At 73.2% G+C, this 56,910-nt stretch carries 48 protein-coding genes and 2 tRNA genes (2 of these 50 only partly in view); 19 read left to right on the forward strand and 31 right to left on the reverse strand.

The genetic code is table 11. The features are described 5' to 3' along the window. Positions 1–1,134: the 5' portion of an amidase gene (locus SYYSPA8_RS04660; RefSeq protein ID WP_323445652.1), read on the reverse strand. The gene continues 276 nt to the left of window position 1, outside the view; the window shows 1,134 of its 1,410 coding nt (coding positions 1–1,134); the start codon lies at positions 1,132–1,134; its stop codon lies off the left edge, out of view. 181 nt (positions 1,135–1,315) lie between these two features. Here SYYSPA8_RS04660 and SYYSPA8_RS04665 point away from each other — a divergent pair, with 181 nt between their 5' ends. Next, the gene (locus SYYSPA8_RS04665; RefSeq protein WP_323445653.1) at positions 1,316–2,038 is read left to right on the forward strand and encodes an aspartate racemase/maleate isomerase family protein; all 723 of its coding nucleotides are present in this window, start codon (positions 1,316–1,318) and stop codon (positions 2,036–2,038) included. Between the two features lie 388 nt (positions 2,039–2,426). Next, entirely contained in the window at positions 2,427–4,133 is a 1,707-nt protein-coding gene (locus SYYSPA8_RS04670) for a glycosyl hydrolase family 18 protein (RefSeq protein WP_323445654.1), read from the forward strand. Positions 4,134–4,342: 209 nt separating this feature from the next. On the opposite strand, the gene SYYSPA8_RS04675 is transcribed toward SYYSPA8_RS04670, so the two are convergent. Further along, positions 4,343–6,130, reverse strand: a complete 1,788-nt coding sequence (locus SYYSPA8_RS04675; RefSeq protein ID WP_323445655.1) for a putative bifunctional diguanylate cyclase/phosphodiesterase — start codon at positions 6,128–6,130, stop codon at positions 4,343–4,345. Between the two features lie 350 nt (positions 6,131–6,480). On the opposite strand from SYYSPA8_RS04675, the gene SYYSPA8_RS04680 reads away from it, so the two are divergent. Then, a complete protein-coding gene (locus SYYSPA8_RS04680; protein ID WP_323445656.1) occupies positions 6,481–7,962 on the forward strand; it encodes a M6 family metalloprotease domain-containing protein in 1,482 nt (493 codons plus the stop codon). A gap of 71 nt (positions 7,963–8,033) precedes the next feature. On the opposite strand, the gene SYYSPA8_RS04685 is transcribed toward SYYSPA8_RS04680, so the two are convergent. The 4 genes from SYYSPA8_RS04685 to SYYSPA8_RS04700 form a co-directional block, all read right to left on the reverse strand. Beyond that, a tRNA-Lys gene (locus SYYSPA8_RS04685) sits at positions 8,034–8,107 on the reverse strand. Then, entirely contained in the window at positions 8,098–8,826 is a 729-nt protein-coding gene (locus SYYSPA8_RS04690; protein WP_323445657.1) for a bifunctional DNA primase/polymerase, read from the reverse strand. Before SYYSPA8_RS04690 ends, SYYSPA8_RS04685 begins: the two co-directional genes overlap by 10 nt. 226 nt (positions 8,827–9,052) lie before the next feature. After that, positions 9,053–9,397: a hypothetical protein gene (locus SYYSPA8_RS04695; protein WP_323445658.1), complete on the reverse strand. Its 345-nt coding sequence runs from the start codon at positions 9,395–9,397 to the stop codon at positions 9,053–9,055. A 210-nt stretch (positions 9,398–9,607) separates the two neighbouring features. Then, the gene (locus tag SYYSPA8_RS04700; RefSeq protein WP_323445659.1) at positions 9,608–10,207 is read right to left on the reverse strand and encodes a histidine phosphatase family protein; all 600 of its coding nucleotides are present in this window, start codon (positions 10,205–10,207) and stop codon (positions 9,608–9,610) included. 209 nt (positions 10,208–10,416) lie between these two features. On the opposite strand from SYYSPA8_RS04700, the gene SYYSPA8_RS04705 reads away from it, so the two are divergent. The 4 genes from SYYSPA8_RS04705 to SYYSPA8_RS04720 are packed head-to-tail and all read left to right on the forward strand — an operon-like array spanning position 10,417 to position 15,419. Further along, positions 10,417–11,352, forward strand: coding sequence for a phosphatase PAP2 family protein (locus tag SYYSPA8_RS04705; protein WP_323445660.1), 936 nt, complete (start codon positions 10,417–10,419; stop codon positions 11,350–11,352). Then, entirely contained in the window at positions 11,282–12,508 is a 1,227-nt protein-coding gene (locus SYYSPA8_RS04710; protein ID WP_323445661.1) for a hypothetical protein, read from the forward strand. The genes SYYSPA8_RS04705 and SYYSPA8_RS04710 overlap by 71 nt, the downstream gene beginning before the upstream one ends. Continuing rightward, positions 12,499–14,085 (forward strand): hypothetical protein, encoded by a 1,587-nt coding sequence (locus SYYSPA8_RS04715; protein WP_323445662.1) that lies wholly within the window; start codon positions 12,499–12,501, stop codon positions 14,083–14,085. Before SYYSPA8_RS04710 ends, SYYSPA8_RS04715 begins: the two co-directional genes overlap by 10 nt. After that, positions 14,082–15,419 (forward strand): AAA domain-containing protein, encoded by a 1,338-nt coding sequence (locus tag SYYSPA8_RS04720; protein WP_323445663.1) that lies wholly within the window; start codon positions 14,082–14,084, stop codon positions 15,417–15,419. The genes SYYSPA8_RS04715 and SYYSPA8_RS04720 overlap by 4 nt, the downstream gene beginning before the upstream one ends. A gap of 1,202 nt (positions 15,420–16,621) precedes the next feature. Here SYYSPA8_RS04720 and SYYSPA8_RS04725 read toward each other — a convergent pair. Further along, a protein-coding gene (locus SYYSPA8_RS04725; RefSeq protein WP_323445664.1) for an IS5 family transposase occupies positions 16,622–17,502 on the reverse strand; the annotation gives its coding sequence in 2 pieces (ribosomal slippage) (positions 16,622–17,142 and positions 17,142–17,502; 882 coding nt in all). 53 nt (positions 17,503–17,555) lie between these two features. Next, a complete protein-coding gene (locus tag SYYSPA8_RS04730; RefSeq protein WP_323445665.1) occupies positions 17,556–19,001 on the reverse strand; it encodes a tetratricopeptide repeat protein in 1,446 nt (481 codons plus the stop codon). Positions 19,002–19,446: 445 nt separating this feature from the next. Here SYYSPA8_RS04730 and SYYSPA8_RS04735 point away from each other — a divergent pair, with 445 nt between their 5' ends. Together SYYSPA8_RS04735 and SYYSPA8_RS04740 are read left to right on the forward strand one after the other, a co-directional pair. Beyond that, on the forward strand, positions 19,447–19,842 hold the full coding sequence (locus SYYSPA8_RS04735; protein ID WP_323446305.1) for a hypothetical protein: 396 nt from the start codon (positions 19,447–19,449) through the stop codon (positions 19,840–19,842). A gap of 118 nt (positions 19,843–19,960) precedes the next feature. Next, positions 19,961–20,827, forward strand: coding sequence for a spermidine synthase (locus tag SYYSPA8_RS04740; protein WP_323445666.1), 867 nt, complete (start codon positions 19,961–19,963; stop codon positions 20,825–20,827). A 47-nt stretch (positions 20,828–20,874) separates the two neighbouring features. Here SYYSPA8_RS04740 and SYYSPA8_RS04745 read toward each other — a convergent pair whose 3' ends face one another. Further along, positions 20,875–21,063, reverse strand: coding sequence for a hypothetical protein (locus SYYSPA8_RS04745; RefSeq protein ID WP_323445667.1), 189 nt, complete (start codon positions 21,061–21,063; stop codon positions 20,875–20,877). On the opposite strand from SYYSPA8_RS04745, the gene SYYSPA8_RS04750 reads away from it, so the two are divergent. From SYYSPA8_RS04750 to SYYSPA8_RS04760, 3 genes are all read left to right on the forward strand, one after another. Continuing rightward, entirely contained in the window at positions 21,050–21,523 is a 474-nt protein-coding gene (locus SYYSPA8_RS04750) for a hypothetical protein (protein ID WP_323445668.1), read from the forward strand. The genes SYYSPA8_RS04745 and SYYSPA8_RS04750 overlap by 14 nt on opposite strands. An 80-nt stretch (positions 21,524–21,603) precedes the next feature. Beyond that, positions 21,604–22,329, forward strand: a complete 726-nt coding sequence (locus SYYSPA8_RS04755) for a response regulator transcription factor (RefSeq protein WP_323445669.1) — start codon at positions 21,604–21,606, stop codon at positions 22,327–22,329. Beyond that, entirely contained in the window at positions 22,326–23,738 is a 1,413-nt protein-coding gene (locus SYYSPA8_RS04760) for a sensor histidine kinase (RefSeq protein ID WP_323445670.1), read from the forward strand. The genes SYYSPA8_RS04755 and SYYSPA8_RS04760 overlap by 4 nt, the downstream gene beginning before the upstream one ends. Before the next feature lie 517 nt (positions 23,739–24,255). Here the strand turns inward: SYYSPA8_RS04760 and SYYSPA8_RS04765 are convergent. The 5 genes from SYYSPA8_RS04765 to SYYSPA8_RS04785 form a co-directional block, all read right to left on the reverse strand. After that, a tRNA-His gene (locus tag SYYSPA8_RS04765) sits at positions 24,256–24,328 on the reverse strand. A gap of 114 nt (positions 24,329–24,442) precedes the next feature. Then, positions 24,443–25,045, reverse strand: a complete 603-nt coding sequence (gene orn, locus SYYSPA8_RS04770; protein WP_323445671.1) for an oligoribonuclease — start codon at positions 25,043–25,045, stop codon at positions 24,443–24,445. Between the two features lie 9 nt (positions 25,046–25,054). Beyond that, positions 25,055–26,248, reverse strand: a complete 1,194-nt coding sequence (locus SYYSPA8_RS04775) for a GlxA family transcriptional regulator (RefSeq protein ID WP_323445672.1) — start codon at positions 26,246–26,248, stop codon at positions 25,055–25,057. Positions 26,249–26,634: 386 nt separating this feature from the next. Further along, positions 26,635–27,063 carry a hypothetical protein gene (locus tag SYYSPA8_RS04780; protein ID WP_323445673.1) on the reverse strand — a complete coding sequence of 143 codons (429 nt, stop codon included), beginning with the start codon at positions 27,061–27,063 and terminating at the stop codon, positions 26,635–26,637. Positions 27,064–27,121: 58 nt separating this feature from the next. Beyond that, positions 27,122–27,268, reverse strand: a complete 147-nt coding sequence (locus SYYSPA8_RS04785; protein ID WP_323445674.1) for a hypothetical protein — start codon at positions 27,266–27,268, stop codon at positions 27,122–27,124. Positions 27,269–27,620: 352 nt separating this feature from the next. Between SYYSPA8_RS04785 and SYYSPA8_RS04790 the strand changes: the two genes are divergently transcribed. Then, positions 27,621–28,142: a universal stress protein gene (locus SYYSPA8_RS04790; protein ID WP_323445675.1), complete on the forward strand. Its 522-nt coding sequence runs from the start codon at positions 27,621–27,623 to the stop codon at positions 28,140–28,142. 165 nt (positions 28,143–28,307) lie between these two features. Here SYYSPA8_RS04790 and glmS read toward each other — a convergent pair whose 3' ends face one another. From glmS to SYYSPA8_RS04855, 13 genes are all read right to left on the reverse strand, one after another. Next, complete coding sequence (glmS, locus tag SYYSPA8_RS04795) at positions 28,308–30,125, reverse strand: glutamine--fructose-6-phosphate transaminase (isomerizing) (protein WP_323445676.1); 1,818 nt, start codon at positions 30,123–30,125, stop codon at positions 28,308–28,310. 109 nt (positions 30,126–30,234) lie between these two features. Then, positions 30,235–30,501, reverse strand: coding sequence for a hypothetical protein (locus SYYSPA8_RS04800; RefSeq protein WP_323445677.1), 267 nt, complete (start codon positions 30,499–30,501; stop codon positions 30,235–30,237). Positions 30,502–30,658: 157 nt separating this feature from the next. Next, on the reverse strand, positions 30,659–31,546 hold the full coding sequence (locus tag SYYSPA8_RS04805) for a DUF4429 domain-containing protein (protein WP_323445678.1): 888 nt from the start codon (positions 31,544–31,546) through the stop codon (positions 30,659–30,661). A 129-nt stretch (positions 31,547–31,675) separates the two neighbouring features. Beyond that, entirely contained in the window at positions 31,676–33,463 is a 1,788-nt protein-coding gene (locus SYYSPA8_RS04810) for an IucA/IucC family protein (protein ID WP_323445679.1), read from the reverse strand. Beyond that, positions 33,460–34,017 (reverse strand): GNAT family N-acetyltransferase, encoded by a 558-nt coding sequence (locus tag SYYSPA8_RS04815; RefSeq protein WP_323445680.1) that lies wholly within the window; start codon positions 34,015–34,017, stop codon positions 33,460–33,462. The genes SYYSPA8_RS04810 and SYYSPA8_RS04815 overlap by 4 nt, the downstream gene beginning before the upstream one ends. Next, positions 34,014–35,285 carry a lysine N(6)-hydroxylase/L-ornithine N(5)-oxygenase family protein gene (locus tag SYYSPA8_RS04820; RefSeq protein ID WP_323445681.1) on the reverse strand — a complete coding sequence of 424 codons (1,272 nt, stop codon included), beginning with the start codon at positions 35,283–35,285 and terminating at the stop codon, positions 34,014–34,016. The genes SYYSPA8_RS04815 and SYYSPA8_RS04820 overlap by 4 nt, the downstream gene beginning before the upstream one ends. Next, entirely contained in the window at positions 35,272–36,714 is a 1,443-nt protein-coding gene (locus SYYSPA8_RS04825; RefSeq protein WP_323445682.1) for a pyridoxal phosphate-dependent decarboxylase family protein, read from the reverse strand. Before SYYSPA8_RS04825 ends, SYYSPA8_RS04820 begins: the two co-directional genes overlap by 14 nt. Positions 36,715–36,907: 193 nt before the next feature. Continuing rightward, positions 36,908–37,777: a siderophore-interacting protein gene (locus SYYSPA8_RS04830; RefSeq protein ID WP_323445683.1), complete on the reverse strand. Its 870-nt coding sequence runs from the start codon at positions 37,775–37,777 to the stop codon at positions 36,908–36,910. Between the two features lie 148 nt (positions 37,778–37,925). Next, entirely contained in the window at positions 37,926–39,146 is a 1,221-nt protein-coding gene (locus SYYSPA8_RS04835) for a helix-turn-helix domain-containing protein (RefSeq protein ID WP_323445684.1), read from the reverse strand. Between the two features lie 241 nt (positions 39,147–39,387). Beyond that, a complete protein-coding gene (locus SYYSPA8_RS04840) occupies positions 39,388–40,554 on the reverse strand; it encodes an acyl-CoA dehydrogenase family protein (RefSeq protein WP_323445685.1) in 1,167 nt (388 codons plus the stop codon). 6 nt (positions 40,555–40,560) lie between these two features. Beyond that, the gene (locus tag SYYSPA8_RS04845; RefSeq protein WP_323445686.1) at positions 40,561–41,505 is read right to left on the reverse strand and encodes a hydroxymethylglutaryl-CoA lyase; all 945 of its coding nucleotides are present in this window, start codon (positions 41,503–41,505) and stop codon (positions 40,561–40,563) included. Next, positions 41,498–43,447: an ATP-binding protein gene (locus SYYSPA8_RS04850; protein ID WP_407705933.1), complete on the reverse strand. Its 1,950-nt coding sequence runs from the start codon at positions 43,445–43,447 to the stop codon at positions 41,498–41,500. The genes SYYSPA8_RS04845 and SYYSPA8_RS04850 overlap by 8 nt, the downstream gene beginning before the upstream one ends. A 26-nt stretch (positions 43,448–43,473) precedes the next feature. Continuing rightward, positions 43,474–45,090, reverse strand: a complete 1,617-nt coding sequence (locus SYYSPA8_RS04855; RefSeq protein ID WP_323445688.1) for a carboxyl transferase domain-containing protein — start codon at positions 45,088–45,090, stop codon at positions 43,474–43,476. A 79-nt stretch (positions 45,091–45,169) separates the two neighbouring features. Between SYYSPA8_RS04855 and SYYSPA8_RS04860 the strand changes: the two genes are divergently transcribed. The 3 genes from SYYSPA8_RS04860 to SYYSPA8_RS04870 all read left to right on the forward strand — a co-directional run bounded on the left by SYYSPA8_RS04860 (position 45,170) and on the right by SYYSPA8_RS04870 (position 48,177). Continuing rightward, positions 45,170–45,769: an SACE_7040 family transcriptional regulator gene (locus SYYSPA8_RS04860; RefSeq protein WP_323445689.1), complete on the forward strand. Its 600-nt coding sequence runs from the start codon at positions 45,170–45,172 to the stop codon at positions 45,767–45,769. Positions 45,770–45,957: 188 nt separating this feature from the next. Then, positions 45,958–46,746 carry a phosphatase gene (locus tag SYYSPA8_RS04865; protein WP_323445690.1) on the forward strand — a complete coding sequence of 263 codons (789 nt, stop codon included), beginning with the start codon at positions 45,958–45,960 and terminating at the stop codon, positions 46,744–46,746. 204 nt (positions 46,747–46,950) lie between these two features. Then, positions 46,951–48,177 (forward strand): cytochrome P450, encoded by a 1,227-nt coding sequence (locus SYYSPA8_RS04870; protein ID WP_323445691.1) that lies wholly within the window; start codon positions 46,951–46,953, stop codon positions 48,175–48,177. A gap of 26 nt (positions 48,178–48,203) precedes the next feature. Here the strand turns inward: SYYSPA8_RS04870 and SYYSPA8_RS04875 are convergent, their stop codons facing one another. The 4 genes from SYYSPA8_RS04875 to SYYSPA8_RS04890 all read right to left on the reverse strand — a co-directional run bounded on the left by SYYSPA8_RS04875 (position 48,204) and on the right by SYYSPA8_RS04890 (position 53,130). Next, complete coding sequence (locus tag SYYSPA8_RS04875) at positions 48,204–49,193, reverse strand: cation diffusion facilitator family transporter (RefSeq protein WP_323445692.1); 990 nt, start codon at positions 49,191–49,193, stop codon at positions 48,204–48,206. Between the two features lie 101 nt (positions 49,194–49,294). Beyond that, a complete protein-coding gene (gene tesB / locus SYYSPA8_RS04880) occupies positions 49,295–50,167 on the reverse strand; it encodes an acyl-CoA thioesterase II (RefSeq protein ID WP_323445693.1) in 873 nt (290 codons plus the stop codon). A gap of 16 nt (positions 50,168–50,183) precedes the next feature. Next, positions 50,184–51,341 (reverse strand): acyl-CoA dehydrogenase family protein, encoded by a 1,158-nt coding sequence (locus SYYSPA8_RS04885; RefSeq protein ID WP_323445694.1) that lies wholly within the window; start codon positions 51,339–51,341, stop codon positions 50,184–50,186. A gap of 226 nt (positions 51,342–51,567) precedes the next feature. Beyond that, the gene (locus SYYSPA8_RS04890; protein WP_323445695.1) at positions 51,568–53,130 is read right to left on the reverse strand and encodes a PucR family transcriptional regulator; all 1,563 of its coding nucleotides are present in this window, start codon (positions 53,128–53,130) and stop codon (positions 51,568–51,570) included. A gap of 152 nt (positions 53,131–53,282) precedes the next feature. On the opposite strand from SYYSPA8_RS04890, the gene SYYSPA8_RS04895 reads away from it, so the two are divergent. The 3 genes in view from SYYSPA8_RS04895 to SYYSPA8_RS04905 are tightly spaced (at most 46 nt apart) and all read left to right on the forward strand, a layout consistent with a single transcriptional unit that may run on beyond the window. Next, complete coding sequence (locus tag SYYSPA8_RS04895; RefSeq protein WP_323445696.1) at positions 53,283–54,839, forward strand: sodium:solute symporter; 1,557 nt, start codon at positions 53,283–53,285, stop codon at positions 54,837–54,839. Between the two features lie 46 nt (positions 54,840–54,885). Further along, positions 54,886–55,857, forward strand: a complete 972-nt coding sequence (gene speB / locus SYYSPA8_RS04900) for an agmatinase (RefSeq protein WP_323445697.1) — start codon at positions 54,886–54,888, stop codon at positions 55,855–55,857. Next, positions 55,854–56,910, forward strand: partial view of a thiamine pyrophosphate-binding protein gene (locus tag SYYSPA8_RS04905; RefSeq protein WP_323445698.1) — the 5' portion only. The gene runs 626 nt beyond the window's last position; 1,057 of the gene's 1,683 nt are visible here — the first part of the coding sequence; it begins with the start codon at positions 55,854–55,856; the stop codon falls past the right edge of the window. The genes speB and SYYSPA8_RS04905 overlap by 4 nt, the downstream gene beginning before the upstream one ends.

Here is a 56,910-nt window from a genome sequence, read left to right on the forward strand (position 1 = left end):
CAGGTCGTACGCGGTGTGGAAGCGGCCCATCCGGCGGCCCAGCTCCATGCGGACGTCGACCGCCGCCAGGTACTCCACCGCGCTGAATCGCGCCCCGGTCGCCGCCAGCTCGCGCAGGCCCGGGTCCAGCTCCTTGCGCTGCGCGGGCCCCAGTGGCTGGACCAGCCGGGCGGCGCCCGCCGACCACAGGGTGTGGAAGGACTCCACCGGGTCGGCGAAGTCGGGGTCGGCCTCCTCCACGTAGGCGCCGAGGGAGGCGAGCGCGCCCACCGCCTTCCGTACCGCCGCCGCCACCGCCGGGGCGACGGCCACCTGGCCGCCGAAGGAGGGGGAGTAGGCGATCCGCAGCCCGCGCACGCCCTCCCCGAGCCGGTCGGTGACCGCGTCGGCGGGGCCGAGGTGCGACCAGTCCCGCCAGTCGGCGCCGCTGATCACGTCGAGGAGGAGGGCCGCGTCGGCCGCGTCGCGGGTCATGGGTCCCACGTGCGAGAGGGTGCCGAAGGCGCTCGGCGGGTAGAGGGGGACCCGGCCGTAGGTCGGCTTCAGGCCGAAGATCCCGCAGAACGCGGCCGGGATACGGATGGAACCGCCGCCGTCCGTGCCCAGGGAGAGCGGGCCCGCGCCGTACGCGACCGCCGCCGCGCTGCCCCCGCTGGAGCCGCCGGCCGTGCGGGAGTGGTCGTACGGGTTGCCGGTCACCCCGTGCCGGGGCGAGTCGGTCACCCCCTTCCAGCCGAACTCCGGCGTCGTCGTCCGGCCGATCAGGACCGCGCCGGCGTCCCGCAGCCGGCCCACGGAGGGCGAGTCCTCGCTCGCCGCCACCCCGGCGCCGGTGGTCCGGGAGCCGCGCAGCGCCGGGACCCCGCGCTGGAGCAGCAGGTCCTTCACGGTGGCGGGGACGCCGTCGAGCGGGCCGCACGGCTCCTGCCGGAGCCAGCGCGCGGCCGAGGCGGCGGCCGCGTCCAGGGCGGCGTCGGCGTCGACCCGGACGAACGCGTTGACCAGGGGCTGGATCCGTTCGATCCGGTCCAGTACCGCACGGGTCGCCTCGACCGGGGAGAAGTCGCCCCGGCGGTATCCGGCGAGCAGTTGACAGGCGGTCAGTTCGGTCAGCTCGGTGCGGTCAGCAGTCATGTGGGGGACGTACCCAGCCGGTGCGCGGCTCACCTCCCCCCGGGCGGGTGCGATCGGGCGGGCGTGCACGTACGGCGCCAAGGACGCTTGGGGCGGGGTCCGCCGTGGTACCTGAACACCCCGGGCCGGTTCCGTCCCGGGGCCCGGACGACGCGCACCGACAGGAAGGCTGGACCCGACGATGACCACGGTCGGACTGCTCTACCCCGGACACCTGGCCGAGGACGAATTCCCCCGGCTGGAGGTACTGCTCGACAGCGACATCCGGCTGCCCCTCGTCCACACGGAACGTGCCGAGGCGGCCCACCGGGAGGACGCGCTGCGGTCGGCGGGCCCCCCGGAGCCGTCGGCGGCGGTCATGGAGCAGCTGCGGCTCGCGGGGGCCGAGTCGGTGGTGTGGGTGTCGGCCGCCGGCGGGTTCGCGTACGGGTCCGAGGGGGCGCACCGGCAGATCCGGGAGCTGGCGGTGGCGGCGGGGCTGCCCGCGTCCAGTACCGCGTTCGGCTTCGCGCACTCGGTGCGGCGGCTGGGGGCCACGTCGGCGGCGGTGGCGGCGGCCTGGCCCGATGAGCTGCTGGGGCGGTGTGTGGAGTTCCTGGCGGCGGAGGGCGTGGGCGTGGTGTCGGCGGGCGGCGCCGCCCCGGTGCCGCCGGACGAGGCCGCCGAGTGGGGCCGGGACGAGGTGGTGGCGCTGGCGCGCGCCGCCGACGATCCGCGCGCCGAGGTGCTGCTGCTGCCGGACACGGCCCTGCACACGGTGGCCCATCTGGACGAGCTGGAGGAGCTGCTGTCGAAGCCGGTGCTCACCGCGAGCCAGGTCACGGTCTGGGAGGGGCTGCGGCTCGCGGACCGCCGGGCGTGGGCCTTCCATCTGGGCGCGCTCTTCGCCAAACCGGGCCTCTGAGCCGTACCGGACACGGCTGGGAACACCGGGGGCGGGAACCAAACGGAGCTGTCCTCACGTTCGTTCGGCGTGCGGCCGGCGCACGAGGGCCGTCCGGATGCCCCGGGGGAGCGGGATGCCCCCTGACGAGGCATCCGGAGTGGTTTATGAGTGAACAGTTCCTATGGCTTGTTCAACATACCCTTAACCGCTCCTTAAGCCGCTTGTCACCGCCGCCGACAGGCGGCTTACTGGTGTCCGCACCCCGTTGACGAGCGGTTTCTCGCTCCGATTGGTCTAGTCCTGGTTTGGTCGGGACCATTGACGGGGTGATGGCTGAATCGCTATCTGTTGTCTCATCAACTCCTGTTCCAGGAGCCCCGGTTTCCCCCCACACGGAGGCTGTTTCGTGAGCTCCCGCAGACCCCTGATCGCGGCCCTGACGACGGCGGCGCTCGCCGCCGGCGGACTGGCCGGCTTCGCCGCCACCGGCACGGCCAGCGCGACGTCCCCCCAGAACACCGCCGCCGCTGCCCCCACCACCGGCGGAGTCAAGATCGCGTACTACGACCAGTGGTCCGTGTACGGCAATGCCTTCTACCCCAAGCACCTGGACACCCGGGGCATCGCGGGGAAGCTGGACATCCTCAACTACTCGTTCGGGAACATCCACCCGACCGATCTGACCTGCTTCCAGGCGAACAAGGCGGCGGGTGACGACAACAACCCCAACGCCGGTGACGGCGCGGGCGACTCGTACGCCGACTACCAGCGCACGTTCAACGCCGCGACCAGCGTCGACGGCGTCGCGGACCGCTGGGACCAGCCGATCGCGGGCGTCTTCAACCAGTTCAAGAAGCTCAAGGTCAAGTACCCCAAGCTGAAGATCAACATCTCGCTGGGCGGCTGGACGTTCTCCAAGTACTTCCACGACGCCGCCAAGACCGACGCGAGCCGCAAGAAGCTCGTCACCTCCTGTATCAACCAGTACCTCAAGGGTGACCTGCCCGTCGCCGACGGCTACGGCGGTGTCGGCTCCGCGGCCGGGATCTTCGACGGCATCGACATCGACTGGGAGTACCCCGGCTCCAACGGCGGTCACCTCGGCAACCACGTCGGCCCCGAGGACAAGGCCAACTTCACCCTGCTGCTCGCCGAGTTCCGCAAGCAGCTCGACGCGTACGGCGCGGCCAACGGCGGCAAGAAGTACCTGCTGACCGCCGCCATGCCGGCCGGCCAGGACAAGATCAAGCACATCGAGACGGACAAGGTCGGCGCGTACCTCGACTACGCGAACGTCATGACGTACGACATGCACGGATCCTGGCGGACCGCGGGCCCGACGTACCACCAGTCGCCGCTGTACTCCCCGGCCTCCGACCCGACCGACCCGATCGCGCCGGGCACCGAGAAGTACTCCATCGACAACGCCGTCAAGGCGTGGATCGACGGCAGCCCCGCCTACGGCATCGCGGGCGGCTTCCCGGCCAAGAAGCTCACCCTCGGCTACGAGATGTACTACCGGGGCTGGAAGAACGTCCCGGCCGGTACCACCAACGGACTGGGTCAGTCCGCGAACGGCGGCAGCGCCCCGCGCCCGCTGAGCCAGGCGGCCGGCATCGCCAACTACAAGGAACTCGGCGGCATCGTCGACAACCCGGCGACCACCTTCTGGGACGACCAGGCCAAGGCCTCGTACTTCTACAAGGACGGCGAGTTCTTCACCGGCCTCGACAAGCGGTCGATCAAGGCCCGTGCCGACTACGCCCACCAGCGCGGTCTCGGCGGCGCGATGCTGTACTCGCTGATCGGCCTGGACGAGCAGACCACGCTGCTCAACGACATCGTCGCGGCGGTCGGCCCCTCCCCGGTGGACCCGAACCCGCAGCCGACGCCGACCCCGACCCCGACGCCGAGCAACCCCAACCCGACGCCGTCGCCGTCCAACCCGGGCCCCGGCTGCACCGCGGCGGCGTGGACGGCGGGTGGCACGTACAACACCAACGCGCTCGTCTCCCACAAGGGCCGTGTCTGGAAGGCCGGCTGGTGGACGCAGGGCGAAGAGCCCGGCACCACGGGCCAGTGGGGTGTCTGGCGCGACCAGGGCGCCTGCTGACCCCCTGATCCACCGGGTTCGCTGGAACCCGTGAAGGCGCCCGGCCCGGCCGGGCGCCCCTGAACCCCCCACCCCAGCGCACCGGCCCCCCGCCGCCCGGCCCCACACGGCCGGCGGGGAGCCGGTGAAACCCCCCACACCGCCGCCCCCGGCCGGAAGCCACCCCTTCCGCCCGGGGGCGGTATCCATTCCCGGGATCCGGTGGTGCCTCAGGCCGACAGCGGCGCGCTGATCAGCTCCCCGATCCGGTCGGGCGGCACCGCCCGCGAGTACAGCCAGCCCTGGCCGGTGTCGCAGCCGATCCGCCGCAGCCGGGCCGCCTGCCCCGAGGTCTCCACGCACTCCGCCGTCACCGTGAGCCCCAGCCGGTGCGCCAGCTGCACCATCGCCTCCACGATCGTCTCGTCCGCCGGATTGGGGTGCGCCTCGTCCTGGAAGCCCCGCACGAACGACCCGTCCAGCTTCAGCACCGACACCGGCAGCCTGCTCAGATACGCCAGGTTCGAATAGCCGGTCCCGAAGTCGTCGATGGCGATCTGCACCCCCATGTCGCTGAGCGCCTGGAGCGCCTGGAGCGGCCGGCCCGCCGACCCCATGACCGCCGACTCGGTCAGCTCCAGTTGCAGCAGCCGGGGCGCGAGCCCCGTCTCGGCCAGGATCTCCGCCACGTCCGCCACCAGGTCCGAGTCCCAGACCTGCCGGACGGCGACATTGACGCTCACGAACAGCGGCGGCGCACCCGGGTGGTCCCGCTGCCACTGCCGGGCCTGGCGGCAGGCCGTCCGCAGCACCCAGCGACCCAGCTGGACGATGGAACCGTCCTCCTCCGCGATGCCGACGAACCGATTCGGCGTCAGGGTGCCGAACTCCGGGTGGTTCCACCGCACCAGCGCCTCGACCCCCCGCGTGACCCCGTCGGCGAGCCCCACCAGCGGCTGGTACTCCAGCGCGAACTCCCCGCGCTCCACCGCCGGACGCAGCGTCGAGGCGAGCGCCTGCCGGGTCACCCGGTGGGCGTTGCGCTCCGGGTCGAAGAGGGTCCAGCGCGCCTTGCCGTCCTCCTTGGCCCAGTAGAGCGTGGTGTCGGCGGCCTGCATCAGACCCGTGGCACTCGTGCCCGCGACGGCCCGCTCCACCACCCCGATCGACGCCGACACCGACAATCGCTGCCCGTCCAGGTCGAACGGCCGCTGGAGCGCCGCCAGCACGGTCGCCGCGACCGAGGTGACCTGCTCGGTCCCGGTGGACTCCTCCACCAGTACGGCGAACTCGTCGCCGCCGAGCCGCGCCACCAGATGCCCGTCGGGGCCCGTGCACTCGGTCAGCCGCCCGGCGACGGCGGCCAGCAGCCGGTCCCCGACCCGGTGGCCGAGGGTGTCGTTGATGGCCTTGAACCCGTCCAGGTCGAGATAGCAGAGCCCGATCCGGCCGGTGGACCCGTGGTCGTACGCCGACGACTCCAGCGCCGCCGTCAGCCGTTCAAAGAACAGCGCCCGGTTCGGCAGCAGGGTCACCGCGTCGTGCATCTGGAGATGGCGCAGCCGCGCCCGCAGCTCGCGCCGCTCCCCGACGTCGGTGACGGAGAGCACCACCCCGGGGCGCCCCGCCAGCGGGGCCACGGTCACCTCCGCCCACAGGACGCTGCCGTCGGTGTGCTTGAGCCGCCGGGTGCAGCGGAACCGGGACCGCCGCCCGTGCAGCACCTCGTGGTACGCGTGCCAGGCGCGGCGGTCGCAGGACAGATCGAGGAGATCGGCGGCGGGGCGGGCGCGCAGGGCCTCCGGTTCCCCGCCGATCAGCGCCGCGAAGGCCGTATTGGCGAGGACGACGAGCCCCTCGCGGTCGAGGAGGGCCAGAGCGGCGGGCGCCGACGCGAACGCGGTCCGGTAGTCGCGCGGCTCCACGGGGGTGCGGTCGTCACGCTCCGCTATCCGCCGCCGGCTCCCGCCGGGGGCCTCGGCGTCCGTGGGCCCTGCTCCATCGGTGGTTGCTCTCACCGCTCACTCCCGCAGTGCAGTGGTCTCGTACAGGGGCGTACAGCTTGTACAGGGGCGTACAGATGTGGTCGCGAAGGGTCGGGGACTTGGGCAAAGAGGTCGGGAAAGTGTGCCGATCATAGGGGCTGACCCAGGGGCGTTCCAGCTGCGCCACTTGGGTGCGGCCCGTCCGGGGACCCCGCCCGATCGTTTCTGCACGGGTCTTTGCCGAGGTCGTTTCCAGGATGAACGGATGTGACATTCCGTGACCCGTCGGAGTGTCGGCACAACGGGGGACGGCACCGGATCGGTCACCCGACTGGGGCACCGGAACAGGGCGTATATCACCAAACCTCGACAAAGTGGTTGCGATGTCGTCCCATCCTCGGTCGGAGGTCCACGTGGCGGGTCAGCAGTCACCCTCGGGTCCACCCGAGGGGGTGGACGGCGGGACTCCGCATGACGGCGGGCCGTGGAGCAGGAGCGACGGCGGGAGCGACGGCGACGGTGGTGGTGGCGCCGGCTTCGGCGACGGTGGCTCCTGGGACGGCGGCGGCGACGACGACGGCGGCGGTGGTGGCGGTGGCGGTGACGGCTTCGACGGTGGCGGTGGCTCCTGGGACGACGGCGAGGAGGCGCCGGCATCGGAACGCGGCCGGCTCCGCAGCGCCGCCGCGGCCTTCACCTCCCTCATGGCGGTCGTCGCCACCTCCCTCGTCGCGGGCCCCGCCGCCCACGCCGCCGAATCCGCCTGCGCCCTGCCCCGTACCCCCGCCCACCACTCCCTCGGCCTGGACAGCTGGAACGCCGCCTACCCCAAGCCCGTCCGCGACCTCGACGCGGTCATGGTCTTCCTCTCCTTCCCGGACTCCGAGCCCCGCCACTCACCCGAGCTGCTGGCCGCCGACCACTTCCCCGCCACCAGCGGTTTCTTCGACCGCTCCTCGTACGGGCGGTTCTCGCTGCGCCCGCACCCCCTGCGCCGCTGGGTGCCCATGCCGAAGGACTCCACCGCGTACGGGATAAGCCGCGACTGGGACGCCGAGAACCGGTCCGCCTATCTGCGGGACGCCTTCGCCGCCGCCGACCGCGAGGTCGACTTCTCCCGTTACGACATCGTCTATCTGGTCGCCGACCCGGACGCCCCCGGCGTGGACTCCGACGCCACCAAGGTCGTCAACTTCGACCATCCGCTGCGCGTCGACGACACCGGGATCCGGCGGGTCGTGACCGTCTTCGAACGCCATCCGCCGGACCGCAACGTCCTGGCCCACGAGACCGGGCACGTCTTCGACCTGCCGGACCTCTATCACCGGCCCGTCGACGGCCGGGGCGACTGGGACACCCACGTCGGCGACTGGGATGTCATGGGCAGCCAGTTCGGCATGGCCCCCGACCTCTTCGGCTGGCACAAGTGGAAGCTCGGCTGGCTGGACGCGCGGGCCGTGCGCTGTGTGACCGGGCCCGAGCTGATCACCCTGGAGCCGATCGCCGCGCCCGCGCCCGGCGGGGGCCTCGGGACCCGGCTGGCTGTCGTCCGCACCGGTCCGGGCACCGCGATCGCCATCGAGGCCCGGGGCGCGGTCGGCAACGACGACGGGCTCTGCACGGAGGGCGTGCTGCTCTACCGCGTACGGTCGGACACCGCGTCCGGCGGCGGCCCCATCGAGGTCGTGGACACCCACCCGGGGAGCGAGGCGTGCTGGGACCGTTCGGTCTATCCGGAGCTGGCCGACGCGCCGCTGGGGGTGGGGGAGACGTACACGCTGCCCGGGGAGCGCGTCCGGGTGTCGGTCGCCGACCGCACCCCGTCCGGGTCCTTCACCGTCGAGATCGACCACGCCGGCCCCTGACCCCGGCCCTCGCAGCGGCTGTGAGCAGCGAAAAGACCCCCTCGCCTGAGCGAGAGGGCCTTTTCTGTGCGTGCGCCGTCAGGGACTCGAACCCCGGACCCGCTGATTAAGAGTCAGCTGCTCTAACCAACTGAGCTAACGGCGCCTGCTGACGTCGTAGAGATTAGCACCCTGGTCGCCGGGGAGAAAAATCGATCCCCGCACGTCCGGGGCGGCGGCGGTACGGGCCGCCCGGACACAGGCCCACAGGAGCACCTCGGGGCCCGGGAGCCACGGGTGGCGGCTGTCGGGCGCCACCAGCCAGCGGGAGCCCGGCGCGCGCCCGTCCCCCGGGGCCACGGGCGGCACGGTGATCGCGTCGCCGGTGCCGTGACAGAGCAGCGGAGGCACCGAGTCCCCCCACTCCTCCCACTCCAGCAGCGCGGGCAGCCGGGCCGCCGTCCCCGGGGCGGCGAAGATCAGGGCGCGGCCGCGGTGGGCGGCGACAGGGCCGGAGCCGGGGCCCTCGCCCCTGAGCCGGTCCAGCATCTGCCGGCCGAAGACCGCGACCACGCTGACCACGTCGAACGCGGAGCCGCAGGGGAGGACGGCGGGGGCGGTGGGCTCGGCCTCCCAGAGCGCGAGCAGGGCGCGCGGAGACGTTCCTGCCGAGGCCAGCCACTGCACGCCGGCGGCGGTGGCGCGGGTGGCGGTGGCGCGGGTGGCGGCGGCCTGGGGGGCGGCGGTCCGCACGGCACGGCCCGAGCCCCGGCCCGGGTCCCGGCCCGATTCCCGGCCCGGATCGCCGGGTCCCCGCCCGCCGGCCGTCCCCCGGGGGCCGTCGGCGGCGGGGGGCCGGGTGCTCGTGGATCTGGGTGCGCTCATGGGTCCAGATGTACCCGGAGTGATCGCGTGATAGCCCAGTGTTGGCGAAAGCGGGGACAGGGGGACGGGGGAGCGGGTATGGTGCCGCCTCGCATATGCCCCTGGCCGACCGGAACGCCTCCAACCGGAATGCGCCGGGAGCGCGCCGGGAGCGCCGCGGGAGCGCGCAGGGCCATGGACGTGCATCCGGCCACCCGGGTGCCGTTCACCGCGGCACCCGGCCGTCCTACGGCGAGACCCCGCCGTCCCGGATCAGCACCCGCCCGAATTCGATCATCTTCCGGGCGTAGTCCTCGGTCCACCCCGCCCGGTCGGCGATGTCCCGGGCGGTCAGCCGGTCGAACCGCCGGGGATCCGCCAGCTGGGCCGCCGCGAGCGCCTGGAACTCGGTGGCGCGGTCGGCGGCGGCCCGGAAGGCGAGGGTCAGCTCCGTCGCCCGGGAGAGCAGCTCCCGGGGGTCGTCCATCGACTCCAGGTCGAAGAAGTGCTCCGGGTCGGAGGCGGCCTCCGACGGCTCGAAGAGCAGGGGCGCGGGCCGCATCCTGGGCGCGGGCTGCTGGGGTTCCGCCATGTGCTGCTTCCTCCTCGCACGGGTCCACGGGCTCTTCCGGACCGCCCTCCATTCTCCAGGCAGCCGCAAGGGGGCGCGGCCCGTGGGCCCGCGCCCCCTTCCCATGACCGCCGTGCGCCCCGGCTCACGGGCCCCGGCTCACGGGCCCGCGACGGCCCGCGCGGCCGGGGCTCGGCCCGTCGGACCGGGGCTCGGCCCGTCGGCGCGGGCTCAGCCCGTCAGATGGGCGATGTCGTTCCAGTGGTCCATGGCCGGCTCCCCGTACCCCCAGCCCAGCACCGACAGCGACGCCGGGTCCAGCTTCAGCCGGGCCGCGAACGACGGGTCCAGGGAGAGCCAGCGCGCCGCCAGCACCCGCAGGATGTGCCCGTGCGCGAAGACCAGCACATCCCGGTCGGCCTCCTTCGCCCAGGCGATCACCTCGTCCGCCCGCGCGCCCACCTCGGCCAGCGCCTCCCCGTCGCGCACCCCGTCCCGCCAGATCACCCAGTCCGGGCCCGCCCGCTCCCTGATCTCGGCCGGGGTCAGCCCCTCGTACGCCCCGTAGTCCCACTCCATCAGCGCGTCCCACGCCTTGGCCCGCTCGCCGAACCCGGCCAGCGCGCAGGTCTCGGCCGCCCGCGCCAGCGGGCTGGTGCGCACCTCGACGTCCGGCAGCCCCGAGAACGGCGCCCGCCGCAGCCGTTCGCCCAGCAGCCCGGCGCCGCGCCGGCCCTCCTCCAGGAGCGGGATGTCCGTCCGCCCGGTGTGCCGGCCCAGCAGCGACCATTCGGTCTGGCCATGCCGGACGAGCAGGATCCGCGGTGCCATATCACGGCCTCCGTAGTGATAAGTGCAGGTGATGACCGTTCATCATCGCTCAGGAAGGTCACTGGCAACCTCCGGGGCGCTCCCTGCGTCCCCTCCTGAGTCGGGACCCAGGTACGGGTCGGACCGCTTCGCCCCGTACGGTTGGGCAGTGGCCACCGACCGAAGGAACACCGGGCCACCGGAAGAAACCCAGGGGGAGAAACGCTCGGATGCCGTACCTCGCACGCGGTCAGCGGCCCCGCTGGTGGACCGAACTGATCCTCATAGCCGTCGTCTACGTCGCCTACTCGGCCGGACGGCTCCTCGCGCGCGGTGACGTGAACACCGCCGTCGACCACGGGCTCGCGATACTCAGGGCCGAACGGGCCCTGAACCTGGACTTCGAAACCCCGCTCAACAAGATCTTCACCGAGACGCCGGCGATCGGCATACCCGCCGACTTCCTCTACGCGTCCCTGCACTACCTCGTCACCCCGGCCGTGCTGATCTGGCTCTTCCGCAGCCACGCCGTCCGCTACCGGGCCGCCCGCACCTGGCTGATGGTCTCCACCCTGCTGGGCCTGGTGGGCTTCACCCTCACCCCCACCTGCCCGCCCCGGCTGCTGCACGAGTCCCACGGCTTCGTGGACACCATGGCGCAGTACAGCTCCTACGGCTGGTGGGGCGCCGAGGCGAGCGCCCCGCGCGGCATGGGGGGCTTCACCAACCAGTACGCGGCCATGCCGAGCCTCCACGTCGGCTGGGCGATCTGGTGCGGCGTGATCATGTGGCGGGTCGGCCGCGGACCGGTCATGCGCACCCTCGCCGTCGCCTACCCGCTCGTCACCGTGATCGTCGTCATGGGCACCGCCAACCACTACTTCCTCGACGCCGTCGCCGGAGCCGCCGTGATGGGCATCGGCGCCCTGCTGGCACGGCCCGCGATGCGGCTGGCCGACCGGATCCGGGCCCGCTTCGACCTCGCCGCCACGGCCACCCGCACCACCCCCTCCGCCGGCCGCGCCGTACCCGAGCGGACCGCTGCGGCCACCGGGGAGTCCCCGATTGTCGGTGCCGGATGCCAGACTGCGACGGGTGAGCGAATCCCTGGACAGCGGACCACCCCCGCAGGCGCCGACGACACCACTCCGGCAGCGGCTCGCTGAACTGCGCGGCCCCGCCGCCCGCCCGCGCCCGCTGGACGCCCGGTCCCTGGCCGCCCTCGCGGCCAACCCCGGCTGCTCCCGGCGGGCGCTGCTGGACGGCGCCGGGGTGGACAAGGCGGCGCTGGCCGCCGCGCTCGGCTCGCCCGCCGGGTACGGCCAGTCTCAGTTCGCCTTCATGCGGGGCAACGCCTTCGAAGCCCGCGTCAAGTCCGACGGCGGCGCCGAGCTGATGCGGCTCATGGGCGTGGAAGGCGGCCGGTTCCGGCTGCCGGAACTGACGGCGGCAGGCCCCGAAGGGCGGGCCGCCCGCACCTCCCTCGCACTGCGCGAGGCCACCGCCGACGGCGGCTGGACCCTGCTGGACCACCCCATGCTGCTGCTGGAGGTCGCCGGCTCCCCCGTCTGCCTGGAGCCCGACGCGGTCGTCGTCCACCCCGACGGCCGGTGGACCGTGGTCGAGATCAAGTCCTTCCCGATGATCGACGGCTCCGCCGACGCCGCGAAGGTGGGGGCCGCCGCCCGCCAGGCCGCCGTGTACGTCCTGGCACTGGAGCGGGTCGCCGCCCACATCCCCGGCGCCGAGGTCCGCCGCAGCGCGCTGCTCGTCTGCCCCAAAGACTTCTCCAACCTGCCCACCGGCTCCCTGGTCGACGTCCGCAAACAATGCGCCGTCACCGACCGGCAGCTGCGCCGGCTGACCCGCATCGAGGACATCGCCGCCACCCTGCCCGAAGGGTGCACCTTCGACCCCGAACGGCCCGCCGACGAGCTGACCGCCGCCGTCGAGTCCGTCGCCGCCGCGTACGCGCCCGACTGCCTCGCCGCCTGCGAGCTGGCCTTCCACTGCCGCGACCGGGCCAGGGCCCGGGGAGCGGTCACCGCCCTCGGCCGCGCCACCCGGGGCGAACTGGGCACCCTCACCACCGTGGACGACGTCCTGGCCGCCGCCCGCGGCACCCTCGGGGACGTGGCCGACCCCGCCGTCGCGGCCCTGCGCCGGGCCGCCGCCCTGCGTGCCGAGGCCCTCGGCCACGCCGTCCCCGCCGCCCGCCGCCCCGGGGAGACCGCCGCCCCGCCCGGGGAAGACGTACAGGCCACGGGCGACGACCGGACAGCCCACGACGACGCGGACGAGGAGCCCGGCGCATGTCGCTGATGTCCACACTGGCCCGGCTGGAGGCCGTCGAGTCCGGCCGCGCCCGGCCCCTGACGACCGTCCGCCACCGCCATCTCGGCGACCGGCCGCTGGTCCTGGTCCCCCTGACCACCGCCGGCGAGGCGGGCGCCCCCCTCGGCGCCCTCGTCGGCACCGACCGCGAACGGCCCACCCTGCTCACCGTCGCCCAGCCCCGCGACCGCGACCTGCGCTTCACCTTCCTCGCCGAACTCGCCGACGCGATCCTCCCGCACCTGGAGGCCTACGCGGACGACACCGAGCAGGTCGAACGGACGGAGACCGACCCCACCACCGGCAAACGCGTCCGCGCCGAGGCCGAGCTGTGCGCCGACGCCCCCCAGCTGATCGTCCCCGGCCGGGCCGCGATCGACTTCGTCCGCCTCCTCGGGCGCTCCATGCGCTTTCGGCGCACCACCGAACAGGACCCGGACACGCCCTACCCGGCCCCGCCCCACGTACCGCTCCTCGGCCGCTGGCTCACCCACTACGGCGAGCGGGCCCGGGTCCCCGGCTCCTCGCTGCTGCTCGCCGCGACCGACCTGCTCGGCCGGCACTGGGCCACCGGCCAGTCCTCCGTCGAGGACCAGCACCTGGGCGCCCTCCTCGCCTGGATCGACCCGCCCGGCGGCCACGACGGCGCCGAGGCCGCCCTGCGCGCCGAGACCGGCCGCGACGCCCGCGGACAGCTGCTCTGCCCGCCCGCCGGGCCCGCGACCGACCCCGCCTTCGACAACAAGGTCCTCGCCCCCGCGGTCGCCGCCTACGACCGGGCCCGCCAGGAACTGGCGGCCGCTGAGGACGGCGCCGCCGCGGACGCCTGGCACGGCCGCCTCACCGCAGCCGAGCGGGAGATCCGGGCCGCGCTCCACTCCCAGCTGGCACCCACCTGGCACGCCGTCTGGCACGCCCTCGACCTGCTGCGGGAACTGCCCGAGGGATCCCGGGTCACCGACCGCTGGACCCGCGACCGCTGGTCGTTCACCGCCCACCGGGACCGGGTACGGGCCGGTGAGCCGCCCCAGCCCCGCCAGGACGACGCCGTCACGGCCGCCCGCAAACTGGCCGCCCGCGAGAGCGCGCAGGCCCAGCTCGCCGCCCAGGAGGCCCTGGACGATCCGCTGGTGCTCGCGGAGCGCAGGCTCGCCGGGGAGGCGTTCGTCGCGGAGGTCACCGAAGTGGTGATGGCCTGGACCGAGTCCAAACGCCCCTCCCCCCGCCCGCTCGTCACCCTGCGCACCGACGACGGCCCCCGGCTCACCGAAGGACAGAAGCTGTACCGCTCCCTGGAGGGCCGGCCGCAGACGGCGGAACTCGTCCGGCAGGAGCCCGACGGAGTCCTCCTCGTCCGCCTCCTGGACCGGATGGGCCGCGCCAGGGACCCGGCGGCCGGCACCGTCCCCGAGAAGGGCGACCGGATCGACTGGACCCTGTTCGAGCACGACGTACGGGGCGGGCCCAAGCTGCCGGAACCGGAGGAGACCCCGTGGACCCACGGCGGCCCGCCCGGCACGACGGCCGAGAACCCCGACCCGGTGACCCCGGAGGACCTGCTGTGACCACGACCGCGTTCGACCCCGCCGCCGCGGCGGCCGCCGCCACCGCGGACATCCTCGACGCCACCCTGCACGGGGAGCACCGGGGCGTGGTCGTGGACTCCCCGCCCGGCGCGGGCAAGTCCACACTCGTCGTCCGCGCGGCCCGCGAACTCGCCGCCGCCGGCCGCCGGCTGATGATCATCGCGCAGACCAACGCGCAGGTGGACGACCTCGTCCTCCGGCTCGCCGCGAAGGAACCCGGCCTGCCCGTGGGACGGCTCCACAGCAGCGACCCCGACGCCTACGACAAGGCCCTCGACACCCTCCCCAACGTGCGGACCTCCGCCAAGGCCACCGACCTCGCCGCCCTCGACGTCGTCGTCTCCACCGCCGCGAAATGGGCCCACGTACGGGGCGTGGAGCCCTGGCGGCACGCGATCGTCGACGAGGCCTACCAGATGCGCTCCGACGCGCTGCTCGCCGTCGCCGGCCTCTTCGAACGGGCCCTGTTCGTCGGCGACCCGGGACAGCTCGACCCCTTCTCCATCGTCGGCGCGGAACAGTGGGCCGGGCTCTCCTACGACCCCTCCGCCAGCGCGGTCTCCACCCTCCTGGCCCACAACCCCGAACTGCCGCAGCTGCGGCTGCCCGTGTCCTGGCGGCTCCCGTCGTCAGCGGCCGGGCTCGTGTCGCGCGCGTTCTACCCGTACACCCCCTTCCGCAGCGGCACGGGCCCCGAGGACCGCAAGCTGACCTTCGGGACCGCCTCCGACGGATCCCCGCACGACCGGGTCCTCGACGAAGCCGCCGCATCCGGCTGGGGCCTCCTCGAACTGCCCGCCCGGCACACCCCCCGCACCGACCCCGAAGCGGTCCGCGCCGTCGCCACGGTCGTCCGCCGCGTCCTCGACCGGGGCGCCGCCGCGACCAGCACCGCCGACACCCCTCCGACCCCCGTCACCGCCGACCGCGTCGCCGTCGGCACCGCCCACCGCGACCAGGCCGCGGCGGTCCGCGCGGCCCTCACCGACCTGGGCGTCACCGGCGTCACCGTGGACACCGCGAACCGCCTCCAGGGCCGCGAGTTCGACGTCACCGTCATCCTCCACCCCCTCTCCGGCCGCCCCGACGCCACGGCCTTCCACCTGGAGACCGGGCGGCTGTGCGTGCTGACGTCCCGCCACCGCAACGCGTGCGTGGTGGTGTGCCGGGCGGGGGTCGCGGACCTGCTGGACGACCATCCGTCGACGGAGCCGGTGCAGCTGGGCGTCACGGTCAAGTTCCCCGACGGCTGGGAGGCGATGATGTCGACGTGGGACCGCTGGTCGTCTCACCGGGTCGTCTGCCGCCCCTAGCCTCCGCACCTGTACGGGTGCGGCCTCGCGCTGGGGGGCCCGTGTCGGTACGGGGCGTGGCGCTCGTCCGGGGCCCCGGCTGCCCGGCCCGTGTCGGTACGGGTGCCTCGGCCTCGCGTCCGGGGTCCCGGCTGCCTTGCCCGTGTCGGTACGGGGTCCCGCACCCTCCTTCCCCCCGCCGGGGGTACCGGCCGCCTCCGCTGACTTCGTGGGCGGGGGTGCAGGGTCGCCCCCGCAGGGGATCGGCGGACCTACCGGGTCAGTGGGACAGCCGCTTCGCGCTCGCCGACCCCGAGGAGGTGAGCCCGGAGGCCCCGCCAACCCGCACCACTACCCGGTCCCGGGCCGACCCGCACAAAACCGCCCCGCCACCGTCGACCCGCACACAACCCGCCTCGCCGACGATCACCCGAGCAAAACTCAGCCTCGCCGGCGATTGAGGCGCGGGGGCTCGGGGGCTGGCCCTCGACACGGGGCCGCACATGCCATGTGCCCGAGAACCTGTCCGCCCCTGCGGCGACCTGGGCAAAATTCAGCCTCGCCGGCGTTTGAGGCGCGGGGGTTTCGGGGGCTGGCCCCCGACGACCACCCGAGCGAATCCAGCCGGTCCGGCGTTTGAGGACGGACCAGGACCCTGCCCCGCCGCACAGGCGAACCTGCGGGTCCGTCGTCGGGGACCAGTCCCCGAACCCCTGCGCCTCAATCGCCGGCGGGGCTGGTTTTTGCCGGGTGATCGTCGGCGAGGCGGGTTTGTGCGGGTCAACGTTGACGGGGCGGGTTTGTGCGGGTCGACCCGGCCCGGGTGGTGGTGCGGGTTGGCGGGGCCTCCGGGCTCACCTCCTCGGGGTCGGCGAGCGTACTCACCAGGTTCAGTGCGGGTCGGCCTCCGCCGATCCCCTGCGGGGGCGACCCTGCACCCCCACCCACGGGCAAGAAGGGGGCGGCCGGTACCCCCGGGCGGGGGGAAGAAGGGTGCGGGACCCCGTACCGACGCGGGTTGGGCCACCGGGACCCCGGACGAGCGCCACGCACACGTACCGACACGGGTCGGACAGCGCGGGCCCGAGGACGATCGCACCCCACTCGTACCGACGCGGCCCGGGCAGGGCGGGCTCGGACGAGCGCCACGTCCCCCTATCGGCGCGGGTTGCGCAGCGCAAGGGCACCCCGGCGGGGCAGGGGACTAGGTTCTGTCCGGCGGATCATGGTCGGAGCCATAGGCGGATTGCTGCGGCGGTGACGGTGCCGTGGAAGACGTAGGCCCTTTTGTCGTAGCGGGTGGCGACGGCCCGGGAGTTCTTGAGCCGGTTGATCGTCCGCTCGACCTCGTTGCGGCGTTTGTAGAGGCCGGGGTCGAAGCCTGTGGGCCTGCCGCCCCTGCTGCCACGCCGTTTGCGGTTGGCCCGCTGGTCCTTCGGCTCCGGGATGGTGTGCTTGATCCGGCGTCTTCGCAGGTAGCTGCGGTTGCGGCGTGAGCTGTAGGCCTTGTCGCCGCCGAGGTGGTCCGGGCGGGTGCGGGGGTGGCCGCCCTGCGGGCGGGGGACACGGATCCGTTCGAGGACCCGGATCATCTGGGGCGCGTCGCCCCACTGCCCGGGTGTGACGAGGAAGGCCATAGGCCGGCATCCGCCTTCGCCGGCTAGATGGATCTTGCAGGTCAGGCCACCCCGGGACCGTCCGAGTCCTTCGTCGGGGCGGTGGTGCCGGGGCGTGGTCCTTTTTTCGGGATGCGCGGCTTCTTCTTCCGGGCTCCGGCCGCGTGCTGATGAGCACGGCAGGATGTCGAGTCGACGCCGACCATGCTCCAGTCGATCCGGCCCGCGAGGTCGGCGTCGGCCTGGACGGCACGCAGGACCCGGTCCCAGGTGCCGTCCGCCGACCAGCGCCGATGCCGCTCGTAAACGGTCTTCCAGCTGCCGAAACGCTCAGGAAGGTCCCGCCACGGTATGCCCGTCCGGACCCTGAACAGGATGCCGTTGACCACCCTGCGGTGATCGTTCCACCGCCCACCGCGCTGTCCCGATGCCGGCAGGTGCGGCTCCAGCCGCACCCACTCCGCGTTCGTCAGATCACCCCGCCCCATACCGGGCACAACGAGCAGACAGCCGACGAGTCACATGATCCACCGGACAGAACCTAGGCGTGAGTCCGGGCGAGGAGGGACGGGACTCCCGGCACCGCGAGGTGCCCCCGCAGCAGCGCACCCGTCACGTCCAGCGCGCAGCGTACCCGCGCGGACCGCACACCCCCGTCCAACAGGTCCAGCGCCCGGTGCGCCGCCACCGCCGCCTCGTCGGGCGCGGACGCGCGCGCCAGCGCGAGTGCCTGGTCGGCGCGGTAGAGCGCGAGGTTGCGGGTGAAGCGCGGGTCCTGGAGGTCGGCCGCGGCTGCCGCGTGGGCCGCCGCGGGCCGCCATGCGCCCAGGGCGGCGCGGCACTGTGACTGGAGGGATTCCAGTTCGGGGCGGCCGAAGAAGGACATCCAGGCGGGCGCGGGTGCCGTGGCGTCGCGTTCGAAGTGCCGGTGTGCCCGGTGCAGGGCCCGTTCGCAGGCGGGCCGGTCGCCGAGGCCCGCCCAGCCGGCGGCTTCCCGCAGGGCGAGGAGGGACAGGAGCTGGGGGGAGCCGAGGCCGCGGGCGGCCCGGGTGCCGGCCTGGGCGGCCCGGACGGCTTCCCGGTGGCGGCCGAGGTCCCGGGCGAGGAAGGAGGTGTTGGAGAAGGCGTGTGCTTCGAGGGCCCGGTCGCCCGCGGCCCGGGCGATCGCCAGCGCTTCGGCGTAGTGGGAGCGGGCTTCGTCGGGGCGGGCCGAGTCGTGGGCGAGCCAGCCGACGGAGAGGGCGAGTTCGCCCGTACCCGTGTGGAGTCGGGCGAGCGCGGCGCCGCGCCCCTTGCGGGGGCCGGACAGGCCCGTGTCGAGGAGTGCGTAGGCCGCCCGCAGGGGTTGCGCGGCCCGCCGGTGGAGTCCGTCGGCGCCGTGCCGGTCGTCGAGCAGGCGGATCCGGCGTACGGCGTCCTCGACGGCCGCCACTTCCGGCTCGCTGGCCCGCCGTGGGCCGCCGGAGCCGCGCAGGGCGTGGCCGAGGCCGTAGCCCAGCCCGAGTGACGCCCCCGCCATGCCGGCGACCGTCGCGGGGGCACCCGTCATGAACTCGCGACGCAACACTTCGCTCTCCTCGCCGCCCGGTCCGGTGGAGCCGCCGGCCGCGCCCCGGGCGGCCGGGTCGGGCCCGGTCCGGCGGCGCCCGCCGCCGCGTACCGTCTCGCGTGCCGTGAACCCCAGGTCCGCCGGCGTCAGCTCCGGGTACATATGACTGAATACCCGCTCGTAGGCGTAGTTAGGGCAGCGGATCTCACCGGACTCGACGCGTCCGATGTAGCGGGCGTCGCAGGAGACGTGCTCGCCGATCTCCCGGGCGGCCCGGCGCACCGCGATCGCGAACTCCCCGGGGGAGAGCTTGCCCCGCAGCCGCCGGAAGGCGGTGTTGGGCACGGGCCGCCGGTCGGGTGCGCCGGGGGGCGGGTCGGGGAGCGGGTCGGGGACGCCCGCCGGGCGTGCTGCCGGTGACTGGGACGACGACGTCATGGCCGGGCCCTCTCTCTGGCTCTGTGACGTTGGGGACGGGTGGTGCGGCCCATTCCCCCGACGGACTCGGGGCCGTACCGGGAGTCTGGCCGTGGAGGGGGCGCCGCGGCTTCGATCCGCCATGAAGTGCCACCGTTCGGGCGGCGTGGCGCCGTAGCCCTTGACGCGCCCGGCCCGTTGAACCCCGAGGGGGCCCGGTCCGTGTCCCCAGTCGAGTGAGATGAGGATTCCCGTGATGGAGGTCGGCATGGAGACCAGCGTCGGCGGCGTCCGGACGCCCACCGCACCAGTCGTGACCGCCGCACCCGCCGTGACCGCCCTGACCACCGCACCAGTCGTGACCGCCGCACCAGCCATGACCACCGCACCCGCTCCCGCCGCCGTGTGCCCCCCGGGGCCGGCCCGCGCCGCGCGGTGGACCACCCAGCCCACCACCGCCCGGCACCTGCCCACCCCGGACGGCAGCACTCCGCCGGCCGACTGCGTACCCGTCCGCTGCGACCTGGTCACCGTCCCCACCCGCCAGGGCCTCGAAGCCGTCGACATCCTCCGCCGTACCGCCGCTCCCGCCGTCGGCCCGGTGCTCCACGACGGCAGCGGCGCCACCCTCGGTTTCCTGGTGCCGCCCGGCACCGCCGCCGGCTGGGATCTGCCGGGCAGCGCCTGTACGCGGACCTGGGGCCGGGCCACCCGGCTCCCGGCCGCGCCGCCGGCGCACGGCTACGGCTGGCTGCTGCCGCCCGGTGACGGCGCCGGCCGCCGGGTCACCGACCCGGTGGCGCTGCGGAGGGCCCTCGGCGAGGCGGCCCGGCTGATCGAGGCCGCCGACAGCCGCCGCTAGCGGCACAGAGGCGCGGCCCACCACGACCCCGGCACCGGGAGCCGCCACCCCGGCTCCCGGTGCCGGTCACATCCGCCCCACCCGGCACACAGTCCCCGGTGCCGCCGATAATGGGCCCATGGCGAAGAGCAAGCGGCGGCGCACCGGGGGACCCGACCCCGTGGTCGTTCCCGTCGACGGCGGAACGGCCGAGCTGATACCCGACCCCGACCACCCCCGGGGCTGGACCCTGCTCATCGACTCCGCGCCGCAGTCCCATGTCGACCTGGACGACCCGGCCCGGCTCACCTTCGCCTACCAACGGCGCCTGGGCCATGTCATCGACCTGACCGCCCCGGCCGGCCGCCCGCTGCACGCCGTCCACCTCGGCGGCGGCGCCTTCACCCTCGCCCGGTACATCGCCGCCACCCGCCCCCGCTCCACCCAGCAGATCGTCGAAGTCGACGCGGCCCTGGTGCGGTTGGTACGGGAGCATCTGCCGCTCGACCCGGGCGCCCGGATCCGGGTCCGCGCCCTGGACGCGCGCGCCGGGCTCGCCAAGGTCCCCGACGGCTGGGCCGACCTGGTCGTCGCGGACGTGTTCAGCGGCGCCCGCACCCCCGCCCATCTCACCAGCGCCGAGTTCCTGGGCGAGGTCCGCCGGGTGCTGGCGCCGGGCGGCCGGTACGCGGCCAATCTCACCGACGGCCCCCCGCTGGCGCATATCCGCGCCCAGGTCGCCACCGCCGCCGCCGTCTTCCCCGAACTGGCGCTCGCCGCCGACCCGGCGGTCCTGCGCGGCAAGCGCTTCGGCAACGCCGTCCTGGTCGCGTCGGACGCCCCGCTGCCCGTCGCCGAGCTGACCCGCAGGGTGGCGGGCGACCCGCACCCCGGGCGGGTCGAACACGGCAGCGCCCTGCGGGACTTCACCGGGGGCGCCGCCGTCGTCACCGACGCGAGCGCCCGGCCCTCGCCCGCGCCCCCGCCGACCGCCTTCGACCGCTGACCCGCGCGCCGGTCCGGGCCGGTCAGGTCAGGTCCAAAAAGGGCCGCTCAGGTCTTGTGGAACTCCACCGTCGGCGGCTTGGCCGGGGCCCACGTACAGAAGACCGAGTCCTCGCGCCCGTCCTTCGTGAACGTGACCCGGATCCACCAGTCCTGCTTCCAGACCTGCATGCCCCAGCCCGGCTTCGGTGTCGACAGCGCCAGGGACGCCGAGGTCTCGCCGATGTTGAACACCACCCTGCCGCCGTCCACGTTGTACGCCCGCGCCCCGGTGCCCGTCACGGGCGGCGGCCCGCTGCTCGTCGAGGCCATCGGCGTCTTGGTGCCGGCCGGGGGAGTCGTGCCCGTGGACGGCTTCGGCACCGGCTCCCCGGCGATACCGGTCACCGACCCCGAACCGCCCCCGGACGTCCCCGACGACGACCGGGTGGAATCCGCGTGGTCCATCTTCGGCCCCGGACTGCGGGGCCGCATCGTGGACGACGTCCTCGGCTCCGGCCGGTCCTCGTCGCGATCGTCGTCCCCACTGATCGGCAGCGCCCGAGGACGGTCGTACGCGGTTCCGGACATCACCGAGTGGACTCCCCACCAGGACAGCGTCACCGCGGCTCCGGTGGCCATCGTCCACGCCATGGCATGTACAAGTCCTCTACGCATCAGCCCCATACTGCACCACACGCACCAGAGTTGTCCCTGACGGGATCCGGCTGTTCCGGATTGTGAGCGGTCGGCCCCGGAACGCGACCCGGGTACTCCGAATGGCGTACGGTGCCGCCCATGGCACGAGTGCTCGTGGTCGAGGACGACCAGTTCGTACGCTCCGCCCTCATCCGGCACCTGACCGAGGCGGCCCACACGGTCCGGAGCGTCGGCACGGCCCTGGAGGCGCTGCGGGAGGTGGCTCATTTCCAGTTCGACGTGGTCATTCTCGACCTCGGACTGCCCGACCTGGACGGTTCGGAGGCGCTGAAGATGCTCCGCGGCATCACCGACGTCCCCGTGATCATCGCGACGGCGCGGGACGACGAGACCGAGATCGTCCGCCTGCTCAACGACGGCGCCGACGACTACCTCACCAAACCCTTCTCCGTGGAACACCTCTCCGCCCGGATGGCCGCCGTGCTGCGCCGCGCCCGCGTCTCCGGCGGCCAGGACCCCTCGCCCCGGGTGATCCGGGTCGGCGGCCTCGCCATCGACCCGCTGCGCCGGCAGGCCGAACTCGACGGTGTACGGCTCGATCTGACCCGGCGTGAATTCGACCTGCTCACCTTTCTCGCCGGGCGGCCCGGTGTGGTCGTCCCCCGCAGGGAGCTGCTGGCCGAGGTCTGGCAGCAGAGCTACGGCGACGACCAGACGATCGACGTCCATCTGAGCTGGCTGCGGCGGAAGCTCGGGGAGACGGCGGCCCGGCCGCGCTATCTGCACACCCTCCGCGGCGTCGGAGTGAAACTCGAACCGCCCAGCGGTTCCCCGACCGGACACCCCCGAGGACAGCACAGATGAGATGGGCCCTGGTCAAGGTCTGCCTGGCCGTCACCGCGATGGTGGTCGTGGCGTTCGCCGTCCCGCTGGGACTCGTCATCAAGGAGATGGCCCGGGACCGCGCGTTCACCAACGCCGAGCGGCACGCCGCCACCGTCGGCCCCGCCCTGTCCATCACCGACGACCGGTCGAAGCTGGAGCTGGCGATCACGTCGACCCAGGCGTGGGAGGACCGGCGGCTCGCCGTCCACATCCCCGCGGACGTGCCGGACGGCGAACCCATCGACATCGGCACGCTCCGGGTGGCCCCCGAGGAGCTGGCGGCCGTCCAGGACGACCACGCCCAGGGCGTCACGATGGAGGTCGACGACGGCTGGGTGCTGGTCCAGCCCACCGGCATCAGCACCGGGCAGATCGCGCTGGTGGAGGTCTTCATCCCGGACGACGAGGTCTCCCGGGGGGTGACCACCGCCTGGCTGGTGCTCGCGGGCGTCGGCGTCGCGCTGATCGTGGGCTCGGTCGCGGTCGCCGACCGGCTCGGCGTACGGATGGTCCAGCCCGCCCAGCGGCTCGCGGGCGCCGCCCACGAGCTGGGCGAGGGCAGCCTGGGGGTCAGGGTCCCCGAGGAGGGCCCGGCGGAGCTGCGGTCGGCCGCGACCGCCTTCAACGCCATGGCCGACCAGGTGGTCCAGCTCCTCGCCAATGAACGGGAGCTGGCCGCCGACCTCTCCCACCGGCTCCGCACCCCGCTGACGGTGCTCCGGCTCAACGCGGCCTCGCTGGGCGAGGGCCCGGCGGCCGACCAGACGCGGGCCGCCGTGGAGCAGCTGGAGCGCGAGGTCGACACGATCATCCGGACCGCCCGGGAGGCCAAGCCGCAGACCACCGCGGTGGGCCCCGGGGCGGGCTGCGACGCCTCCGAGGTGGTCCGGGAGCGGATGGAGTTCTGGTCGGCGCTGGCGGAGGACGAGGGCCGCAAGGTCCGTCTGGCGGGGGTCGAACGGCCCGTGCGCATCCCGGTGGGCCGCCCCGAGCTGGTGGCCGCGCTGGACGCGCTGCTGGGGAACGTCTTCCGGCACACCGCCGAGGGCACGGCCTTCTCCGTCGACGTCCACAACGGCGACGACGCGGTGATCATCCTGGTCTCCGACGCGGGCCCGGGGATCGCCGACCCGGAGGCGGCGATGGCCCGGGGCCACAGCAACGGCCGGGACGGCTCCACCGGGCTGGGCCTGGACATCGTGCGCCGGGTCGCGGAGTCCACCGGCGGCGACGTCCGGATCGGCAGCTCGGTCCTGGGCGGTACGGAGGTACGGGTCTGGCTGGGCCTCGATCCGCGCGGCGCGGACGCGGCCGAGCGCCGCAGGGGCCACCGGGGCGGCGAGCGCCGGCGCCCCCGGGTCCCGGCCCGCTCGCGCGGGGCCCTCTGAGGCCCGCTGCCGGGAGCCCCGTGGCGGCACCGGGTGCCGTGGGTGCCGCCCGATACCGGCTCCGGGTTAATACCGTCCGATGTCCGCCTTAACTCCACCCTAAATATGGCGCCGGCCGCCATGAATGTTCCTTTTGCCGGGAGCGGGGTGGATAAGGTGCAGGCATGCCCACTTCCGGTGTCCCCACCCGGACCCAGGAGTGGGCCCCTCGGCGAATTCCACCCCCCACCCGCGCGTCCCGGTCGGCCCCCCAATCCGACCGGGACGCGCTGTTTTCCCCGCCTTTCGCGCTCTCGTATGTCCTGTGGTGCCCTTGTGCACTGTTTCCGGATTTTCCCGGTTTATTCGAGAAGTGCGAGAGGCGCGAGATGCACGAGGGACGGGAGAGGTGTGAGGGATGCGAGAGGCAGGTTATGGGTGAACGGGGCGACACGTCCCGCACGGGCCCGGGGAGCCGCCGGCGGCCGGGCATACGCCAAGGGCCCCAGTCTTCCGACCGGGGCCCTTGGTCCAACAGGGTGAGTGACGGGACTCGAACCCGCGGCATCCTGGACCACAACCAGGTGCTCTACCAACTGAGCTACACCCACCATGACCGGTCGTTTTCCCGACCGGCCGAGAAGAAGTCTACAGGGTCCGGGAGGGTGCTCGCGCCACCCTTTCGAGGGCGGTCCGCGCGGGCGCCCCTCCCGGCCCCCGGGCCGTCACTCCGCGGGGAGCACGTGCCGTGCAGCGATGGTCCGAGCGGTCTCCGAGTCCGGCCCGGGCGCCGGCACGAAGACGGCCTCCCGGTAGTAGCGCAGCTCCGCGATGGACTCGCGGATGTCCGCCAGCGCCCGGTGGTTCCCGCTCTTCTCCGGGCTGTTGAAGTACGCCCGCGGATACCAGCGGCGGGCCAGCTCCTTCACCGAGGAGACATCCACGATCCGGTAGTGCAGATACCCCTCCAGGCCGGGCATGTCACGGGAGAGGAAGCCACGGTCCGTGCCCACCGAGTTCCCGCACAGCGGCGCCTTGCCGGGCTCCTTCACATGCTCGCGGATGTACGCCAGCACCTGTTCCTCGGCGGCGGCGAGGGTGGTGCCGCCCGCCAGCTCGTCGAGGAGGCCCGAGGCGGTGTGCATCTGCCGCACCACCTCGGGCATCGTCTCCAGGGCCGCGTCCGGGGGGCGGATCACGATGTCCACCCCGTCGCCGAGCACATTCAGTTCCGAGTCGGTGACCAGGGCGGCCACCTCGATCAGTGCGTCGTCCGTCAGCGAGAGCCCGGTCATCTCGCAGTCGATCCACACCATACGGTCGTTCATGCGACTACCTTATGGCGCGCTCCGCTGTCCGGGCAGGCTGGGACGGCCGTGGCCCGCCACATAGGCTCCGGATGGCGGTTTCCCCAGCTCAGGCGGTACGGACGAGGGCCCTGTCGGGACCCCGGGGGTACGTCTCGCCTGCACCGGGACCACCGAGTCCACCAGGGACACCGGGGCGGTGTCGCCGCCCTGGGGCCTGCGGACCCGGTAGGCCGCCCGATAGGCCGCCGGGGAGGACCCCAGCTGCCGGCGGAAGTGGCCGCGCAGGGCCACCGGGGACCGGAAGCCGCAGCGTCCGGCGACCTCGTCCACGGAGTAGTCCGAGGTCTCCAGCAGCCGCTGCGCCTGGAGCACCCGCTGGGTGATCAGCCACTGGAGCGGCGCACTGCCGGTGAGTGAGCGGAATCGCCGGTCGAAGGTCCGTCGGCTCATGTACGCCCTGGCCGCCAGCGTCTCCACGTCGAACTGCTCGTGAAGATGCTCCAGCGCCCAGGAGACGACCTCGGCCAACGGGTCCGACCCGATTTCCTCCGGTAAAGACCTGTCCAGATAGCGCTCCTGACCGCCGCTGCGCCGCGGCGGGACGACCAGCCTGCGGGCGAGCGCCCCGGCGGCCTCCGTGCCGTGGTCGGTGCGCACGATGTGCAGGCAGAGGTCGATGCCCGCCGCCGTGCCGGCCGAGGTGAGCACGTCGCCGTCGTCGACGAACAGCTCCCTCGGGTCGACATGGACGGACGGATACCGCTTCGCCAGCGTGGGCGCGTACATCCAGTGCGTGGTCGCGGGCCGGCCGTCCAGCAGTCCGGCGGCCGCGAGGACGAACGCCCCGGTGCACAGTCCGACTATCCGTGCTCCCTCCTCGTGCGCCCGGCGCAGTGCGTCGAGCGCCTCCGGCGGTGGCGGTGATGTGATCGACCGCCAGGCCGGTACGACGACCGTGCCCGCCCTGCCGATGGCCTCCAGGCCGTACGGCGCGGTCAGTTCCAGGCCGCCGGTGGTCCGCAGCGGTCCCTCCTCGCCCGCGCAGACGAGCAGGCGGTAGCGAGGAACTCCGGCGTCCTGGCGGTCGATCCCGAACACCGAGAGCGGAATGGAACTCTCAAAAATGGGGCCGCCACTGAAGAGCAGCACGGCGACGACTTCCCGGCGCCTGCGCCCCGAGAGCTTCCGTGCTGTCTCCGGTGCGGCGGAGTCCTGACTCATGACGCTAAGCCCCCCTCGGTATTCGCGTCTCCCCGTTCGTTTCGGGCCTTTCGCTCCTGCACGTTTCCCCTCGGTTTTGCACGAGTTACGAGCCTTCGATACTCAAGATCGAATCTACTGTGTCCCGTGACGCCGCCGTGACAAGTTCGGCATGCCCCGCTATGTCTGCATGAGAACTTGGCGCGAAGCATTCGATCACGAAGCGTTCCACTCGCGGGCCCCGCAGGGAAGTCCGCCTTCCGCGCATGGCCCGTCCCCATAGGGTGCGGGGGACGCCATGACCCCTTCCCTTCCAGGTGACAAGGGGGTAGGCAGGCCATTTGGCCAAGGGATGGGTACCAGCGAGAAGTTGGCTGAAATTATACGGGTGCGTGCGTGCGAATGGGTCAGTCGCGCGGGGTGGGTCCGGTCCCGTCGCGGCCCGTGCGGCGCGGCGCGGGGGACCCCCGGGCCCTGCGGTGCCGTCCGCTCTCCCCGCTCCCGGGGCCCCTCGGGGCCCGCGCGGCGGCCCGCTCCCTCGCGCGCGCCAGGGCCGCCCCGCGCTCCGCGTGCCGCAGTACCGCGCGGCAGACGGCGGTCAGGGCGGCGAGGCAGAGCCCGGCCACCACGGCCTCGCCGGGCGGGTGTCCGAAGGCGGCGAGCACCACGGGGACGAGCAGCGAGCCGGCGGCCGCCCAGCGGATCAGCTCCCCGACCGGGTCGGCGCCGGTACTCCCACCGGCCCGGCCGGTGGGGACGGATCCGGCCGGGGCCGGGGCGCCGCGCAGGGGTCCGCGGGCACGGGCACGGGGGTACGGGGGCGGTGGCGCGGGCACGGAGACTCCCTCGGGACGCGGGGTGACCGAGGTGCCAACGAGGAATGAAGCCTTCCGGTCACTGCGGCACGGAGTGCCGCACGACGGCCCGGGGACCCGCCGGATACGGCCGGACCGCGACGGCCCGGCGCAGGCCGCCGGGACGGCCCCGGCCCCCGGCCCCGGGTGCCGCGACCCGCTCCCGGGGCGTGTGCTGCTTTGCCACCGTGATCCTTCCCCCGGCCGGATGCCGCCGGGGGACGGTGGCGGCCCCCCGCGGGGCGCGCGCCCGGCGCGGGGCCGCAGGGGCCGCCCTGGCGGCCTCGGGGCGCCTTCGGGCCGGTCGGGCCCGCCGGGGGCCGGGGGCGCTCCCGTACGGCTGTACGCACCATGCGGCATTGCCATCCGTCACGACCTCAGGCATGCTCCCTGGAACGTCCGATTGGGCCGACCGGCCCTTGGGCAGGAGAGGGGTGTCGCCGTACCCTTACGGGTAGGGCCAGGGAAGATGTTTCCCGGACACCGCATCGTTCGCCATGTCGTTCCCTCCACCGAGGACTTCCTTCGCCGAGACACCGATGGCAGGTCACGAGATCCCCGAACCCGAAGGCCGCAAGCAGACAGCCGATCCCACGGCGGAACTGCGGGCGGCGGAAGAATCACGCCATGCGTGCGATCCGGCCTTCCGGCACGGCGTCGTGGTCGGTTTCGACGGATCGACCTCCAGTGAGCGTGCGCTCGCGTACGCCATCGGGATGGCCCGGCGCTCCGGCTCCGGTCTGATCATCGTCCATGTCGCCAACCGGCTGCCCACCACCGTCTGGGCGGGGTGCGAGCCGCCCGTCTTCGTCGACGTCCCCGACCACCGCACCGAGGTGCTGGGGCTTGAGCTGGCCTGCGCGGACTATCTCGCCGAGGTCCCCTGGATCCTGGTCGAGCGCGGTGGCGACATCTGCCATGAACTGGAGGAGGTCGGCCGGGAGTACTCGGCCGACGCGATCGTGGTCGGCTCCACCCACGGCCTCGTGGGGCGGATGTTCGGCTCGGTGGCGGGCCGTCTCGCCCGGCGGGCCAAGCGGCCCGTCGTCGTCATCCCCTGAGGCCCCTGAGGCCCCTGAGGCACCGCAGGCCCCTCGGGCACCCGGTGCCCTGAACGCCGCTGATGCCCGGGGCACCTGACGGCCGGTCAACCGCCCCCGTACCCACCCACCCGCGACAGCCCGGCGGTGCCCCCGCGGCCGCCGCGGGGGCACCACCCGGACGGGCTACTCGACCGTGACGGACTTCGCCAGGTTCCGCGGCTTGTCGATGTCCCGGCCCATGGCCAGCGCCGTGTGGTAGGCGAAGAGCTGGAGCGGGATGCCCATCAGGATCGGGTCCAGCTCGTTCTCGTTCTTCGGCACGACGATCGTGTGGTCGGCCTTCTCCTGCTCCCGGTGGGCCACCGCGAGGATCCGGCCGCTGCGGGCCTTGATCTCCTCCAGGGCCGCCCGGTTCTTCTCCAGCAGATCGTCGTCCGGCACGATCGCCACGGTCGGCAGCGCCGGCTCGATCAGCGCCAGCGGGCCGTGCTTCAGCTCGGACGCCGGGTACGCCTCGGCGTGGATGTAGGAGATCTCCTTGAGCTTCAGCGACGCCTCCAGCGCCACCGGGTAGCCGCGCACCCGGCCGATGAACATCATCGACTGGGCCCCGGCGTACTCCTCCGCCAGCTTCTTGATGTCGTCCTCGGCGGCCAGGATCTCGCCGATCTGCTCCGGCAGCCGGCGCAGGCCCTCGATGATCCGGCGGCCCTCGGAGACGGAGAGGTCGCGGATGCGGCCCAGGTGCAGCGCGAGCAGCGCGAAGGCGACGACGGTGTTGGTGAAGCACTTGGTGGAGACCACGCAGACCTCGGGCCCGGCGTGCACATAGGTGCCGCCGTCGGCCTCGCGGGCGATGGCGGAGCCGACCACGTTGACCACGCCCAGCACCCGGGCGCCCTTGCGCTTCAGCTCCTGGACGGCGGCGAGCACGTCGTAGGTCTCGCCGGACTGGGAGACGGCGATGTAGAGGGTGTCGGGGTCGACGACCGGGTTGCGGTAGCGGAACTCGGACGCGGGCTCGGCGTCCGCCGGGATCCGCGCCAGCGACTCGATCAGCCCGGCGCCGATCATTCCGGCGTGGTACGAGGTGCCGCAGCCGAGGATCTTCACCCGGCGGATGGAGCGGGCCTCACGGGCGTCCAGGTTGAGGCCGCCGAGGTGCACGGTGGAGAACCGGTCGTCGATCCGGCCGCGCAGCACGCGGTCGACGGCCTCCGGCTGCTCGGAGATCTCCTTGTGCATGTAGGTGTCGTGGCCGCCCATGTCGTACGACTCGGCCTCCCACTCCACGGTGGTCGGCGTGGCGGTCGTGGTGGAGCCCTCGGTGGTGTACGTGCGGAAGTCGTCGGCCTTGAGGGTGGCCATCTCGCCGTCGTCCAGGGTGACGATCTGGCGGGTGTGGGTGATCAGCGCGGCCACGTCGGAGGCGACGAACATCTCCTTCTCGCCGATGCCGAGGACGACGGGGGAGCCGTTGCGGGCGACGACGATCCGGTCGTTGAAGTCGGCGTGCATCACGGCGATGCCGTAGGTGCCCTCGACCACCTTGAGGGCGTGCCGGACCTTCTCCTCCAGGGTCGCGGCGGCCGAGCGGGCGATCAGGTGGGTCAGGACCTCGGTGTCGGTCTCCGAGGCGAAGACGACGCCCTCGGCCTCCAGGCGGGCGCGCAGCTCGGAGGCGTTGTCGATGATGCCGTTGTGGACGACGGCGACCTCGCCGCCGGTGGAGAGGTGGGGGTGGGCGTTCTCGTCGCTGGGGGCGCCGTGGGTGGCCCAGCGGGTGTGGGCGATGCCGGTGGTGCCGGCGAAACGCTTGGGGACGCGGGCCTCCAGCTCGCGGACCCGGCCCTTGGCCTTGACCATCCGCAGTCCGGTGGCCTTGGGGCTGGTGATCACCAGGCCGGCGGAGTCGTACCCCCGGTACTCCAGCCGCTGGAGCCCCTCCAGGAGCAGCGGCGCCACATCCCGCTTACCGATATATCCGACAATTCCGCACATAAGCTCTGCCCCTCCGTGGATCGACGCGGATCGTTGAGGGCGATCGCGTCGTTCAGGTCATTCGGTTCGCCGGCCGCGGCCGGTCTTTTCGCAACGCCCGGTCGCCCGGTCAGCCGTAGACGATGCGGCGCAGCTGCCGGAGCGACAGCTCCGGAGGCGCCACGGCGCGGTGCGGCAGCTCGGCCGCGATCCGGTCGAAGATCTCCGCGTTCGCCAGCCCGCCGGACTGGAGTTCCCGGTGGCGGCGGCGGACGTAGTCCTCGGTCCGTTCGTCGAAGTACGCCAGCACGTCCAGCACCACCCGGGCCGCCTCCCCGCGCCGGAGCGCGGTGCTGCGGACCAGGTGGTCTATGAGGTCGTCGGGCGGGGGCGCCATGGCTGCCGCGGACGCCGGGGGCGCCGAGGGTGCGGCGGGTGCCAGGGGCGCCCCGGGCGACGGACGACCGGGCCGGTGTTGTTCGAGCACTCAACGATATTGAGCCCCGAATCGGGGTTATGCAAGAATCCTGCCCGATTCCGGGCAGGATTCGACCTCAGAGGCGGGCCAGGATCGCCTGTTTGGCCGTGCTGAACTCCTCGTCGGTGAGAATCCCACTGCGGTGCAGCTCCCCCAGCTCCCGCAGCCGGCGCAGCAGCGCGTCCGGGTCCTCGGCCCCCGCCGGTGCGTCGGCGGACCGCGGCGCGGCGGGCAGCACGGCCGCGGGCCCGCTCCTGGCACCCCCGTACGGATGCGGCAGCCGGGCCACCACGGCGGCCGCCACCAGCGCCATCAGCGGGTCCTTGCGGAATCCCCACAGCTCCACGGCGTGCGGGTCGTACTTGGGCGGGGCGGTCGTCGCCGACCGGGTCACCGTGAACCGCAGATAGCCGCTGTCGAGCCCCGACGACGGCAGCCACTCGACGGCCTCCACGTCCTCCACGGCGATGGTCCTCGGCCCGCCCGACGCCTTGGACTCCTGCGTCTTCCAGTTCCAGGTGAGCTTGATCTGCTCCCCGTCGAAGGCGATGGTGCCGTCGCCCGCGCCCACCGTGATCGGCAGCGACGGCCCCGGCAGAAGATAGCGGTCGGCCGGATCGGCGGAGACCTGCTCCAGCATCAGCGCCTGGCGCACGGCGTCCACGAAGTACTCGGCGGTGCCGGTGCGGTCGGCCTCCACCGCCAGCTGGTACGGGTCCGAGCCGTCCGGCAGATTGCTCCCGGTGATCTGGAGCAGCGGATCGGCCCCGTTGCGCAGCCGCAGCCGCAGCCGGCCGCTCTTCTTCCCCGGCTCGAACGACACCCCCGCCAGGGCCTCCAGCGGCACGGCCAGCTCCCCGAGGGTCCTGCGGAGCAGACCCACCGCCTTGTCGGAGCCGGGCACCACCCGCACGGTCTCCCCGTCGAAGGTCCAGGTGCCGTCCTTCTGGATGATTTCTGCCATGAAGGGATTCTTTCACCCCTTCGGCTGACATGCCGCTGCCCGCGTTCGACGGATCACGAACGCGGGCGGCGGAAGCGGACGGGCGCGTACGGGCGCGTACGGGGGACCGTCCCGTACGCACCCCCGCCGTCAGCGGGCGTACTCCGCCAGGGGGTTGCGCAGATTCCCCACCAGCTGGAGCGCGCCGGACGGATCCGTCAGATCCACCATCTGGGCGTTGTCCCTCAGCTGGAGCCGGTTGAGGCAGGACAGCGCGAACTCCTCCGCGAAGAGGTCGTACTCGGTGAACCGGTCCGCGAGGTGCGGCACCGACGCCTCGTACGCGCGCACGCACTCGGCGACCGCGCCCCAGAACTCGTCCTCCGTCAGCCGTCCCTCGGTGACCAGCGCCGCCGCCAGGAAGCGGAAGAAGCAGTCGAAGACGTCCGTGAAGATCGAGAGCAGCTTCATGGACTCCGGGACCTCGACCCGGATCCGGTCCACGGCCGGCGGCAGCACCGCGTCGGCGTCCATGACCGCGATCTCCTCGGCGATGTCCTTGAAGATCGCCCGCCGGACGGTGCCGTCGTCGCCGATGACCAGGATCACGTTCTCGCCGTGCGGCATGTAGACCAGGTCGTACGCGTAGAAGCTGTGCAGCACCGGGGTGAGGTAGGCGTACAGGTAGGGCCGCAGCCACTCCTTCGCGGTGAGCCCCGACTCGTCGACGAGCGCGCCCGCGAAGGTGGCGCCCTCGTGGTCGGTGTGGAGCAGCGACGCCATCGTCGCCAGCCGCTCGCCCTCTGCCAGGGAGGGCACCGGGCTCTCCCGCCAGAGCGCGGCGAGCATCTTGCGGTACGGGGAGTACCGGTCGGTGGCAGCCTCGTACGCCCGGTGGTGGTAGCCGATGGCCGCCCGCTCCCGGATGATCGAGAAACGGGCCTCCTTGAGGACGGCGTCCCGGTCGATCAGCTGCGCCAGCCAGTCGTTGATCGCCGGGGTGGCCTTCATGTACGCCGCCGACAGGCCGCGCATGAAGCCCATGTTGAGCACCGAGATCGCGGTCTTGACGTAGTGCTTCTCGGGCGCGTCGGCGTTGAAGAACGTCCGGATCGACTGCTGGGCCAGATACGCGTCCTCGCCCTCGCCGAGCAGCACCAGGCGCTGCTGGGCGATCTCGGAGGCGAAGGAGACGGAGAGCTTGTTCCACCACTGCCAGGGGTGGACGGGCAGCAGCAGGTAGTCGGCGGGGTCCAGGCCGAGGGCGGTGAGCCGGGCGTCGAAGCCGGCCAGGGTCCGCTCGTCCAGCTCCGCGCGGATGAGACTGTCGTAGTCCAGCCCCTCGCCGGAGGTGAAGGTGGCGTGGTCGCGGCGGGCCGCCAGCCAGATCAGGCGCAGCGGGGTCGCCGCCTCGGGGGCGTACGCGTGGTACTCGTGCACGCCGAAGCCGAGCCGGCCGTTGTTGGCGACGAAGCAGGGGTGGCCCTCGGTCATCCCGGTCTCGATCGCCTGGAACCCGGCCCGGGTCAGTTCGGCCGAGGTCACCGGCTCCTTGGTGAGCTTGAAGGCGGTACCGGCGACCGTCGAGGAGATCTCCTCCAGATAGACCGGGAGGATCTTCTCGCTCAGCCCCAGCGAGCCCTTCAGCTCGATGAAGAACTCCAGCGCGTCCAGCGGGAGCGCGGCGCCGGTGCGGTGCCGGCTGATCGAGTCGGCGTCGACCTGCCAGTGGTCGAGGGCGAAGCGGCGGGCGGTGAACCGGTACTCGGTGGCCTGGTCGTCGCTGAGTACGCGGTAGCCGCCGTCGGCGGTGGGCTCCGGCGTCAGCAGCCGCTCGTGCGCGAACTCGGCCAGCGCCTTGCGGATGAGCTGCCGGCCGGCGCGCTCCCAGAGGTCCGGTGTCAGATGGGGTACGGAGTCGGCGAGCCGCATGGTCATCGGACGACCTCCCGCATCGCGTCGCTGCGCTGGAACCCTTCCCGGGTGCAGACGGCCAGGAAGGCGTCCTTCTCCGGCTTCTCGATCTTGTCCACGACCTCGAACCCCACGTACTCGTTGAGCGCGTGCACGGCGTCGTTGCGGATGTCCGGCTCGACCACGATCCGCCGGTTCGCGGGGTCGGTGAACAGCTCCGTCACCACGGCCGTGATCACCGCGCGGGTGAAGCCGCGCACCGGGGTGTCGGTCGGCGCGACCAGGAAGTGCATGCCGACGTCGCCGGGCTCGGGCTCGTACAGGCCGACCAGCTCGACCTGGCGGGGGTCGTACCACTCCATCAGGAAGACCGGCTCGCCGTCGAGCAGCCCGACGGCGGCGTGGTGGTGCTCATGGGCGGTGATCGCCCCGTACTCGCGCCGGATGTCCTCGACGGTGGCGTCCTGCATCATCCAGAACGCGGCCTTGGGGTCGGTGACCCAGCCGTGCAGGAGTTCCGCGTCGGCGACGGGGTCCAGCGGCCGGACCGTGAACCGGGAGGCGGTGGGGGCGGTCATACGGCGAACTCCTGGAACGCGATGGACTTCTCGACGGGGTAGTACTCGGAGCCGAGCATCTCGCCGATGATGTAGGCGTTGCGGTACGGGCCCATGCCCAGGTCGGGCGAGGTGATCGAGTGGGTGTGCACGCCCGCGTTCTGGAGGAAGATCCCGCGCCCGGTGGTGTCGACGGAGTAGTTGCGGGCGACGTCGAAGCGGCCCTGCCCGTCCCAGCGGATCCGGCTGCGGACCGGCTCCAGGAAGGCGGGGGTGACGTACTTGTAGCCGGTGGCGAGGATCAGGCCCTCGGACTCCAGCTCAAAGTCCTTGCCCTGCTCCTCCTGGCGGAGCGAGAGGGTGTACGAGCCGTCCGCGTACCGGGCGTCCTTCAGGGCCGCGTTGGTGAGCAGCCGCGTCGGCACCGGGCCGGCCAGGTTCTTCTGGTAGAGCAGATCGAAGATCTCGTCGATCAGATCGCCGTCGATGCCCTTGAAGAGGCCCTTCTGGCCGCTCTCCAGCCGGTAGCGGGTCTCCTCGGGGAGCGCGTGGAAGTAGTCGATGTACTCCGGGGAGGTCATCTCCAGCGTGAGCTTGGTGTACTCCAGCGGGAAGAACCGGGGGGAGCGGGTGACCCAGTTGAGCCGGTAGCCGTGGACGTCGATCTCGGCGAGCAGGTCGTAGTAGATCTCCGCCGCGCTCTGGCCGCTGCCGACCAGGGTGATCGACTTCTTGGTCTGGAGTTCCCGCTTGTGGTCCAGGTAGCGGGAGTTGTGGATGAAGTCGCCGCCCAGGCCCTCGCAGGTCTCGGGGATGTGGGGCGGGGTGCCGGTGCCGAGGACGATCCGGCGGGTGCGGTAGGTGTCGCCGGCCTCGGTGGAGACGGTGTACAGCTCGTCGTCCGCCGCGTACTCCACCCGGGTCACCGTCGTGTCGAACCGGATGGAACGCAGTCGTCCGGCGGCCCAGCGGCAGTAGTCGTTGTACTCCGTCCGCAGCGGGTAGAAGTTCTCCCGGATGTAGAAGGAGTAGAGCCGGCCCCGGTCCTTGAGGTAGTTCAGGAAGGAGTACGGCGAGGTCGGGTCCGCGAGGGTGACCAGGTCGGACATGAACGGGGTCTGGAGGTGGGCGCCTTCGAGGAACATCCCCGAGTGCCACTCGAAGTCCGGCTTGGACTCCAGGAACAGGCCGCTGAGCTCATCGATCGGTTCGGTGAGGCAGGCGAGGCCGAGGTTGAAGGGACCGAGCCCGATACCGATGAAGTCGAGCGGCTCGTTACGCGCTGACAAGGCGATTCTCTCCCAGGTACTGCTCGGCGTGGCCGGCGATCAGATCGAGGACGGCGGTGATGTCGTCCGTCGTGGTCTCGGGGTTGAGGAGGGTGAACTTCAGGTACTGGCGGCCGCCCACCTTGGTGCCCGCGACCACGGCCGCGCCGGAGGCGAAGAGCGCCTTGCGGGCGTAGAGGTTGGCCCGGTCGATCTCGGCGGGGTCGGTGACCGCCTCGGGGATGTACCGGTAGACGAGGGTGGACAGGCTCGGCCGCACCACGACGTCGAAGCGGGGGTCGGCGGCGAGCAGGTCCCAGCCGGCCGCCGCCAGGTCGCAGACCTCGTCGAAGAGGCCGCCGACGCCGTCCGCGCCCATCACCCGCAGCGTCATCCACAGCTTGAGGGCGTCGAAGCGGCGGGTGGTCTGGAGGGACTTGTCGACCTGGTTGGGGATGCGCTCCTCGATCGTGCGACGCGGGTTGAGGTAGTCCGCGTGGTACGTGGCGTGGCGCAGCGTGGCCCCGTCCCGCACCAGCAGCGCCGAGGAGCTGACCGGCTGGAAGAAGGACTTGTGGTAGTCGACGGTGACGGAGTCGGCGCGCTCGATCCCGTCCAGCAGGTGGCGGCGGGTGGGCGAGGCCAGCAGGCCGCAGCCGTAGGCGGCGTCGACGTGCATCCAGACGCCGTGGCGCTCGGCCAGCTCGGCGATCTCGGGCAGCGGGTCGATGGAGCCGAAGTCGGTGGTGCCGGAGGTGGCGACGATCGCCATCGGGACCAGGCCCTCGCGGGCGCACAGCTCCAGCTCCGCGTCGAGCAGGACGGTCTGCATCCGCTTGTTGCGGTCGACGGGGACCGAGACGACGGCGTCGGGGCCGAGGCCGAGGAGCGTCGCGGACTTCTGCACGCTGAAGTGGCTGCACTCGGAGGCGAAGATGCGCAGCTTGCGCGGGTCGGTGGTCTTGGCCTCCTCCCGGGCGAGCAGCAGGGCCTGGAGGTTGGACTGCGAACCGCCGCTGGTGAAGACGCCGTCGGCGCCGGGCCCGAAGCCGATCCGGCCGGTGGTCCAGTCGATGAGCCGGCGCTCGATCAGGGTGCCGCCGGCGCTCTGGTCCCAGGTGTCGAGGGAGGAGTTGACCGCCGAGAGCACGGCCTCGCCGACCACGGCCGGTATGACGACCGGGCAGTTGAGGTGGGCCAGGTAGCGGGGGTGGTGGAAGTAGACCGCGTCCCGCAGGTAGAGGTCCTCCAGCTCGTCCAGCGCGGCGGTGGTGTCGCCGAGGGGCCGGTCGAGGTCGATCGCGGAGATTTCCGGGGCGAGTTCGTCGGGGGTGACCCCGGTGAACGGCTGCCGGGTCGTGGCGAAACGATTCGCCACTCGCTCGACTCCTTCGGTCACCGCGCGCCGGTAGGCCGCCGCCGTGCCGTCGTTGAGCAGCTGCGAGCGCATGCAATGCCCTTCTGGGTGTGGGGATCCGGTCGCCCCTCAGAGGACAGGATGAGGGGGCGGGGACGACCGTGAGTGAGGTTAGCCTAACCTAATTTCTTCCGCTACTCCGGGTCGCCCCGATCCGGGTGATTTCCCACGGGTGTTACCGGCATGAGCGGCGGAAGGCGGTGGAGGCCGGGCGGCGGAGTGGCTCTCAGACGTCGCCGTCGGAGGCGGGCTCGTCGCGCAGCCCGTCCTCGCTCACGCCGCGCCGCCAGTACCCGACGAAGGTGACCCGGCGCCGGTCCAGGCCGCGCTCGCCCACCAGATGCCGGCGGATCGCCTTCATCGCGCCGGACTCGCCGGACAGCCAGGCGTACGGGGTCCCTTCGGGCAGCTCGGCACCGGCGATGGCCTCGACGGCCGCCGGCGCCCCCTCGTCCCGCACCAGCCAGGTGATCTCGACATCACCGGCCGTGGGCAGCTCCAGCCGGTCCCCCGCGTGGGGGACCTCCAGCCAGGCGCGGACCCGGGTGCCGGCGGGCAGCCAGTCGAGGATGCCGCCCACGGCGGGCAGCGCCGTCTCGTCGCCCCAGAGCAGCATCCACTCGGTGTCCGCCGGCGGCCGGCACCGCACCGACCCGTTGTCGGCGGAGGTCGGCCCCAGCACCATCACCCGGTCACCGGGCGCGGCCGCGAGCGCCCAGCGACAGGCCGGACCGCCGTCCTCGTGCACCGCGAAGTCGATGTCCACCTCGACCGGCCCGCCGTCGGGCCGCCGCTGCTCGCGGACGGTGTACGAGCGCATCACGGCCCGCACATCGGCGGGCAGCGCCCGCCAGGCGGCGAAGGTCGCCCGGTACCCGGCCGGGTCCACCGGGACCACGGGGGCCTCCTGCCCCGGGTGGGGCAGGAAGAGCGAGAGCGACTGGTCCCGGCCCCCGGCGTGGAAGTCCGCCAGCTCGCCGTCGCCGGGGAAGCCGTGGAACGTGACGCGGATCAGGGAGGGGGAGAGCCTGCGGGTCCGCGCCACCTGGAGGGAGAAGTAGCGGAACGGGATCTCGGGCTCGGCCGTCGTGGACATGGGCGGGCGACCTTCTTCTGTCGAGCGGGCTGCGGGCCCCGTGGGCAGATGGAAAAGGAGGTTAGCCTAACCTCAGTTCGATCTTCTGGGTGGGGGTGGGCTCCGGCCCCTGGGCGCACCTCTCCCCGGGCGGCGGGAGCTTCCGGGATCAGTCCAGTGCCGCCAAGGCGTCGACCAGCGCCCGGCCCTCGGGAGCCCTGCGGCGCATCAGCATCCCCGCCACTGTGTGCAGCTCGTCCCACGCGTGCGGGCGGCCGACTTCGGAGGCATGGGTGATCACGCCCAGGGAGGTGGCCAGCGCGGCCTCGGCCTCCCCGGCACCCGCGTACGCGTGCGCCAGGCAGGACCCGTACCAGGCCCGGTCCCTGCGGAAGGACGGAGCGAGACCCGCCAGCCCCGTCACCAGGTTCTCCGCCGCGTCCGACCACTCCTCAAGGTGCAGATCGGCCATGCCGCGCTGTGCGGCGAACCACGACTCGCCGTAGAAGTACAGCCACGGTGGCGCGTCCGACGCCGCCGCGATGATCTGCTGAGCCTCGTCCAGCCTGCGATACGCGGCACCGGCATCACCCGCGAGGGCATGCCCGCGCCCGGCCATCTGGACGGCCATGGCCCTGGTGACCTCGCTCGCCCCCGTCGTCGATGCCGCCGCCTCACCCAGCCGGACACACCGCCGTCCCCTGCCCCGCGACCACGCCAGGTGCGCCTTCATGCTCATGGTGGTGGCTGCCATGTCGCCGTACCCGGATTCCAGCGCCCAGTCGTAGGACCGGTCGAACCACCCCAGCGCCACCGGGGCGTTGTCCTGGTCCTGCGCCATCCAGGCGAGGAACTGCGCGTACTCGGCCAGCAGCCTGACCACACGGTCCGCCAGCGGCCCCCGGGCCCGGTCGTAGAGGGCGGCCACCTCCTCGAACTGGGCGGTCACGAGCGGGGCGACGGTGCGTGAGCCCACGGTGTCCTCCACCCGGCGATGCGCGGCCAGCAAGGCGTCCATCGCGTCCAGGGTGGCGGTGTCCAGGCGCAGACCGCCCTTCTTCACGGCGACCAGCCTCTCCGCGTCCGCCTCCGACACCACACCGGGCAGTACGAGCGACGGCAGGGGAAGCTCCTCGTGCCGGACGCCCAGCAGCTCACGAGGGACACCGAGGCCGTGCACGATCCGCTGCCGCACCTCGACGGAGGTCACCGCGCGCCGCCGGTTCTCGATCGCGGAGATGTCCGGCTGCGCCAGGCCCACGAGGGCGCCGAGGCCGCTCTGGCTGCTGCGTGTCAGCCTTCGCCACGTCTTCAAGAGCGAGGGCCAGTCCTCTGCCGCTGCGGCGGCCCGCAGCCCGGGGTGGGCCCACAGATTCGGCTCCGGCTCCATCCCCGAAATATAGGACGGCCCTCTAGGGCGTCGCAGCGGCCTTGAGGACCGCCGGGTCGCCAGGGTGGTGAACGTACCCCGGAGAGGGACGGCTTCGGGCAGTGTCTCCTCTTCGCGGCCGACCGTGGAGCTGTTCCCCGCCGCACCACACGGACTCCGCCCGGCCCCGGCGCACCACGGGCCCGGACCGTCCCCCTGAGACGGTCCGGGCCCGGCGGGCCCCGCGGCAGGGCCCGCCCCGTCAGCCCGTGAGCCCCAACTCGCGGGCGATCAGCATGCGCTGGACCTCGCTGGTGCCCTCGCCGATCTCCAGGATCTTGGAGTCCCGCCACATCCGGGCCACCGGGTACTCGTTCATGAAGCCGTAGCCGCCGTGGATCTGCGTCGCCTCGCGCGCGTTGTCGACAGCCACCGTGGACGAGTACAGCTTCGCCAGCGCCGCCTCCTTCTTGAACGGTTCGCCCCGCACCAGCCGGGAGGCCGCGTCGCGCCAGCCGACCCGGGCCATGTGGGCCCGCATCTCCATGTCGGCGATCTTGAACTGGATGGACTGGTTGTCGCCGATCGGGCGGCCGAAGGCGTGGCGCTGCTTGGCGTACTTCACCGACTCGTCCACACAGCCCTGTGCCAGGCCCGTCGCCAGTGCGGAGATCGCGATCCGGCCCTCGTCGAGGATGCGGAGGAACTGGGCGTACCCCCGGCCCTCCGTGCCCAGGAGGTTCGCGAGCGGTACCCGGACGCCGTCGAAGGACAGTTCCCGGGTGTCCGACGCGTTCCAGCCGACCTTCGAGTACGCGGGCGCCACCGTGAAGCCGGGGGTGCCGGTGGGGACGATGATCGAGGAGATCAGGGGTTTGCCCTCGGGGGTGCGGCCCGTGACGGCGGTGACGGTCACCAGGCCGGTGATGTCCGTGCCGGCGTTGGTGATGAAGCACTTCGACCCGTTGATGACCCACTCGCCCGCCGCCTCGTCGCGGACGGCGGTGGTCCGGGTGCCGCCCGCGTCGGAGCCGCCCTCCGGTTCGGTCAGGCCGAAGGCGCCCAGCATTTCGCCGGAGCACAGCCTCGGCAGCCACCGCCGCTTCTGCTCCTCGGTGCCGAAACGGAACACGGGCATCGCGCCCAGCGAGACGCCCGCCTCCAGGGTGATGGCGACGGAGGAGTCGACCCGCGCCAGCTCCTCCAGGGCGATGCCCAGGGCGAGATAGTCGCCGCCCATCCCGCCGTACTCCTCCGGGAACGGCAGTCCGAACAGGCCCATCCGGCCCATCTCGGCGACGATCCCGTAGGGGAACTCGTGCTTCTCGTACAGCTCGCCGATGGCGGGGGCGACGACATCGTGGGCGAACCGCTCCACGGTGCGGCGCAGTTCCTCGTGTTCCGGAGTCAGCCGGTGGTCCAGGCTCATGGCGGTTCAGTCCTCGGAGGTCAGTGCGCGAACGATACGGGAGGGGCTGGGGCGGCCCAGGTGCCCCGCCAGCCAGACGCTGGTGCCGGCGAGCCGGCCGAGATCGACGCCGGTCTCGATGCCGAGGCCCTGGAGCATCCAGACCAGGTCCTCGGTGGCGAGGTTCCCGGTGGCGCTCCTCGCGTACGGGCAGCCGCCGAGGCCGCCCGCCGACGCGTCCACCGTGGTGACGCCGTGCTCCAGCGCCGCCAGGGTGTTGGCCAGGGCCTGGCCGTAGGTGTCGTGGAAGTGCACGGCGAGCGCGGAGACGGGCACGCCCGCCGTGCGCAGATCGGTGAGCAGGGCGCGCACCTGGCCGGGGGTGGCGACGCCGATGGTGTCGCCGAGGGACAGCTCGGCGCAGCCCAGCTCGTACAGCTGCCGGGCGACGGAGACGACCCGCTCCGCCGGGACCGGGCCCTCCCACGGGTCGCCGAAGCACATCGACAGATAGCCGCGCACGGTGACGCCCTCGGCGAGCGCCCGCTCGATCACCGGCGCGAACATGGCCAGCGACTCGTCCACCGTGCGGTTGAGGTTGCGGCGGGCGAAGCTCTCCGTCGCGGAACCGAAGACCGCGATCCGGCGGACCCCGAGCGCGAGCGCCCGCTCCAGGCCGCGTGCGTTCGGTACGAGGACGGGCAGTTCGACGCCGGTGAGGTCGCCGAGGAGCGGATAGAGCTGTTCCGCGTCGGCGAGCTGGGGCACCCACTCGGGGCGGACCAGGCTGGTCGCCTCGATCGTGGTGAGCCCGGCGGCGGCGAGCCGGTGCACGAACTCCGCCTTCACCTCCGTGGGGACGACCGCCTTCTCGTTCTGGAGTCCGTCGCGGGGGCCCACCTCGTGGATCCGCACCGAGACGGGCAGCCCCGGCATGGGCACCCGCATCGGCAGCCCGGTGGTCTCAGACATCGGCCGCCTCCCCCGCCTCGGGGGCGACGACCGCCAGGACCTGGTCCATCGCGACCGTCGTCCCCGACGTGACATCCAGCTCGGTCACCGTCCCCGCGTGCGGGGCCGAGATGACGTGCTCCATCTTCATCGCCTCCACCACCAGCAGGCCCTGTCCCGCCTCGACGCTGTCCCCGACGGCCACCCTCACCACCGTCACCGTGCCGGGCATGGGCGCCGCCAGGGTGTCGGCGCCGGAGCGGGCCGCGCCGCCGAGGGCCGCCGCGACCGGGTCGTGGTCCCGCACCTGCCAGGCGTCGCCGTCGCGGCCGAGCCACTGATCCGCGTACACGAAGGTGTGGCGGATGCCGTCCACGACGACCGTGATGCTTTTGCCGTCGAGCCGGTACTGCGGCGGTGCCTGACGGGTGACCGGATCCCGGCCCGGTACGCGCAGATCGAACGCCGGTGGCGCGGGCGTCCCACCGAGCCGCCAGCCCGAGGGGACGTCGAACGGGTCCGTCCAGCCCGCCGGGTCCGCCGCCGGTGCCAGCGCCGCCAGCCGGAGCGCCGCAGCCGCCGCGTACACCTCCTCCGGGACGCCGTCCGCGACCAGGTCGCCCGCGACCCGTTCCACCAGGCCCGTGTCCAGATCCCCCGCGACCACCTCGGGCAGCGCGAGCAGGCCGCGCAGGAAGCCCGCGTTCGTCGGGACGCCCAGGGTGACCGTCTCCGCCAGGGCGGCGCGCAGCCTGCGCAGGGCGGTGGGGCGGTCCTCCGCGTGGACGATCACCTTCGCCAGCATCGGGTCGTACACGCTGGTGACCTCACTGCCCTCGGCGAGGCCGGAGTCGACCCGTACGCCCTCGCCCGCCGGTTCGCGCAGGGTCAGGACCGTGCCACCGGAGGGGAGGAATCCGCGCGCGGGGTCCTCGGCGCAGAGCCGGGCCTCGACGGCGTGGCCGGTGAGCGCGACGCCGTCCTGGGCGAAGGGCAGTTCCTCGCCCGCCGCCACCCGCAGCTGCCACTCCACCAGGTCGATTCCGGTGATCAGTTCGGTGACGGGGTGTTCGACCTGGAGCCGCGTGTTCATCTCCATGAAGCAGTACGCGGACGGGTCGGCGCCCGGGACGATGAACTCCACCGTGCCCGCGCCCACATAGCCGCAGGAGCGCGCCGCCCCGACCGCCGCCGCGCCCATCGACGCCCGCAGCTGGGGCGTCAGCAGGACGCTGGGCGCCTCCTCGACGACCTTCTGGTGGCGGCGCTGGAGCGAGCATTCGCGCTCGCCGAGGTGGACCACGTTGCCGTGGGCGTCGGCGAGGACCTGGATCTCGATGTGCCGGGGCCGGTCGATCCACCGCTCCACCAGGAGGGTGTCGTCGCCGAAGGAGGCACGGGCCTCGCGGCGGGCCGCCGCGATGTCGTCCGGCAGCGCGGCCGCGTCCCGCACCAGCCGCATGCCCTTGCCGCCGCCGCCCGCCGACGGCTTCAGCAGCACCGGCAGCCCGATCTCCCGGGCCGCCCGGTCCAGTTCCGCGTCGGTCAGTCCGCTGCCCGACGAGCCCGGGACCACCGGGACCCCGGCCGCCCGGACGGTCTCCTTGGCCCGGATCTTGTCGCCCATCAGCGCGATCGCGTCGGCGGGCGGGCCGATGAAGACCAGGCCGGCCCCGGCGCAGGCGCGGGCGAAGGCGGCGTTCTCCGCGAGGAAGCCGTACCCCGGGTGGATCGCCCGCGCGCCGGTGCGGGCGGCGGCCTCCAGCAGCCGGTCGGTCCGCAGATAGCTCTCCGTGGCGGGCGCCGGGCCGATCCGTACCGCCGTGTCCGCCTCCCGGACGTGCCGGGCGTCCGCGTCGGCGTCGCTGTACACGGCGACCGACCGCACCCCCAGCGCCCGGAGGGTACGCATGACCCGGACGGCGATCTCGCCCCGGTTGGCCACCAGGACCGTGTCGAACATCTTCGTCGTCATCGAAGGCACTTTCCTCACATCCGGAAGACGCCGAAGCCGCCCTCGCCCAGCGGGGCGTTGGCGCAGGCCGTCAGGGCCAGTCCCAGGACCTGCCGGGTCTCCAGCGGGTCGATCACCCCGTCGTCCCAGAGCCGGGCGGTGGCGTAGTAGGCGCTGCCCTGTTCCTCGTACCGCTCGCGGATCGGGGCCTTGAAGGCGTCCTCGTCGGCGGTGGACCACTCCTCGCCGCGTGCCTGGAGCTGGTCGCGTTTGACGGTGGCGAGGACGGACGCGGCCTGCTCGCCGCCCATCACGGAGATCTTGGCGTTGGGCCACATCCACAGGAAGCGGGGGGAGTAGGCCCGGCCGCACATCGAGTAGTTCCCGGCGCCGTAGGAGCCGCCGACGACCACGGTCAGCTTCGGGACCCGGGCGCAGGCGACGGCCGTGACCATCTTGGCGCCGTGCTTGGCGATGCCGCCCGCCTCGTAGGCCCGGCCGACCATGAAGCCCGAGATGTTCTGGAGGAAGAGCAGCGGGATCCCGCGCTGGTCGCAGACCTCGATGAAGTGCGCGCCCTTCTGGGCGGACTCGGAGAACAGGATGCCGTTGTTGGCGACGATCCCGACGGGGTGGCCGTGGATCCGGGCGAAGCCGGTGACCAGGGTCTGCCCGAACTCCGCCTTGAACTCGGCGAACCGGGAGCCGTCGGTGATCCGCGCGATGACCTCCCGTACGTCGTAGGGGGTACGGGGGTCCACCGGCACGGCGCCGTAGAGCCCGGCGGGGTCGGCCACCGGCTCCTCGGCCGGGGTGACCGGCCAGGGGAGCGGGCCGCGCGCCGGGAGTGTGGCGACGATGTTCCGGACGATCCGCAGCGCGTGCGCGTCGTCCTCCGCGAGATGGTCGGTGACGCCGGAGACCCTGGCGTGGACCTCGCCGCCGCCCAGCTCCTCGGCGGTGACGACCTCGCCGGTCGCGGCCTTCACCAGCGGCGGGCCGCCCAGGAAGATCGTCCCCTGGTTCCGTACGATCACGGCCTCGTCGCTCATCGCGGGGACGTAGGCGCCGCCGGCGGTGCAGGAGCCGAGGACGGCCGCGATCTGCGGGATCCGGGCGGCCGACAGCCGGGCCTGGTTGTAGAAGATCCGGCCGAAGTGGTCCCGGTCCGGGAAGACCTCGTCCTGCATCGGCAGGAAGGCGCCGCCCGAGTCCACCAGATATACGCAGGGCAGCCGGTTCTCCAGGGCGACCTCCTGGGCCCGGAGGTGTTTCTTCACCGTCATCGGGTAGTAGGTGCCGCCCTTGACGGTGGCGTCGTTGGCGACGACCACGCACTCGCGGCCCGACACCCGGCCGATGCCGGCGATCACCCCGGCGGCCGGGGCCTGGTCCTCGTACATCCCGTCGGCGGCGAGGGGGGCCAGCTCCAGGAAGGGCGAGCCGGGGTCCAGCAGGGTGTCGATCCGGTCGCGGGGGAGCAGCTTGCCCCGGGCGGTGTGGCGGGCGCGCGCCTTCTCGCCGCCGCCGAGCCGGGCGCGGGCCAGCTTGACGCGCAGCGTCTCGGCCAGCTCCCGGTGGGCGGCCTCGTTGGCCCGCCAGGCGGCGGAGCCGGGGTCGGCCGCGCCGGTGAGCACGGGTGCCTGCTGCATCGTGTCACTCCTGTTAATGAGCGTTAACGCGTGCCTTCAGGTTAACGATCGCTAACAGGCTTGTCTAGAATCGGATCCCATGAGCATCAGGACGGACGCGCCCACCCGCCGCGAGCAGATCCTCAAGGCCGCCGCCCGGCTCTTCGCCGAGCGCGGCTTCCACGGCGTCGGCGTGGACGAGATAGGAGCGGCCGTCGGCATCAGCGGCCCGGGGCTGTACCGGCACTTCGCCGGCAAGGACGCGATGCTGGCCGAGCTGCTGGTCGGCATCAGCGAGCGGCTGCTCAGCGGCGGCCGGCTGCGGGTGGCGGAGTCCGGCGACGACCCGGACGCGCTGCTCGCCTCGCTGATCGACGGGCACATCGACTTCGCGCTCGACGACCGGCCGCTGATCACCCTGCACGACCGGGAGCTGGACCGGCTGCGGGAGAGCGACCGCAAGCTGGTCCGGCAGCTCCAGCGGCAGTACGCGGAGCTGTGGGTCACGGCGGTGCGGCGGCTGCACCCCGCCGTGGAGGAGGCCGAGGTCCGGGCCGCCGTGCACGCCGTCTTCGGGCTGCTGAACTCGACGCCCCACCTCGGTTCGCAGGACGACGGGCGGCCGGAACGCGCCATGACCGAAACGCTGCTGCGGAAGCTGGCGCACGGGGCGTTCGGGGCGCTCGCGCCGCAGGACTGACACGCGCACGCCACAGGGCTGGCCCTCGCGCCGCAGGGCTGGCAGGCGCACGCCACAGGACTGGCCCTCGCGCCACAGGACTGGCACGCGCACGCCACAGGGCTGGCCCTCGCGCCGCAGGAATGACGGCAACGGGCGCGTCCGGCCGAAACCGTGCGGTCCGCCCCCGGGCGGGCACAATGGGCACCATGCCGATACCGAGCCGTGCCGCCCTGATCGACCATCTCGTCCGCACCCGTATCGCCGGCGACGTCGCCACCCCGCGCGACAACAACCTCGCGCACTACCGCGAGCTGGCCAACGGCAACCGCCACTACTGGCTCGGCCTGGAGCTGGGCGACCGCTGGAGTGACGAGCAGGACGTCCTCGCCGTGATGGCCGAGCGCTGCGGCGTGATCGACGACCCCGCCCACCGGATCGGCCAGGACACCATCGACCCCGAGCTGACCGTCGCCGGGCTGGAGCGGATGGCCGCCCGGCTCCGCAAGGCCGCCGCCGGCCGGGAGCGGGTCCTGTTCGCCACCGGGCACCCCGGCGGCCTCCTCGACGTGCACCGGCAGACGGCGGACGCCCTGCGCGCGGCCGGCTGCGAGATCGTCCGCATCCCCGCCGGGGTCACCGCCGACGAGGCCATGGTCTTCCAGTTCGCCGATGTCGCCGTGCTGGAGCGCGGCGCGACCCTCTGGCACACCCACTCGCCCGCGCCGATGGCCGCGATCCTCGACGCCCTGGAGCGCACGGGCCGCCCGCTGCCCGACCTCGTCGTCGCCGACCACGGCTGGGCCGGGTGCGCGGGCCAGCGCGGAATCGACGCCGTCGGGTACGCCGACTGCAACGACCCGGCCCTCTTCATCGGCGAGGCCGAGGGAACCGTGCAGGTCACCGTCCCGCTCGACGACCACGTCACCGACCCGCGCGGCTACGAGCCCATGACGGCGTACCTGCTGGACGCGGCGGGGCTGCTGCCCGGGGAGTGACGGCGTAGGGGGCAGCTGCCTCCGGACGCGGGGGCGGGGACGGGGACGGGGACGGGGCCGAGGTCGCCGTCGAACCCCTGGGCGCCCGGGGCCGTGGGTCCGGGCAAGGAGACCCGCCCGGCTCCGGGCCGAGGCTCCGGGATCCGGGATCCTCCGGGTTCCGGGAGCCAGGAAGACGCTCCAGGACGAGAGAGAGGCCGCCCCGTGCCGCAGACCGTCCCCGACCACCACCCGCAGGCCCACCACCCGCAGGCCGTCCCCGACTACCCCGCGCACGCCTTCGCCGGTGAGCCGGTCCCCCTCCCCGACACCCCCGTCGCCCGGGTACGGCTGCCCAGCGGGATCATCACCTGGCTCGTGACCGGGTACGACGAGGTGCGCACGGTGCTGAACCACCCCCTTCTCTCGCGGGAGGTCGGCAGGGACGGCCCCCGGGTCGGCACCACCCAGGGCCTGAACAGTGCCCCGACGGACGGCCTGCGCACACTCCAGGCCGACGGCGCCGTCCACCGGCAGGTGCGGAGGCTGGCGGCCCGCCCGTTCCACGCGCGGCGGATCGGCGGGCTGCGCCGGCGGGCGCGGGAGCTGACCGACGGGTATCTCGACGTGATGGAGAACGCGGGACCCCCGGCCGACCTGGTCGCCGCCCTGGCCCACCCGCTGCCGATGACCCTGATCACCGAACTGTTCGCCGTCCCCGAGCGGGACCGGGCCGATTCCGCCGCCTGGTCGGACACCCTCTTCACCGTGCTCGGCATCTCCCAGGAGGAGACGGACGCCGCCCGGCACGCGCTGGACTCCTGCTTCGCCGCGCTGATCGAGGAACGCCGCGCATCCCCCGGCGACGATCTGCTGAGCGCCTGGCTCACCGCCCAGGAGGGCACCGACCGGCTCACCGACGCCGAGGTCAACCACCTGGCCGTGGGGCTGCTCATCGCCGGCCACGAAACGACGGTCAACGCCATCGGGGCCGGGATGTGGCGGCTGTTCCACCACCCGGAGCAGCTGGCCGCGCTGCGCGCCGACCCCGGGCTGCTGCCCGGCGCGGTCGAGGAGATCCTGCGCCACCAGTCGCTGGGCGCGTTCTTCCTGATGCTCGTCGCCCGGGGCGACGTGGAGGTGGGCGGCGTGACGATCCACGCCGGGGAGGTCGTCATGCCACTGCCCCAGGCCGCCAACCGGGACCCCGCCCGCTTTCCGGATCCGGACCGCTTCGACATCCGCCGGCCGGGCGGCGGCCATCTCTCCTTCGGGCACGGACCCCATGCCTGTCTGGGCGCGGCGCTCGCCCGGGTCGAGCTGGAGGCGGCGATCGGCGCGCTCAACCGCCGCTTCCCCGGGCTGCGGCCCGCCGGTGACGATCTCGCCGCACTGGCCTGGCGCGGCGACCGGCTGGTGGCCGGTCTGGCGGAGTTGCCCGTCACCTGGTGAGTCACCCCGTACAGCCGTCGTTGGCGCTACCGGGGTCCGGGGCCCGTTCCCGGCGGCAGCCCGAGTCCCGGCGTGGGGTCCAGATAGACCCGCCGGATCGACGGGAAGCGCTCCCGCAGCTGCTCCTCGGCCTCCTCGCAGGCCCACTCCACCTCGCGCGCGGTGGCCGCGTCCCGGAAGTCGACCTTCGCGGCCACCAGGAACTCGCGCGGGCCCTGGACGAGGGTGGTCAGCTCCAGGACGGAGACGATGTGCGGAACGGTCAGGATCTCCTCCCGGATCGCGTCGCGCACCGAGGGCGGCAGGGGGCGGCCGATGAGCAGCCGGGCGTTGCTGCGGCCCAGTTCCCAGGCCACCCACACCAGCAGCAGCCCGATGAGGACGGAGGCGACCCCGTCGTACACGCCCGAGCCGGTGAGCTGCCCGCCGAGCAGTCCGCCGGCCGCGAGCAGCAGGCCCACCAGGGCGGCGGAGTCCTCCAGGACGACCGCTTTGACGGCGGTGTCCGGGGTGACCCGCAGATAGCGGCGGACCGGGGCGTCGAGCCGGGCGGCCTCGCCGCGTGCCTGGCGCAGCCCGGTCCGCAGCGAGTACCCCTCCAGCAGGAAGGCGACCCCGAGCACGACGTACGAGACCAGCGGATCGCCCGGCTCCGTCTCATGGGTGAGGGTGTGGATCCCGTCGTACACGGCGAAGACGCCGCCGCCGACGAAGGTCGCGACGGACGCCAGGAGCGCCCAGATGTACCGCTCGGGGCCGTGGCCGAGAGGGTGTTCCTCGTCGGCGGGCCGGGCGCCGCGCCGCAGCGCGGTCAGCAGCATCAGCTCGGTGACGGTGTCGGCGACGGAGTGGGCGGCCTCGGCGAGCATCGCGCTGGAGGCGCTGATCACCCCGGCGGCCGCCTTGGCCACCGCGATCCCGAGGTTGGCGAACGCGGCGACGAGCACGGTCGCCGTGCTCTCGGCATCCGTCTCCCGTGGTCCTGGCGGTTCCGGCGGTTCCGGCGTTTCTGCCATGCGCGGACCGTACGCGGCCGGGGGCGCCGGGACGGGAATCGCCACGCGGTCCGCCACGCGGGCGCCCCGGGTGCGTACGGCCTCGTCCGCAGAAGCACGGTTCAGCGCGGGACGCGGATCACGCCCTCCTGGATGACGGAGACGGCCAGGCGCCCGTCCCGGGTCCAGATCCGGCCCTGGCCGAGGCCGCGCCCGCCCCCGGAGGACGGCGACTCCTGGTCGTACAGCAGCCACTCGTCCGCGCGGAACGGCCGGTGGAACCACATCGCGTGGTCCAGCGACGCCCCCACCACGTCCCCCACGGCCCAGCCGCCCCGGCCGTGCGCGATCAGCACGGAGTCGAGGAGCGTCATGTCGGAGACATAGGTGACCAGGCAGGTGTGGAGGAGGAGGTCGTCGGGGAGTTCGCCCCGGGCGCGGAACCAGACCTGGGAGCGGGGTGCGCGGGCGGTGCCGACGCTGCCGTAGGGCGGGGCGGCCGCGTACCGCACGTCCACCGCCTCGCGCGAGCGCAGCAGCCTCTCCAGCGCCCCCGGGTCGGTGAAGTTCCCCGCGTACGAGGGCAGGATCTCGGCCGCCGTCGGCAGCGACTCCGGGTCGGGCGCGGCCGGCATCGCGTCCTGGTGTTCGAGACCGTCCTCGGCGCTCTGGAAGGACGCCGAGAGATGGAAGATCGGCCGCCCGTGCTGGACGGCGACGACCCGGCGGCCGGCGAAGGTGCGGCCGTCGCGGATGCGGTCGACGGTGTAGACGATGGGCGCCCCCGGGTCGCCCTGCCGCAGGAAGTAGGCGTGCAGCGAGTGCGCCGCCCGGTCGGCGGGCACGGTGCGGCCCGCCGCGGTCAGGGCCTGGGCGGCGACCTGGCCGCCGAAGACGCGGGGGACGACCGAGGCGCGCGAGCGGCCCCGGAAGATGTCCCGCTCGATCCGCTCCAGGTCGAGCAGATCGAGCAGGTTGTCGAGTGCCGAACCCATCGTGGCGGCGCCCGGGTTACAGGCCCATGGACTTCGCGATGATCGACTTCATGACCTCGCTGGTCCCGCCGTAGATGCGGTTGACGCGGTTGTCGGCGTAGAGCCGGGCGATCGGGTACTCGTTCATATAGCCGTAGCCGCCGTGCAACTGGAGGCACTTGTCGATGACGCGGTGGGCGACCTCGGTGCAGAACAGCTTCGCGGAGGCCGCTTCGGCGGCGGTCAGCTCGCCCGCGTCGTGCGCCTCCAGGGCGCGGTCCACGACCGCCTCGGCGGCGTCGACCTCGGCCTTGCAGGAGGCCAGTTCGAACTTGGTGTTCTGGAACGAGGCCACCGACTGGCCGAAGACCGTGCGGTCGGTGACGTACGCCTGGGTGAACCGGATCGCGGCGGACGCCTGGGCGTACGCGCCGACGGCGATCGCCAGCCGCTCCTGCGGCAGGTTCTGGCCGAGGTAGGAGAAGCCCTTGTGCTCCTCGCCGAGGAGGTCCCCGGCGGGCACCTCGACGTCGGTGAAGGAGAGTTCGGCGGTGTCGGAGGTCTTCAGGCCCAGCTTGTCCAGCTTGCGGCCGACCGCGTACCCGGCCAGCCCGGTGTCGACCACGAAGAGCGAGATGCCGTGGCGGCGGTCCTCGGCGGTCGGGGCGGCGGTCCGGGCGCAGACGATCACCTTGTCGGCGTGGACACCGCCGGTGATGAAGGTCTTGGCGCCGTTGAGGACGTAGTGGGTGCCGTCGTCGGAGCGCCGGGCGGTGGTCTTCATGCCCGCGAGGTCGGAGCCGGTGCCGGGCTCGGTCATGGCGATCGCGTACATGGCGGCGCCGCTGACGAAGTCGGGCAGCCAGCGCTTCTTCTGCTCCTCGGTGGCGTACTCCATGAGGTAGGGCAGACAGAGGGCGACATGGACGCCGGAGCCGCCGAAGGAGACACCGGCGCGGGTGGTCTCCTCGGTGATGACGGCCTGGTACTTGAAGGACCGCTCGCCGGCCCCGCCGAACTCCTCGGGCACCTCGATGCCGAAGACGCCCAGCTCACCCAGCTTGTAGTAGAAGTCGCGGGGCGCCTGGCCCGCCGCGTACCACTCGTCGTGGACCGGGACGACCTCGGCCTCGATGAAGGCGCGGATGGTCTCCCGGAACGCCTCGTGGTCCTCGTTGTAAACGCTGCGGCGCACGAACGCCTCCTTTGGATCCTGGGCAGGGACCGGCCATGTCTAAGCGCTTGCTCAGATTCGAAGTTACCGGCTGGTCATGAAGCTGTCCAGAGACGGGCGGGCGGGGTGCGTCACAGTGCCGGACGGGCCTTGCGCCCCGCCTGCGCCGCCCGCCCGCGCCGCCTCCGCCGCCTGCGCCGCCCGCCCGCCCGCGCCGCCGGGCGGTCGGCCGGCAGGAGGCGGACCGTCAGCGGGAGCGGAGGGCGAACCACAGCTCCATCCGGACGTCCGGGTCGTCCAGGTCCTCGCCGAGCAGCGCGGCACAGCGCGCGATCCGCTGGCGCACGGTGTTCCGGTGCACCCCCAGCGCCCCGGCCGTACGGTCCCAGCCGCCGTGCGCCGCGAGCCACGCGCGCAGGGTCTCCACCAGCGCGGGCGAGCCCGCGAGCGGGGCCAGCCGCAGCCGGGCGTGGGCGGCGGCCTCCTGTGGGGTGAGCAGCGAGCCCAGCGCGCTGCCCCGGTGGCGGACCAGGTCGACGCCGGTGCTCAGGGCCCGGCGCAGGGCGCGCGCCGCCTGCGCGTCGGCCGCCGCCAGCTCGGACGGGGCCACCGGGTCGCTGACGCCCAGCACCCAGCCGGGCCGGGGCGCCGGCGGTGCGGCCGAGGGGATCAGGATCCGTACGGTCCGCTCGTCCACCGGGTCCACCAGCGCGCTCCCGAGCGAGGCCCCCAGCGCGGACGCGGCGAACGGCGTCCGCCCGCCGCCCCGGGCCCGTACCACCGTCCAGGACTCGCCGCCGAGCGCGGCGGCGGTCTCCGCGGGGTCCGCGCCGAGGAGCAGCCGGACCAGGGCGGAGCCCCGGGCGGCGCTGTCCCGGCCCCGGTGCTGGGCGGTGAGCAGGGAGAGCAGGACGACCGCGACCCCGGCGACGGTGTGGTCCCCGGGCTCCCGGGCGGGGGTGGCGAGCGCGAGCACCAAGCCGCTGCCGCCACCGGTGCCGCTACCGGTGCCGCTGCCGTTGTCGATGGCGTAGGCGGCCAGCCGGCTTCCGGCGGCGGTGTCGCTGGCGGTGGACGGCGCCCCCGGGCCACCTGCCGGCGCTCCCGTTCCCGCGCCTGTTCCCGCTGCGGCTGCGTCGCCGTGGGCCGGGCCCCGCACCACCCGGGCCAGCCGCTCCAGCGCCTGCCTGACCTGCGGCGACGGCGCCCGCCCCGCCGCAGCCGCCACCCCGCCGTCCGCCGTGAGCAACGCCGCGTACCCGTCGAGCCGTGCCGCGAGCTGACCGAGGACCGCCGGTACGGGGTCGGGGCGGGCCGCCGCCGTCGCAAGACCCTGCTGCGCCCGGCTCACCCGGCGCAGCTCCCGGTGGCGTGCCTCCGCCATCAGCCGCCACACCGCGCGGGCGACCGCCGTGAACGTCGTCTGCGGCGGCACCTCCAGCAGGGGCAGCCCGTACTGGTCGCACGCCTCGACGAGACCCGGCGGGACCGTGTCGTACACCGGGGTCACGCCGAAGCCCAGCGCCGCCGCCCCCGCCGCCACGATCCGGGCCACGTACGTGTCGGGGTCCTTGAGCAGCACCCCGGCGCTCAGCAGCAGCTCCCCGCCGAGGAGATAGGGGTACGGGTCGGCCATCTCGGAGGTGTGCACCCAGTGCACCACCGTGCCGGTCTCTTCTGTGGCCGTGGCCGTGGCCGTGGCTGGGACCGTGGCCGGTCCGGCGATCTGCCGCAGCCCCAGCTCCTCCTGGGCCAGCAGCGCGGCCAGCGGGACCGCCGGGGTGGGAGGGGGCGCTGTGGTTTCCGGCATGGACCATCCATCCGTCAAGCAGGCCAACAATGGATGAAACGTACACTTCAGCGGCGCTTTCCGGCCACCTACCGTCAGGGGTCGACAGGACGTCCGGGCGGCCCGTGAACGGGGCTCCGGACCCGGGACGGGATATTGGGGAGGAGCGCCCGATGGCAGTCGACTACGCGGTGATCGCGGTCTATCTGGCCGGCATGCTCGGCATGGGCTGGTGGGGCATGCGCCGGGCCAGGTCGAAGAGCGAGTTCCTGGTCGCCGGCCGCCGCCTCGGCCCCTGGATGTACTCCGGCACCATGGCCGCGATCGTCCTCGGCGGGGCCTCGACCATCGGCGGCGTCGGCCTCGGCTACAAGTACGGCCTGTCCGGCGGCTGGATGGTCGTCACCATCGGCCTGGGGCTGCTCGCCCTCTCCGTCCTCTTCTCCGCGCGGATCGCCCGGCTGAAGGTCTACACCGTCTCCGAGATGCTGGACCTGCGCTACGGCGGCCGGGCCGGGATCATCTCCGGCGTGGTGATGTGGGCGTACACCCTGATGCTCGCCGTCACCTCCACCATCGCGTACGCCACGATCTTCGACGTCCTCTTCGACGTGGACCGGACGGTCTCGATCGTCCTCGGCGGCGCCATCGTCGTCGCCTACTCCACCCTCGGCGGGATGTGGTCGATCACCCTCACCGACATGGTGCAGTTCGTCGTCAAGACCGTCGGGGTGCTGCTGATCCTGCTCCCGGTCGCCGTGGTGAAGGCGGGCGGCTTCAGCGAGATGAAGGCCGAGCTGCCGGATGACTACTTCGCCCCCCTCGGCATCGGCGGAGAGACGATTTTCACCTATGTCTTGATCTATACGTTCGGCATGCTCATCGGGCAGGACATCTGGCAGCGGGTCTTCACCGCCCGCAGCGACCGCACGGCCCGCTGGGGCGGCACCGCCGCCGGTGTGTACTGCCTGGTCTACGCGGTCGCCGGCGCCATGATCGGCACCGCCGCCAAGGTGCTCTACCCCAGGCTGGACAACCCCGACGACGCCTTCGCGCTGATCGTCAAGGACCACCTTCCGATGGGGATCCGGGGCCTGGTGCTGGCCGCCGCCCTCGCCGCCGTGATGTCCACCTCCTCCGGCGCGCTGATCGCCTGCGCCACCGTCGCCAACAACGACATCTGGTCCCGGCTGCGCGGACTCGGCAGCCGGGCCACCACGGAGGGAGTCGCTGAGGAGCGCGACGAGGTGAAGGGCAACCGCGCCTTCATCCTCGTCATGGGCATCGCCGTCATCGCCATCGCCCTCGTGCTCAACGATGTCGTCGAGGCGCTGACCGTCGCGTACAACCTGCTCGTCGGCGGACTGCTCGTCCCCATCCTCGGCGGGCTGCTGTGGAAGCGCGGTACGGTCCAGGGCGCCCTGGCCGCCGTCGCCGTCGGCGGGGCGGCTGTAATCGGCCTCATGGCCGGATACGGCATCCTCGCCACCGAGCCCGTCTACTACGGGCTGCTCTCCTCGCTCGCCGTGTATGTGGTGGTCAGCCTGGCCACCCGGCCCACCGACGCCGCCGTCCTCGCCCACTGGCAGGAGCGGCTGGCGGGACGCGGCGGGGACGAGGAGCACCCTGGGGCGGCCACCCCCGCCGAAGCGGTCGGGGTGGCCGGGACCACCGGAACCGCCGGGTCCGCCGGAGCCGTCCAGGGGCCGGACACCCACCGACCCCGGTGACCTACAGTCGAAAAGCGACAGATCGCAGGAAAGAAGGCAGAGAAGCATGAGCAGCAACGAGCAGCCGCGCGGCCCGATCGACTCGTCCCGTGTGCCCCGGTACGCCGGGCCCGCCACGTTCGCCCGGCTGCCCCGGCTCGACGAGGTCGGCACGGCCGATGTCGCCGTCGTCGGTGTCCCCTTCGACTCCGGGGTCTCCTACCGGCCCGGCGCCCGCTTCGGCGGCAACGCCATCCGTGAGGCGTCCCGGCTGCTGCGGCCCTACAACCCCGCGCAGGACGCCTCCCCCTTCGCGCTCGCCCAGGTCGCCGACGCCGGTGACATCGCGGCCAACCCGTTCAACATCAACGAGGCCGTGGAGACCATCGAGGCCGCCGCCGACGACCTCCTCGCCTCCGGCGCCCGGATGATGACCCTCGGCGGCGACCACACCATCGCGCTGCCGCTGCTCCGCTCCGTCGCGAAGAGGCACGGGCCGGTCGCGCTGCTCCACTTCGACGCCCACCTGGACACCTGGGACACGTACTTCGGCGCCGAGTACACCCACGGCACCCCGTTCCGCCGGGCCGTCGAGGAAGGCATCCTCGACACGTCCGCCCTCTCCCACGTCGGCACCCGCGGCCCCCTCTACGGCAAGGCCGACCTCACCGACGACGAGAAGATGGGCTTCGGCATCGTCACCTCCGCCGACATCTACCGGCGCGGCGCCGACGAGGTCGCCGACCAGCTCCGGCAGCGGATCGGCGACCGGCCGCTCTACATCTCCATCGACATCGACTGCCTGGACCCCGCGCACGCGCCCGGCACCGGCACCCCCGAGGCCGGCGGCATGACCTCCCGCGAACTCCTGGAGATCCTGCGCGGGCTCGCCTCCTGCAACCTGGTCTCCGCCGACGTCGTGGAAGTGGCCCCCGCCTACGACCACGCCGAGATCACCGCCGTCGCCGCCTCCCACACCGCGTACGAGCTGACCACCATCATGAGCCGCCAGATCGCCGCCGCGCGGGACGCCCGATGACCCACGACCACGATCTGGTGCTGCGGCCCACCCCCGCCCAGACGGAGGCCGCGCTCAACCCGCCGGCCGGGCGCACCGGGGGCGACCTCGTCGTCGAGACCCTGCACAGCCTCGGCGCGACCACGGTTTTCGGACTGCCTGGCCAGCACGCCCTGGGCATGTTCGACGCCCTGCGCCGCTCCTCCCTCACCTATGTGGGGCTGCGCGTCGAGAACAACGCGGGCTTCGCCGCCGACGCGTACGGGCGGATCACCGGCGAGGCCGCCCCGCTGCTGCTGTCCACCGGGCCCGGCGCCCTGATGTCCCTGGCCGCGCTTCAGGAGGCGGCGGCCGCCTCCGCGCCCGTCCTCGCCATCGGCAGCCAGGTCCCGGCCGCAGGACTCGGCGGCGGCCGCCACGGCTACCTCCACGAACTCCGCGACCAGCAGGCGTCGTTCCGGGGCATCGTGAAGTCCGTCCACACCGCCCGCACCGCCTCCCAGATCCCCTCCGCGATCGCGGACGCCTGGCGCTCGGCGCTCCGCGCCCCGCACGGCCCGGTCTGGGTGGAGATCCCGCAGGACGTCCTGCTCGCCGAGACGCTGCTGCCGGTCGTCACCGGCGTCGACGCCACCCCGGAGGAGCAGGCGCCCCGCGTCGAACTCACCGCGCTCGCCGCACACCTGCTGGCGACCGCCGAACGCCCCGCGATCATCGCGGGCGGCGGAGTCGTCCGCTCCGACGCCTCCGGCAAGCTCCTCGCCCTCGCCGAACGGATCGACGCACCCGTCGTCACCACCTTCGGCGGCAAGGGCGCCTTCCCCTGGGAACACCCGCTCTCGCTCCAGTCCTGGCTGGAGGACCGGCACACCACCGACTTCCTGGAGGACGCCGACGTCCTGCTGGTCGTGGGCTCCGGCCTCGGCGAACTCTCCTCGAACTACCACACGTTCGCCCCGCGCGGCCGCGTGATCCAGATCGAGGCGGACGCCGGGAAACTGGAATCCAACCACGCGGGGATCGGCATCCACGCCGACGCCCGGATCGCGCTCTCCGCCCTCCTGGAGACGGTCC

Origin of the sequence: Streptomyces yaizuensis (assembly GCF_034961445.1) — a bacterium.
Taxonomy (GTDB): domain Bacteria; phylum Actinomycetota; class Actinomycetes; order Streptomycetales; family Streptomycetaceae; genus Streptomyces; species Streptomyces yaizuensis.

Excerpts from the sequence above, each read along its gene's own strand:
- SYYSPA8_RS04665 (WP_323445653.1), top strand. The coding sequence starts at position 1,316 with ATGACCACGGTCGGACTGCTCTACCCCGGACACCTGGCCGAGGACGAA.
- SYYSPA8_RS04680 (WP_323445656.1), top strand. The coding sequence starts at position 6,481 with ATGTCGTCCCATCCTCGGTCGGAGGTCCACGTGGCGGGTCAGCAGTCA.
- SYYSPA8_RS04690 (WP_323445657.1), bottom strand. The coding sequence starts at position 8,826 with ATGAGCGCACCCAGATCCACGAGCACCCGGCCCCCCGCCGCCGACGGC.
- SYYSPA8_RS04695 (WP_323445658.1), bottom strand. The coding sequence starts at position 9,397 with ATGGCGGAACCCCAGCAGCCCGCGCCCAGGATGCGGCCCGCGCCCCTG.
- SYYSPA8_RS04700 (WP_323445659.1), bottom strand. The coding sequence starts at position 10,207 with ATGGCACCGCGGATCCTGCTCGTCCGGCATGGCCAGACCGAATGGTCG.
- SYYSPA8_RS04705 (WP_323445660.1), top strand. The coding sequence starts at position 10,417 with ATGCCGTACCTCGCACGCGGTCAGCGGCCCCGCTGGTGGACCGAACTG.
- SYYSPA8_RS04715 (WP_323445662.1), top strand. The coding sequence starts at position 12,499 with ATGTCGCTGATGTCCACACTGGCCCGGCTGGAGGCCGTCGAGTCCGGC.
- SYYSPA8_RS04730 (WP_323445665.1), bottom strand. The coding sequence starts at position 19,001 with ATGACGTCGTCGTCCCAGTCACCGGCAGCACGCCCGGCGGGCGTCCCC.
- SYYSPA8_RS04740 (WP_323445666.1), top strand. The coding sequence starts at position 19,961 with ATGGCGAAGAGCAAGCGGCGGCGCACCGGGGGACCCGACCCCGTGGTC.
- SYYSPA8_RS04750 (WP_323445668.1), top strand. The coding sequence starts at position 21,050 with ATGTTGAACACCACCCTGCCGCCGTCCACGTTGTACGCCCGCGCCCCG.
- SYYSPA8_RS04755 (WP_323445669.1), top strand. The coding sequence starts at position 21,604 with ATGGCACGAGTGCTCGTGGTCGAGGACGACCAGTTCGTACGCTCCGCC.
- SYYSPA8_RS04760 (WP_323445670.1), top strand. The coding sequence starts at position 22,326 with ATGAGATGGGCCCTGGTCAAGGTCTGCCTGGCCGTCACCGCGATGGTG.
- orn (WP_323445671.1), bottom strand. The coding sequence starts at position 25,045 with ATGAACGACCGTATGGTGTGGATCGACTGCGAGATGACCGGGCTCTCG.
- SYYSPA8_RS04775 (WP_323445672.1), bottom strand. The coding sequence starts at position 26,248 with ATGAGTCAGGACTCCGCCGCACCGGAGACAGCACGGAAGCTCTCGGGG.
- SYYSPA8_RS04790 (WP_323445675.1), top strand. The coding sequence starts at position 27,621 with ATGGCAGGTCACGAGATCCCCGAACCCGAAGGCCGCAAGCAGACAGCC.
- glmS (WP_323445676.1), bottom strand. The coding sequence starts at position 30,125 with ATGTGCGGAATTGTCGGATATATCGGTAAGCGGGATGTGGCGCCGCTG.
- SYYSPA8_RS04800 (WP_323445677.1), bottom strand. The coding sequence starts at position 30,501 with ATGGCGCCCCCGCCCGACGACCTCATAGACCACCTGGTCCGCAGCACC.
- SYYSPA8_RS04805 (WP_323445678.1), bottom strand. The coding sequence starts at position 31,546 with ATGGCAGAAATCATCCAGAAGGACGGCACCTGGACCTTCGACGGGGAG.
- SYYSPA8_RS04810 (WP_323445679.1), bottom strand. The coding sequence starts at position 33,463 with ATGACCATGCGGCTCGCCGACTCCGTACCCCATCTGACACCGGACCTC.
- SYYSPA8_RS04815 (WP_323445680.1), bottom strand. The coding sequence starts at position 34,017 with ATGACCGCCCCCACCGCCTCCCGGTTCACGGTCCGGCCGCTGGACCCC.
- SYYSPA8_RS04825 (WP_323445682.1), bottom strand. The coding sequence starts at position 36,714 with ATGCGCTCGCAGCTGCTCAACGACGGCACGGCGGCGGCCTACCGGCGC.
- SYYSPA8_RS04830 (WP_323445683.1), bottom strand. The coding sequence starts at position 37,777 with ATGTCCACGACGGCCGAGCCCGAGATCCCGTTCCGCTACTTCTCCCTC.
- SYYSPA8_RS04835 (WP_323445684.1), bottom strand. The coding sequence starts at position 39,146 with ATGGAGCCGGAGCCGAATCTGTGGGCCCACCCCGGGCTGCGGGCCGCC.
- SYYSPA8_RS04840 (WP_323445685.1), bottom strand. The coding sequence starts at position 40,554 with ATGAGCCTGGACCACCGGCTGACTCCGGAACACGAGGAACTGCGCCGC.
- SYYSPA8_RS04845 (WP_323445686.1), bottom strand. The coding sequence starts at position 41,505 with ATGTCTGAGACCACCGGGCTGCCGATGCGGGTGCCCATGCCGGGGCTG.
- SYYSPA8_RS04850 (WP_407705933.1), bottom strand. The coding sequence starts at position 43,447 with ATGTTCGACACGGTCCTGGTGGCCAACCGGGGCGAGATCGCCGTCCGG.
- SYYSPA8_RS04855 (WP_323445688.1), bottom strand. The coding sequence starts at position 45,090 with ATGCAGCAGGCACCCGTGCTCACCGGCGCGGCCGACCCCGGCTCCGCC.
- SYYSPA8_RS04860 (WP_323445689.1), top strand. The coding sequence starts at position 45,170 with ATGAGCATCAGGACGGACGCGCCCACCCGCCGCGAGCAGATCCTCAAG.
- SYYSPA8_RS04865 (WP_323445690.1), top strand. The coding sequence starts at position 45,958 with ATGCCGATACCGAGCCGTGCCGCCCTGATCGACCATCTCGTCCGCACC.
- SYYSPA8_RS04875 (WP_323445692.1), bottom strand. The coding sequence starts at position 49,193 with ATGGCAGAAACGCCGGAACCGCCGGAACCGCCAGGACCACGGGAGACG.
- tesB (WP_323445693.1), bottom strand. The coding sequence starts at position 50,167 with ATGGGTTCGGCACTCGACAACCTGCTCGATCTGCTCGACCTGGAGCGG.
- SYYSPA8_RS04890 (WP_323445695.1), bottom strand. The coding sequence starts at position 53,130 with ATGCCGGAAACCACAGCGCCCCCTCCCACCCCGGCGGTCCCGCTGGCC.
- SYYSPA8_RS04895 (WP_323445696.1), top strand. The coding sequence starts at position 53,283 with ATGGCAGTCGACTACGCGGTGATCGCGGTCTATCTGGCCGGCATGCTC.
- speB (WP_323445697.1), top strand. The coding sequence starts at position 54,886 with ATGAGCAGCAACGAGCAGCCGCGCGGCCCGATCGACTCGTCCCGTGTG.